This window comes from Raineya orbicola, from assembly GCF_002843425.1.
Lineage (GTDB): Bacteria > Bacteroidota > Bacteroidia > Cytophagales > Thermonemataceae > Raineya > Raineya orbicola.
The window spans coordinates 1-57671 of record NZ_NKXO01000007.1; the positions used below are offsets into that span (position 1 = coordinate 1).

General features: G+C 38.3%; 50 protein-coding genes (1 of these 50 running past the window's edge). 27 read left to right on the forward strand and 23 right to left on the reverse strand.

All coding sequences use genetic code 11. The features are described 5' to 3' along the window. Nucleotides 1-290: 290 nt before the first annotated feature. Entirely contained in the window at nt 291-671 is a 381-nt protein-coding gene (locus tag Rain11_RS02855; RefSeq protein WP_101357889.1) for a phage virion morphogenesis protein, read from the forward strand. Nucleotides 672-746: 75 nt separating this feature from the next. On the opposite strand, the gene Rain11_RS02860 is transcribed toward Rain11_RS02855, so the two are convergent. Continuing rightward, on the reverse strand, nt 747-1277 hold the full coding sequence (locus Rain11_RS02860; RefSeq protein WP_101357825.1) for a CAP domain-containing protein: 531 nt from the start codon (nt 1275-1277) through the stop codon (nt 747-749). Nucleotides 1278-1341: 64 nt separating this feature from the next. Between Rain11_RS02860 and Rain11_RS02865 the strand changes: the two genes are divergently transcribed. After that, on the forward strand, nt 1342-2298 hold the full coding sequence (locus Rain11_RS02865; protein WP_101357826.1) for a hypothetical protein: 957 nt from the start codon (nt 1342-1344) through the stop codon (nt 2296-2298). 7 nt (nt 2299-2305) lie between these two features. On the opposite strand, the gene nadE is transcribed toward Rain11_RS02865, so the two are convergent. Beyond that, on the reverse strand, nt 2306-4282 hold the full coding sequence (gene nadE, locus Rain11_RS02870) for an NAD(+) synthase (RefSeq protein WP_101357827.1): 1977 nt from the start codon (nt 4280-4282) through the stop codon (nt 2306-2308). Between the two features lie 21 nt (nt 4283-4303). Next, nucleotides 4304-5089 (reverse strand): cysteine hydrolase family protein, encoded by a 786-nt coding sequence (locus tag Rain11_RS02875; RefSeq protein WP_101357828.1) that lies wholly within the window; start codon nt 5087-5089, stop codon nt 4304-4306. Nucleotides 5090-5232: 143 nt separating this feature from the next. On the opposite strand from Rain11_RS02875, the gene Rain11_RS02880 reads away from it, so the two are divergent. After that, nucleotides 5233-5448 carry a type II toxin-antitoxin system HicA family toxin gene (locus Rain11_RS02880; protein WP_101357829.1) on the forward strand — a complete coding sequence of 72 codons (216 nt, stop codon included), beginning with the start codon at nt 5233-5235 and terminating at the stop codon, nt 5446-5448. A gap of 28 nt (nt 5449-5476) precedes the next feature. After that, nucleotides 5477-5695: a type II toxin-antitoxin system HicB family antitoxin gene (locus tag Rain11_RS02885; protein WP_101357830.1), complete on the forward strand. Its 219-nt coding sequence runs from the start codon at nt 5477-5479 to the stop codon at nt 5693-5695. 34 nt (nt 5696-5729) lie between these two features. Here Rain11_RS02885 and Rain11_RS02890 read toward each other — a convergent pair whose 3' ends face one another. The 8 genes from Rain11_RS02890 to Rain11_RS02925 form a co-directional block, all read right to left on the reverse strand. After that, nucleotides 5730-6341: an OmpH family outer membrane protein gene (locus tag Rain11_RS02890; RefSeq protein WP_101357831.1), complete on the reverse strand. Its 612-nt coding sequence runs from the start codon at nt 6339-6341 to the stop codon at nt 5730-5732. A gap of 30 nt (nt 6342-6371) precedes the next feature. Continuing rightward, nucleotides 6372-6923, reverse strand: a complete 552-nt coding sequence (locus Rain11_RS02895) for an OmpH family outer membrane protein (RefSeq protein WP_101357832.1) — start codon at nt 6921-6923, stop codon at nt 6372-6374. Nucleotides 6924-6931: 8 nt separating this feature from the next. Then, complete coding sequence (gene bamA, locus Rain11_RS02900) at nt 6932-9421, reverse strand: outer membrane protein assembly factor BamA (protein ID WP_243390533.1); 2490 nt, start codon at nt 9419-9421, stop codon at nt 6932-6934. 2 nt (nt 9422-9423) lie between these two features. Next, nucleotides 9424-10194: an isoprenyl transferase gene (locus Rain11_RS02905; protein WP_394341584.1), complete on the reverse strand. Its 771-nt coding sequence runs from the start codon at nt 10192-10194 to the stop codon at nt 9424-9426. Between the two features lie 153 nt (nt 10195-10347). Then, nucleotides 10348-11265 (reverse strand): SDR family oxidoreductase, encoded by a 918-nt coding sequence (locus tag Rain11_RS02910; RefSeq protein ID WP_101357834.1) that lies wholly within the window; start codon nt 11263-11265, stop codon nt 10348-10350. A 29-nt stretch (nt 11266-11294) separates the two neighbouring features. Further along, entirely contained in the window at nt 11295-13235 is a 1941-nt protein-coding gene (gene thrS / locus Rain11_RS02915; RefSeq protein ID WP_101357835.1) for a threonine--tRNA ligase, read from the reverse strand. A gap of 148 nt (nt 13236-13383) precedes the next feature. Then, entirely contained in the window at nt 13384-14340 is a 957-nt protein-coding gene (locus tag Rain11_RS02920; protein WP_101357836.1) for a GNAT family N-acetyltransferase, read from the reverse strand. Then, nucleotides 14327-14848 carry an adenine phosphoribosyltransferase gene (locus Rain11_RS02925; RefSeq protein WP_101357837.1) on the reverse strand — a complete coding sequence of 174 codons (522 nt, stop codon included), beginning with the start codon at nt 14846-14848 and terminating at the stop codon, nt 14327-14329. The genes Rain11_RS02920 and Rain11_RS02925 overlap by 14 nt, the downstream gene beginning before the upstream one ends. A 201-nt stretch (nt 14849-15049) precedes the next feature. On the opposite strand from Rain11_RS02925, the gene Rain11_RS02930 reads away from it, so the two are divergent. From Rain11_RS02930 to Rain11_RS02955, 6 genes are all read left to right on the forward strand, one after another. Beyond that, nucleotides 15050-17122, forward strand: a complete 2073-nt coding sequence (locus Rain11_RS02930; RefSeq protein WP_101357838.1) for a hypothetical protein — start codon at nt 15050-15052, stop codon at nt 17120-17122. Nucleotides 17123-17153: 31 nt separating this feature from the next. Next, on the forward strand, nt 17154-18518 hold the full coding sequence (locus Rain11_RS02935; protein WP_101357839.1) for a sigma-54-dependent transcriptional regulator: 1365 nt from the start codon (nt 17154-17156) through the stop codon (nt 18516-18518). 55 nt (nt 18519-18573) lie between these two features. Further along, a complete protein-coding gene (locus Rain11_RS02940) occupies nt 18574-19101 on the forward strand; it encodes a DUF2480 family protein (RefSeq protein WP_101357840.1) in 528 nt (175 codons plus the stop codon). A gap of 62 nt (nt 19102-19163) precedes the next feature. Continuing rightward, a complete protein-coding gene (locus Rain11_RS02945) occupies nt 19164-19919 on the forward strand; it encodes a DUF3108 domain-containing protein (RefSeq protein ID WP_101357841.1) in 756 nt (251 codons plus the stop codon). A 266-nt stretch (nt 19920-20185) separates the two neighbouring features. Further along, nucleotides 20186-20617, forward strand: coding sequence for a hypothetical protein (locus tag Rain11_RS02950; protein ID WP_101357842.1), 432 nt, complete (start codon nt 20186-20188; stop codon nt 20615-20617). Between the two features lie 225 nt (nt 20618-20842). After that, complete coding sequence (locus Rain11_RS02955; RefSeq protein ID WP_101357843.1) at nt 20843-21865, forward strand: glycoside hydrolase family 3 N-terminal domain-containing protein; 1023 nt, start codon at nt 20843-20845, stop codon at nt 21863-21865. Between the two features lie 5 nt (nt 21866-21870). On the opposite strand, the gene Rain11_RS02960 is transcribed toward Rain11_RS02955, so the two are convergent. Continuing rightward, nucleotides 21871-24306, reverse strand: a complete 2436-nt coding sequence (locus tag Rain11_RS02960; RefSeq protein WP_101357844.1) for a DUF5686 and carboxypeptidase regulatory-like domain-containing protein — start codon at nt 24304-24306, stop codon at nt 21871-21873. 287 nt (nt 24307-24593) lie between these two features. On the opposite strand from Rain11_RS02960, the gene Rain11_RS02965 reads away from it, so the two are divergent. The 11 genes from Rain11_RS02965 to dapB all read left to right on the forward strand — a co-directional run bounded on the left by Rain11_RS02965 (nt 24594) and on the right by dapB (nt 35561). Continuing rightward, nucleotides 24594-25316 carry a hypothetical protein gene (locus Rain11_RS02965; protein WP_101357845.1) on the forward strand — a complete coding sequence of 241 codons (723 nt, stop codon included), beginning with the start codon at nt 24594-24596 and terminating at the stop codon, nt 25314-25316. Nucleotides 25317-25334: 18 nt separating this feature from the next. Further along, nucleotides 25335-27143 carry an OmpA family protein gene (locus Rain11_RS02970; RefSeq protein WP_101357846.1) on the forward strand — a complete coding sequence of 603 codons (1809 nt, stop codon included), beginning with the start codon at nt 25335-25337 and terminating at the stop codon, nt 27141-27143. Nucleotides 27144-27251: 108 nt separating this feature from the next. Then, nucleotides 27252-28109 (forward strand): substrate-binding domain-containing protein, encoded by an 858-nt coding sequence (locus tag Rain11_RS02975; RefSeq protein ID WP_101357847.1) that lies wholly within the window; start codon nt 27252-27254, stop codon nt 28107-28109. Nucleotides 28110-28160: 51 nt separating this feature from the next. Then, nucleotides 28161-28583, forward strand: coding sequence for a hypothetical protein (locus Rain11_RS02980; RefSeq protein WP_133121480.1), 423 nt, complete (start codon nt 28161-28163; stop codon nt 28581-28583). 6 nt (nt 28584-28589) lie between these two features. Next, nucleotides 28590-30071, forward strand: coding sequence for a GAF domain-containing protein (locus Rain11_RS02985; RefSeq protein WP_101357849.1), 1482 nt, complete (start codon nt 28590-28592; stop codon nt 30069-30071). A gap of 64 nt (nt 30072-30135) precedes the next feature. Beyond that, nucleotides 30136-30519, forward strand: a complete 384-nt coding sequence (folB, locus tag Rain11_RS02990; protein WP_101357850.1) for a dihydroneopterin aldolase — start codon at nt 30136-30138, stop codon at nt 30517-30519. Between the two features lie 116 nt (nt 30520-30635). Continuing rightward, entirely contained in the window at nt 30636-31181 is a 546-nt protein-coding gene (gene infC / locus Rain11_RS02995) for a translation initiation factor IF-3 (protein ID WP_101357851.1), read from the forward strand. Nucleotides 31182-31309: 128 nt separating this feature from the next. Then, the gene (locus Rain11_RS03000) at nt 31310-32542 is read left to right on the forward strand and encodes a Glu/Leu/Phe/Val dehydrogenase dimerization domain-containing protein (RefSeq protein WP_101357852.1); all 1233 of its coding nucleotides are present in this window, start codon (nt 31310-31312) and stop codon (nt 32540-32542) included. A 98-nt stretch (nt 32543-32640) separates the two neighbouring features. After that, nucleotides 32641-33936 carry a citrate synthase gene (locus Rain11_RS03005; RefSeq protein ID WP_101357853.1) on the forward strand — a complete coding sequence of 432 codons (1296 nt, stop codon included), beginning with the start codon at nt 32641-32643 and terminating at the stop codon, nt 33934-33936. A gap of 80 nt (nt 33937-34016) precedes the next feature. Then, a complete protein-coding gene (locus Rain11_RS03010) occupies nt 34017-34817 on the forward strand; it encodes a YwqG family protein (protein WP_101357854.1) in 801 nt (266 codons plus the stop codon). Nucleotides 34818-34841: 24 nt separating this feature from the next. After that, nucleotides 34842-35561 (forward strand): 4-hydroxy-tetrahydrodipicolinate reductase, encoded by a 720-nt coding sequence (gene dapB / locus Rain11_RS03015; RefSeq protein ID WP_101357855.1) that lies wholly within the window; start codon nt 34842-34844, stop codon nt 35559-35561. On the opposite strand, the gene Rain11_RS03020 is transcribed toward dapB, so the two are convergent. The 7 genes from Rain11_RS03020 to sixA all read right to left on the reverse strand — a co-directional run bounded on the left by Rain11_RS03020 (nt 35553) and on the right by sixA (nt 44781). Then, nucleotides 35553-36911 (reverse strand): inorganic phosphate transporter, encoded by a 1359-nt coding sequence (locus Rain11_RS03020; protein ID WP_317042740.1) that lies wholly within the window; start codon nt 36909-36911, stop codon nt 35553-35555. The two genes, dapB and Rain11_RS03020, sit on opposite strands and share 9 nt — an antisense overlap. A 92-nt stretch (nt 36912-37003) precedes the next feature. Then, nucleotides 37004-40129 carry an AAA family ATPase gene (locus Rain11_RS03025; protein WP_101357856.1) on the reverse strand — a complete coding sequence of 1042 codons (3126 nt, stop codon included), beginning with the start codon at nt 40127-40129 and terminating at the stop codon, nt 37004-37006. 6 nt (nt 40130-40135) lie between these two features. Beyond that, a complete protein-coding gene (locus Rain11_RS03030; protein ID WP_101357857.1) occupies nt 40136-40759 on the reverse strand; it encodes a PDDEXK family nuclease in 624 nt (207 codons plus the stop codon). Beyond that, on the reverse strand, nt 40760-41284 hold the full coding sequence (locus Rain11_RS03035) for a hypothetical protein (protein WP_133121481.1): 525 nt from the start codon (nt 41282-41284) through the stop codon (nt 40760-40762). 14 nt (nt 41285-41298) lie between these two features. Continuing rightward, on the reverse strand, nt 41299-42672 hold the full coding sequence (locus tag Rain11_RS03040) for a cystathionine beta-synthase (protein WP_101357859.1): 1374 nt from the start codon (nt 42670-42672) through the stop codon (nt 41299-41301). A 71-nt stretch (nt 42673-42743) separates the two neighbouring features. Then, complete coding sequence (locus tag Rain11_RS03045; protein WP_101357860.1) at nt 42744-44171, reverse strand: DUF2254 domain-containing protein; 1428 nt, start codon at nt 44169-44171, stop codon at nt 42744-42746. A 28-nt stretch (nt 44172-44199) separates the two neighbouring features. Further along, entirely contained in the window at nt 44200-44781 is a 582-nt protein-coding gene (gene sixA, locus Rain11_RS03050; RefSeq protein ID WP_243390535.1) for a phosphohistidine phosphatase SixA, read from the reverse strand. Between the two features lie 60 nt (nt 44782-44841). Here sixA and hslV point away from each other — a divergent pair, with 60 nt between their 5' ends. Together hslV and Rain11_RS03060 are read left to right on the forward strand one after the other, a co-directional pair. Continuing rightward, the gene (gene hslV, locus Rain11_RS03055; RefSeq protein ID WP_101357893.1) at nt 44842-45381 is read left to right on the forward strand and encodes an ATP-dependent protease subunit HslV; all 540 of its coding nucleotides are present in this window, start codon (nt 44842-44844) and stop codon (nt 45379-45381) included. Between the two features lie 20 nt (nt 45382-45401). After that, nucleotides 45402-46976, forward strand: a complete 1575-nt coding sequence (locus Rain11_RS03060) for a S41 family peptidase (protein WP_101357861.1) — start codon at nt 45402-45404, stop codon at nt 46974-46976. On the opposite strand, the gene Rain11_RS03065 is transcribed toward Rain11_RS03060, so the two are convergent. Continuing rightward, nucleotides 46965-47963 carry an adenylyltransferase/cytidyltransferase family protein gene (locus Rain11_RS03065; RefSeq protein WP_101357862.1) on the reverse strand — a complete coding sequence of 333 codons (999 nt, stop codon included), beginning with the start codon at nt 47961-47963 and terminating at the stop codon, nt 46965-46967. The genes Rain11_RS03060 and Rain11_RS03065 overlap by 12 nt on opposite strands. A gap of 151 nt (nt 47964-48114) precedes the next feature. Here Rain11_RS03065 and Rain11_RS03070 point away from each other — a divergent pair, with 151 nt between their 5' ends. From Rain11_RS03070 to Rain11_RS03085, 4 genes are all read left to right on the forward strand, one after another. Further along, a complete protein-coding gene (locus Rain11_RS03070; protein WP_101357863.1) occupies nt 48115-49536 on the forward strand; it encodes a serine hydrolase domain-containing protein in 1422 nt (473 codons plus the stop codon). A 23-nt stretch (nt 49537-49559) separates the two neighbouring features. Continuing rightward, on the forward strand, nt 49560-50450 hold the full coding sequence (locus tag Rain11_RS03075; protein WP_101357864.1) for a class I SAM-dependent methyltransferase: 891 nt from the start codon (nt 49560-49562) through the stop codon (nt 50448-50450). Between the two features lie 63 nt (nt 50451-50513). Continuing rightward, nucleotides 50514-51095: a thymidine kinase gene (locus Rain11_RS03080; protein ID WP_101357865.1), complete on the forward strand. Its 582-nt coding sequence runs from the start codon at nt 50514-50516 to the stop codon at nt 51093-51095. 77 nt (nt 51096-51172) lie between these two features. Further along, nucleotides 51173-53719 carry a cation-translocating P-type ATPase gene (locus Rain11_RS03085; RefSeq protein WP_101357866.1) on the forward strand — a complete coding sequence of 849 codons (2547 nt, stop codon included), beginning with the start codon at nt 51173-51175 and terminating at the stop codon, nt 53717-53719. On the opposite strand, the gene Rain11_RS03090 is transcribed toward Rain11_RS03085, so the two are convergent. The 3 genes in view from Rain11_RS03090 to Rain11_RS03100 are tightly spaced (at most 35 nt apart) and all read right to left on the reverse strand, a layout consistent with a single transcriptional unit that may run on beyond the window. After that, nucleotides 53712-56105, reverse strand: a complete 2394-nt coding sequence (locus Rain11_RS03090) for an endonuclease MutS2 (RefSeq protein ID WP_101357867.1) — start codon at nt 56103-56105, stop codon at nt 53712-53714. The two genes, Rain11_RS03085 and Rain11_RS03090, sit on opposite strands and share 8 nt — an antisense overlap. Nucleotides 56106-56140: 35 nt before the next feature. Beyond that, nucleotides 56141-56587 (reverse strand): small multi-drug export protein, encoded by a 447-nt coding sequence (locus tag Rain11_RS03095; RefSeq protein WP_101357868.1) that lies wholly within the window; start codon nt 56585-56587, stop codon nt 56141-56143. 9 nt (nt 56588-56596) lie between these two features. Further along, nucleotides 56597-57671, reverse strand: the 3' portion of a protein-coding gene (locus Rain11_RS03100) for a tetratricopeptide repeat protein (protein ID WP_101357869.1). 746 nt of this gene lie beyond the right edge of the window; 1075 of the gene's 1821 nt are visible here — the last part of the coding sequence; its start codon lies off the right edge, out of view; its stop codon occupies nt 56597-56599.

Here is a 57671-nt window from a genome sequence, read left to right on the forward strand (position 1 = left end):
GACCATTTTTCACTACCTTTGTACCTTGACAATGAGGGCAGTTTACTTTTGTTAATACTTTAGACATATTACAAAAATACGCCCTCTTTGTCTTTTACAAAAATATCATACAATCTTTACCACAACCAAATTGTTTTTGCAAATTTAACATTTTACTTGAAAAAAACAAAATGTTTCTCAAAAAAATCGAGTAAAGGCAGCAGTGGGTACGATGTAGTATGTATTCAGCAATTTCTTTAAGCGGTTTTCCTTGCGAAAAATTTTTTGAAAATTTTTTAAATAAAATCAATATGACCACTTTTTTAGAAGCTAAATCCAAACTTTTGCAGGCTTTTCAGGACTCTCTGCGAGTGGCAGGTGTAGAAACGCAAAAGTATTTGCAGGCAAAAATAGATGCACAAACCGATACAAAAGGAAACCCCTACAAGCCAAGAACATACGAAACCCGCTTGCAGAAAGGCAAAAAAATCCTCAAAGACCGAAACAACCTCTACGATAGCATTGAGGTTTTAGAAATTAACTATGCCGAAATGAGCGTAAGCGTAGGTATCAATACGCCAGGCATTGCCGACTACGCCACAATCCACAACGAAGGAGGCGAAATAGTAGTTACCGAAAAAATGAAAGCCTTTTTTTGGGCGAAATACTACGAAGCCGAAGTACAGACATAAAAATCAAACATTCCAACCAAAAACGCAAAATTTACACTTTTTTGTTAATGTTTTGTATTTGTGGGTGGTAAATTCTCACCTTTTCCGATAAGGCTTCTGCCCAACTACGTTTCCTGCGGGTTCGTAGTTGCACACCCAAATCTCTTCATCTCCACAATAAGCCACACCACAACCTACTTTTTTGGTGTTTTCCCAAATGAGTTGTGTATAATGCCCACATTTACTCCAATGTCCGTTACATTCCAATTTTTCAAAATTGAAGTATTGTTTTTCTGCCGCCCAAGCATCAACGGCTTCTTGTGGCGAAGAACGCTTTGAACCCTTGTACCAATAGATATTTTCGCCATATTTATTGGTACTATGCTCTAATTCACAGCCCCTTTTTTTAAGTTCATCTGCCCATTTTTGGGCTACTCGGGCAAGTTCATTAGACCATTTGAGCGGAGGCAAGCCTAACTCCCTTCGCCAATAATTATGCCTTTCTGTAATTCCTTTCATCACTTCGGGTTCTTTGTCATCTTGCGATATTGCAGGGAAGCGATAATTTGCCCAAAAAGAAAAGCAAAGCATTACAGAAAAAATCAAGGTTATCGGTGTTTTTTTCATAGAAATTTTAGTTTTTTGGAGAAAAAATCCCTTAATTGCTAAAAAAACAAAATTACTGCCAAAAATGGAAAAAAATCTTTCTTTTTTTCAAAAACGAGATTTGGGTGAAGTTATTGGTTTTTCATTCAAATTTATTGGTAAAAACTTTTTACATTTTTTTGCAACTATTCTTATTACTCATCTACCTATTTTTGCCCTTATTTACTGGTTTGTAAATTCACTCTTTACCACCAACTTGATAGTTAATTTCTTTTCCGTGGTTGTGGAAAGTCCTGCTCAATTTTTTACTACCGTATTTATCTTTGGCTTCATAGGATTGCTTGCTTATACGTATAGTGTAAGCATTTTTCTAAATTATTATCTTTTAAGCGAAAACGATAGAAGCAAAAGACCAAGTATCATAGAGGTATTACAAGCCACGTTCCGAAATTATTACAGCGTATTCGTAACCTATGCCGTTTATGGCTTGCTTTTTTTAGTTTTAATGATAATAACTACATTTCTCAATTTTGCTCTTGTTAAATTAAGTGGTGTTCTTTCTATTTTGTTCAACTTGTTTTTTTATGTTTTTTCCATTTTTATCAGTAATAGTTTGGCTCTTGTGGGAGCAGTAACTATCAAAGAACAAGCAACAGGAACAACTGCTCTCAAAAAATCTTGGAATTTAGTAAAAGGCTATTGGTGGCAAACTTTCGGTATTCGTGTGGTCGTAGCGATTTTAGCGTATCTCATTTTTTATGTTCTGATGTACCTTATGGGCTTATTTTTTATTGGTAATTCTTGGGATATTTTATTTGATGCAATTCGTGGTATGAGTAGTATAGAACAGATGCGAATGCTTACAATATTTTTTACTTTTTTACTATTTATGGTTTATTTATTTTTTTCTACATTTATGGAAACGGCAATGTTTGCTCAGTATGGCAATCTTTCAGAGCAGAAATATGGCTCTAATACACTTGCCGAAAAAGCCTCTAAATTGGGGCATCAACAAAAAGAAAATGAGGAAGAGGATTTTTAATTATACATCAAAAATCCTTTAAATCTTGTAACTCTTTGGCAAATCCACCTGAAAGTATCGGGAAGCGGCACCAGGTTTTGGGGTCAAGGTTTTTGTCGTCCAAATGAAAGCTGGGGGCATAACGCTCTCTTTTCCATTGATTTCTGCACCAAAGTTTGAAAAATTTATCAATCCACGCTTTGAGTTGAGAGCGTTCTGTTTGTGGGTGCTTTTGCTCCAAAAACAATAAGCACTCCACAGGCGAACGCTTATCGCGAATAGCCAGCTCTTCAATATCGTCCAAGATATGATAAGGCATCAAGTCGCCCTCATCAGTTTGTTTATGCTCTTTGGGACGAAGTTCGGCGGTAGGTTGTTGTTCATTGACATATCGCAAAGCAGAAATTTTATATTTGCCTTCAACCCCTTCTTTTTCAAGCCAACGAAGCCACTGACGTAAATAATCTTTATCAATCCCTGCAATGGGCGAAAGTCCTCCCGAAGTATCGCCGTCCATTGTAGCATAACCTACGGCGGCTTCAGAACGATTGGAAGTGGCAAGGAGCAAAGCATTTTTCAAATTAGCAAAAAACCATATACCCGGAGCCCTTACACGTGCCTGAATGTTTTGCAAAGCAACATCATCAGTTTGCCAAGAGAGCTTTCTGCCGATAGCCTCCTCTACAATTCGGTGGTACTCCTTAACGATTTTATCAATATTGAGGTGGTGAAATTCTACATTGAGAGCTTGGGCTAATTTTTGGGCGGCATTGAAGGTAACTTCACCGCTATTTTCAGTGGCTTGGTAAGCAGTAGTAATGAGCTTTTGAGCAATTTCATCAGCATTTTGGCAATTTTGAATTTCCTTAAAATAGAAGAGCTTTTGTAAAAAACCTTCTAAACCAAGCTCTTGAATACCAAAATCAATTAGCATACGGCACAAACAAGTAATTGCTGATGAATCTGCCCCACCACTTAAAGAAATCACAAAACCACGGGAAAAACTTTTCCGCATATAATCAAACAAACCAAGCATCATAGCACGCGTAAATTCCTCTTCTTTGATGTACTTGCTATGTTCCCAAGTAGCTTCTTGGGGGTGATTGGCTTCAGGTAAAATTTCGGGGTAATCAAAATCAATTTCTACGCAATTGCCGCCGTCTTCTACAACATCAAAGCTGTGCATCTGAATCTGCGAAAGACGCGTGAGGTTCAAATCAATAATGGCAGAAGTTACATCAAAATCTTTGAAAGAAAGTCTTTCGCCAATAGCTAAAAGCGAGCCATTGTTGGCAATCAAAGCACCTCCATCATAGATAGCTCTACCTGCTTCATTTCCCAGTAGATTAGCATACACATAGCTCACCCCAAAGGCTCTTGAACCTTCCAAAACAAAACGCTTGCGAACTTCCAATTTACCAAAAGCAAAATGACTGGCACTCGGATTAAGAATAAGGTCAATGCCATAATGATACAACGCCCTCCCTGGACGATTAGCCACCCAAGCGTCTTCACAAATTTCAAAGCCAATTTTTACCCCGCCTACATTGAAATATAAATCTCCCACTTTATATTCTTTCCCTGCAATATTGATAAAAGCAAAGCCTTTTTGCGTCCAAGCTGTAAACCAACGTGGCTCGTAGTGGATACCATTACCTGCTAAAAACTTTTTAGCTACAAACCCCAAAATTTCGCCATTGGCAATCAAAGCGGCACAATTAAATAGTTTATTCTGCACAAGCAAAGGCAAACCCACCGAAACTACCATATTTTTGGTGTAAGGCACTATTTTTTGCAAATACTCCATTGCTTTCTCGTGAGTATTGTTGGCATAGAAAGCGTCCTCACAGCCGTAACCTGTTATGCAAAGTTCGGGCAGACACAGAATGCTTACTTTTTCTTTGCGAGCTTGCTCAATAGCTCCTATGATATGCTGAAAATTTTTTTCCCAGTCCAGAGGAGTTTGGTTCAAAACCGCCGCACCTACTCTGATAAGACGTAACATTGATTTGCGTTTTTAGAGTTATTAAATCATTAGGTTGGATTTGGCAAACCCTAATCCCATTTCTTTTGCCTGTTTGTAAATAGGCTCTCCCAAATACCCAAGTCCTGTAACATCAGACATACAATCTTCTAAAATTACCATTTTACGAGCAACCTCAGGGGCAAATTCCATAGCCTGCAAAATACTTGTTGCCACACAATGCGATTTTGCTTCACCTGCTACGAAAATTTTATCAAATTTTGCTAATTTATCTAAAAGTTCCTGATTGAGTTGCGTTTCAGGGACATTTTCATCAGGAATTTGAGCGGCAAAAATGCCAAAATGTTCGCTATAAGGGTATGCTCCCTTATGAATAGTCTCATAATTTTTACCTGTGGCTTTGCACCAAGCCAGCACTACTTGCAGGATTTTCTCATCAATTGATGCCCCCAAAGAACCTATGAGGCAATGTGGTGGCCATATAAAATGTGTAAATTTGCCTTGTGCTTCTAATTTTTCAAGGTATTCAAGGCTTTTTTCAGGCTGAAAGCGAGCTTTCCACTTGCCGTTTTTTACCTCTTCGGCTTTGATAGGTGTAAAAGGAGCAGGGTTTTTCTTTTGGGCATCTTCCCAAAAAGCGGGGTGAGCAATATCATTCCAAACGTGGTTGTCTATGCTCAAAAAAATCTGCTGAATTTGAAAAATATTGTTCTGAATAAACTTGGCAAGGCGTTCCATATCTTTATCTGCTCCTTGCACGTATAAAGCCCCTTTGGGGTTGCAAAAATCATATTGAGCATCAATGATGAGCAGGGCGTTTTTGGGCATACTATCAGGTGTTTTTCAAAGGTAAAATTTTTACTAAAAAAAAGCAATATTTATCAAAGAACTTTTTATATTTGAAAAGTGTTTTGCGTTTGCCCAGTTGAGGATAAATAAAAAATTTTATCATTTTTTTATCCCAAATTATTATGGCAAAAACCTTTAAGTTTAAAGAAATACTAAAAATTATAGAAAATGATGGTTGGTATCTTATAAGACAGAAAGGAAGTCATCGGCAATACAAACATCCAAGTAAAAAAGGAATTGTAACATTGGCTGGAAAGCCGAATGACGATATACCACAAGGAACATTAAACAGTATATTAAAACAAGCTCAAATAAATTTAGATGACATAAAAAGTTGATATTTTTAATTTTATACTAATTAAAATTATGAATAGCAAATATCTCGTAATTTTTGAAAAAAATCCTGATGGTGGTTACGGGGCTTACGTACCCGATTTGCCCGGTTGTGTCGCTGTTGGAGAAACCCATACAGAGGTATCACAACTTATTGAAGAGGCAATAAAATTTCATATTGAGGGGCTGTTGGAAGAGGGTCTAGAAATTCCCGAACCTACTTCTATTGAAAGCAAGTTGGTAGAAATATAAAAGACGCCCTTTGTAAGGCGTCTTTATTTTCAAATTAACGAGGTTTTGTATTTGTATTAGGCTTAATATTTGGATTAGGGTTGGTATTATTATTAGTAGGTTTGATGCTATTATTTTGTTGATTTGCAGGAGCAGGTGTGATTCCTAATTTTTTCAGTACAAGCCCCGAAACATCAAGAGAAGTATCTTCGGGTTCAAAAAGCAAAGCTTCTTTACGAATTACATAGGTAAAGCCATTTTCTTTGGCAACTTCTTTAAGTGTTTTTTCTAATTTCTCATTGATAGGAGCAAGCAATTTGTTTTGTTTTTGCATTATATCGCTTTCGGCTTTTTGCTGAAACTCTTGCAATTGTTGCTGACCCGTTTCAATTTCTTTAGCGAGAGCTTCGCGTGTAGGAGCCGCCATTTTTTCACCTTCTTTTACATATCTTTCATATTTGGCTCGTAGTTCTGCTTCTTTGGCTTGAAGGTCTTTTTGAAGTTTTTCGGTATAGGCTTTTAAGTCGGCATCGGCGGCTTTGGCTTCGGGAAGTTGGGAAATAACGTAGGCGTAATCAAAATAACCAATTTTTACAGGGTTTTGAGCAAAGAGAGTAGAACCCCAAAATAGTGCAAATGCCAACACACCAATTCGTAAATGTTTCATTGTGATTTCAGTTTTTAGGTTTTTAGAAAATTATTTGTTTCCTTTGTTTTTTTTCGGATTATCTTCTTTATCTCCTAGCCCTAACTCCTCTAAAACGTAGTCGGTATAATCGTGAGTGGGGTCAAGATAAATAATGACAAAATCACTGGATTTATCAAAAATTGCTTGTAATTTCTGTTTTTTAGCTACTTTTTCCACAGCTTTATTAAGCTCTTCACGTACAGGATTGATAAGCTCTTGTTTTTTCAGAAAAATCAATCCCTCGTAGCCGAAAGTACGTTGTTGTAATTCTTCTGCTTCTTTGCGTTTGGCTTCAATTTTCTTTTTGCGGTCGCGTTTCATATCGTCTGTGAGCAAAAGTTCTTCGGCAAGAAATTTTTGCTCCATATCACGCAATTCGGCGAACTTTTTATCTACTTCTTGTTGGGCTCTTTGAGCAAAATTATCCAATTCTTGCTGTGCCTTTTTGTACGAAGGCATTTTTTTCAGGATAAAGTTGGCATCAATAAAGCCATATTTTTGTGCAAAAATGCCAAAAGTATTTCCAAAAAGCAATAAACTGACGAAAATAAGTTGTTTCATTCCTTTGACTATCTGATTTGCTGACCAATCGTAAAAGTAAAGTTTTGGAAACCTTGTCCTGCGGGTAACCCTTCTATTTGGTCAAAACCTCGCCCCCAATCCAAGCCAATCATACCGAAAGCAGGCATTAAGAACCTTACACCAATACCAGCAGAACGATACATCTTGAAAGGATTAAACCTTTCAAAGCCGAGCCAGTTATTGCCCGCCTCATAAAAACCCAGTACAAAGACCGTGGCAGCAGGGTTCAAACTGATAGGGTAACGAAGTTCCAAGACATATTTGGCAAATACCGTGCCATCTACAAAAGTACGACGACGAGGGTCTAAAGGGCGAACAGCATTGTCTTCATAACCTCTTAATCCTACCACCTCACGCCCAATGATGAAGTTCTGTCCTGCCAGCCCTCCGCCCCCAAGCGTAAATCTTTCGAAAGGCACAATTCCTTTGGCACTACGATAAGCATCTAAAAAACCAAAATGTATGCGAGAAGCGAGTACCAATTTTCCTACCAAAGGGGTGTAAAAAGATCCATCAAACATTAACTTGTAGTATTCCAACCACTTGAAACGCTCTGCGGGTGTTTGGCTTTGATAAAATTCATCGGGTTTATTGCTGAAAAGTGAATAAGGGGGCGTAAAGGATAAATTCAACGAAAGCATTGAGCCTGTACGTGGGAAGGTAGGGTTATCAATGCTATTACGGGAAAGATTGGTGCTTAATACCACAGAATTGGCATAACCCGATGCAAAGCCATCATCAATGGTATAATTCTGAAAATCATAATACTGAAATGAAAGCGAATGGCTCAAAGTGAAATAATCATCAGGAATGCGGAGGCGTTTGCCTAAACTCACACCTGTATTGAACATTTTCAAATAGCCCGTTCTTTCGTTAGATAGGTTAAAACGATTTACACCTATATTGAGATTAGAAAGCGTTGCAAATACTGTGAAGTTATTAGGTTTCTTGCCTCCGAGCCAAGGTTCGGTAAAAGAAACAGAATAGGTTTGAAAGCTACGTCCATTGGCTTGGGCACGAATGGAAAGTCTTTGGGCATCGCCAACGGGTACAGGTCGCCAATTAGAAAGTTTGCCTGCTTTTCGGATTGAAAAATTATTGAAAGAAACGCCCAAAGTTCCCACAAAACCAAATCCAGCTCCCCAACCGCCTGACATTTCAAGCATATCACTGGGTTTTTCCTCCACATTATAGATAATATCTACCGTTCCCTCTTCTTGGTTGGGAATAGGGCGAGGGTCTATTTTTTCAGGGTCTAACATTCCAAGTTGCCCAAGAGCTTGTGTGGTACGGATAATATCCCTACGGCTGAATTTCATTCCCGGTTTGGTACGAATTTCACGCAAAATCACCTTATCGCTAGTTTTGGTATTACCATTGATAATTACTTTACTAATAACAGCTTGTGGTCCCTCATAAATACGCATTTCTACATCAATGGAGTCTCCTTCTATGTTTTTTTCGATAGGGGTAATACGGAAAAATAGATGCCCATCGTCCATATACAACGAAGTAATATCTTCTTCGGTAAGGCTGAAATTAAGTTTTTTCTCCAAAGTTTCAGGGTCATAAACATCTCCCTTTTTAATATTTAGAATTTTAGAGAGTTGCTCATCAGTATATTTGATATTTCCCTCCCAAGTAATATTTCTGAAATAATACTTTTTGCCCTCCTCAATTTGCATACGAATATTCATTCGGTTGTGCGAAACAAAATAGGCGGTATCAAATACGATACGGGCATCACGATAGCCGTTTTTATTGTACATTCGCAAGATGCGTTCTTTGTCTTCCTCAAACTTTTTCACAATGTATTTAGACGAATGGAAAATTCGGAAAGGGGTTCTTTCCTTGATTTTCATTTTCTTGCGAATTTTCTTTTCCGAAAAAGCTACATTTCCTTCTGTAATAATGTCTTTCACTTTACTTTTTTTGCCTGTTTGCACTTTTGCGGTAATGATAATAGCATTTTTGAGCAAAGTATCGGGCTTTTGAATAATTTCTACTTGGGTAGCGAAAAAGCCTTTTTCGGCAAAATGTTTGCGAATAGTTTCCTTGATATTTTTCAAAAGCACATCAGAGGCTACTTTGCCTTTGTATTCTTTGGTTTTATCCTCTAAATTGCTTTTTTGTCCTTTGCGTATTCCTTCAAAGAAAATTCGCGAAACCTTGGGACGCTCCTCCAAATGAATGTTCAGGAAAATAGTTTTACCTTCTATTTTCGTAACCGAAACATCAACATTTCCGAAAAGCCCTTGTTTCCAAAGTTTCTTAATGGCATACCCAATTTCAGTACCCGGAACACGTATTTTATCGCCTACACGCAATCCCGAAAGATTGATAATGGCATTTTGGTCTAAAAACTTAATTCCACTCGTGGTAATTCCTCCGATGATATACTCGTTTTCGTTTTGAGCTTGGGCAGGTTGTAAAGCCCATAAAGGCATTAGAATAAGGATAAAAAGCAATTTTTTCATAGTTAAGCAAAAGTTTTGACTTTATTTTTCTTTTTTTCAGTTTGAATTTGCTCGCTTGTTTTCCCGAAACGTCTTTCCCTTTGCTGAAAGCTCACAATGGCATCGTAAAGATCTTTTTTGCGAAAATCGGGCCAAAGCGTTGGCGTGATGTAAATTTCGGTATAAGCAAGTTGCCAGAGCAAAAAATTACTAATTCTAAACTCTCCGCTTGTACGTATCATCAATTCAGGTTCAGGGATACCGCAAGTACTCAAATGAGCTTCAATCGTTTGGGTATTGATTTCAGAGGCTTTTAGTTCTCCTTTTTCTACTTTTTGAGCAATTTTCTTAACAGCTTGCTCAATATCCCACCTGCCGCTGTAGCTTAAAGCTAAAATCAGTGTAAGACCAGTATTTGGGGCTGTTATTTCAATAGCTTCTTGCAATTCTTTTTGGCAAATCGGGGGCAATTGTTCGGTAGCACCAATGGTGAGCAAACGAATATTATTTTTCTGCAAAGTATCGGTTTCCTTTCTAATCGTAGAAACCAAAAGTTTCATCAAGGCATCAACTTCTTTTCGTGGGCGGTTCCAGTTTTCGGTAGAAAAAGCGTAAAGTGTAAGATATTTCACTCCCAATTCGGCACAGGCTTCAGTGGTTTCTCGCACCGATTGAATGGCGTTTTTATGCCCAAAAACTCGCATAGCTCCTTTTTGCTTTGCCCACCTGCCGTTGCCGTCCATAATGATAGCAATATGTTTGGGCAAGCCTTCTTTATCTATTTCTTGCATAATCTTGCCTTACAAAAATCTGTTCCTACATAAGTTTCAAGGTTGCAAAGGTAAGAAAGATTTTTGGAAAAACATAGTTTTTATTTGCAGAGGAACATAACCAAAAACAGGTAGGACAAACCCTTAACCTTCACAGATACAATTTATCAAGAATGCCTAAACGCTGTTTTGCTGTTTTGCGAGCTGTTGAGCTAAAATTGCCAGCCCTTCTTGAAAAGAATGTGGCTCATAGCCCAATATTTTTCTTGCTTTTTCAATGATAAAGCCTGTGCGGGGCGGTCGGCGGGCAGGTTGCGTAAAAGTAGTAGAATCGGCACGCTCTATGAGCGTTTTATCCAAGCCGAAAAAATCGGCGGTAGCCAGTGCCATTTGATAAGGTGTCAGTAAATCTTTTCCTGAAATATTGAATATGCCCGTAGCTTGTTTTTGAGCTATGAGGAAACAACCTTTTGCTAAATCTTCGGCAAGGGTAGGGGTTCGCCATTGGTCATCAACTACTTTTATTTTTTTGCCTTCCTCCAAAGATTTTTTCACCCATAAAACAATATTGCTACGGCTCATATCTTGGGCAATGCCATATACAAGTACCGTGCGGGCTATCGCCCATTGCAGAGAGCTATTTTGTATGATTTTTTCTGCTTCCCATTTGCTATTGCCATAAAAACTAATGGGGTTGGGTTGTGCTTCTTCGTCGTAGGGTCCTGCTGTGCCGTCAAAAATAAAATCAGTGGAAAGATGAATGAAAAAGGTGTTATACTTTTCAGCGGTCTGAACTAAATATTTTACTGCTGTTACATTTTGCAGAAGGCAGTTTTCGTGGTCTTTTTCGCAATCATCTACTTGCGTCATTGCGGCGGTATGAATGAGTATGTGGGGCTGATAGCGAGCAAAAACCTCCTGAATTTGCTCGGGATTGGTTATATCCATTGAAGCAAATTCAAAAGGTTTGTCTAAAATCACTCTATTTTGCCCACGAGCCGTTGCAACAAAACGAAACTCCTTCTGTGAGGCTAAAAGATGAATAAGTTTTTGCCCTAAAAGTCCATTTGAGCCTGTAATGAGAATAGTTTTCAAGTGGTATTTGATTTAATTTTAATCTACACTTAGATAAAAGCCTGTTGTATTTCTGCTTGAAATTCATCTATAAACTGCTCAACAGGTTTTGAGCCCAAATCGCCCTGCCCGTGCTTGCGAACCGCTACACTGAAACTTTCTTGCTCCTTTTCACCCACAATGAGCATATAAGGAATTTTTTTCACTTCTGCATCACGGATTTTGCGTTGTACTTTTTCGTCTCTATCATCTACAAAGCCACGAATATCTTTTTCAGCTAAAATTTTTAGAAGATTATGAGCATACTCATTGAAACGCTCTGAAATAGGTAAAATAGCAATTTGTTCGGGAGCAAGCCACAAAGGGAAATTACCGCCGCAATGTTCGGTAAGTACCGCAATGAAACGTTCCAAAGAACCAAAAGGGGCTCGGTGAATCATTACAGGACGATGTTTTTGGTTATCAGCCCCGATGTATTCCAAATTGAAACGTTGAGGAAGTTGGTAATCTACTTGCACGGTTCCAAGTTGCCATTTTCTACCCAAAGCATCTTTTACCATAAAATCCAGCTTTGGTCCGTAGAAAGCCGCTTCCCCATAGGCTACTACGGTTTGCAAGCCTTTTTCTTGGGCTACCGCCTGAATATCAGCTTCGGCTTTGTCCCAATCTTCTTCTCTACCGATATATTTTTCTCTTTCGGTTTGGTGGCGAAGCGAAATTTGGGCTGTATATTCGGTAAAACCCAAAGATTTGAACACGTACAACACTAAATCAATCACTTTGCCAAACTCTTCGCGTACTTGTTCGGGGGTGCAGAAAATATGAGCATCGTCTTGTGTAAAACCTCTTACGCGAGTGAGTCCGTGTAATTCACCACTTTGTTCGTAGCGATATACGGTGCCAAACTCGGCAAGGCGTAAGGGTAATTCTTTGTAAGAGCGAGGTTTAGATTTGTAAATTTCGCAATGATGAGGGCAGTTCATCGGTTTGAGCATAAATAACTCATCTTCTTCGGGGGTATGTATGGGCTGAAACGAATCGGCACCATATTTTTCCCAATGCCCTGAGGTTTCATACAACTTTTTACTGCCAATATGCGGCGTAACCACAGGTGAATATCCCGCTTTCATTTGAGCTTTACGCATAAATTGCTCTAAACGCTCACGTAAAAGTGTGCCTTTGGGAAGCCATAAAGGTAAGCCTTTACCCACATTATCCGAAAATGTAAAGAGTTCAAGTTCTTGTCCTAATTTGCGATGGTCGCGTTTTTTGGCTTCTTCCAAAACCTGTAAATATTCTTTGAGTTCCTTTTCTTGCGGGAAAGTTATCGCATAGACGCGTGTAAGTTGCTTGCGGTCAGTTTTTCCGAGCCAATAAGCACCTGCTACATTCATTAGTTTTACAGCTTTGATAAAACCTGTATTTGGAATATGCGGACCACGACACAAATCCACAAAATTTCCTTGCTGATAGAAAGTTATTTCGCCGTCATTGAGGCGTTCCAAAAGCTCTAATTTATATTCATCTCCTTTTTTTGTAAAATACTCAATGGCATCGGCTTTTGAAATTTCCATACGCTTGTACTCATTTTTTTGCCGAGCCAGCTCCAACATTTTAGCTTCAATTTTGGCGAAATCGTCTTGGGAAAGTATTTTATCGCCTGTATCAATATCGTAGTAAAAGCCATTTTCAATAGCAGGACCAATACCAAACTTGGTTCCAGGGTAAAGAGCCTCAATAGCTTCTGCCATTAAGTGAGCTGAAGAGTGCCAAAAAGTAGCTTTTCCTTCGGCATCTTTCCAAGTCAGCAGTTGCAGAGTGGCGTCTTCGTGAATAGGTAAAGTGGCATCTTGCACTTTATCATTTACTTTGGCAGAAAGAACATTGCGAGCCAGCCCTTCGCTGATGCTTTGAGCAATTTCAAGAGCTGTTGTTCCTTTATTATACTCGCGAATAGCCCCATCGGGGAAAGTAATTTTGATTTTTTCCATAGTAAAAAAATTTTTTCCCAAACGTACAAATGTTTGGGTCTGCAAAGGTAGAAATTTTTTGTTCAACTTTGCAAAATTTCCTAATTCTCACAAGAAAACCCAAAATGAACGAACTTAAACTTTACTACTGCAAGGCAGACAATACTGACTAATCAAGAATTTTTACAAAACTCAATTTCAAAGCATTTTGCGAGCCAAGATTTTTCTTGAAACGTATCAGCCCTGTATTTGCTTTGCCGTTTTCGGTAGAAATGCCTAAATCTAAAATCTCAAAAGATTGTTCTTTGCAAAAATCTACCAAACCCTTTGTTAGTAGCACCATTGGGCTGTATGATAAAAATGACGGATTATCAGCAGGATAAAAATTGTAAAAAACCTTTCTGCTCACTTTTACACCCACGGTAAGTGCGACAATTTCTGCATTTTTTTTTACCACAAAAACCGAATATTTTTCAGGAAAAGTCGCGACGGTTTCGTAAAAATCTGTTTCATTCATCGTAAGTGGGAAACTCCTACGTTTGCGGGCTTCGGCTACAAATGTAAAAACCTGCTTCCAATCGGGGTTTTGCCACCATTCTACCACAAAGCCCGCTTTTAGGGCTTTCTGCAAGCGTCTTTTTTCAGAAAGATGTAAATTTTCCTCAAAAGGCTGATTTACCTGAATGTACTGCGTTAGTTCTTGATTTTGCACAGAAAAACCATTTTGCAAAAGTATTTGCGTAAGCAGATGCGAGTTACTTTCTGTGTAGCTAAACGGATATTGCTTAATGTGTAATTTCTGTAATTGTAGCTCTTGTTTGCAAAAAGAGGTCAGAAAAACTACAAAGTTATGCAAAACTTCATAGGAAAGTTTTGGACAAAATTCTATCCCGCCAAAAGACATTCTCCAAGGGCTGTAGCCGACACTTTCATTCAGAAAAATATTGCAACGAGCAAGAATTTTCTGGTTTTGTTCAGCCCCAAAAACCCAAACATTTGGATTTTTCTGCAACAATAAATGCCTGTTGGTGTTGAAAAGAAAAGACTCGTAAGTTTCCTGCAAAGCTAATTGAGCAAACTCTGCAAGGGGTAAAGCCCGAAAAGTAATGCTTTTATTCGCTTTCATAACGCATTACTGAAACTACATCGTAACCTTTGAGCTTTTCTCTGCCATTCAGAAAAGCAAGTTCTATGAGAAAAGATACCTGAACTATTTTTCCTCCTGCCTTTTCAATCAGTGAGCAAGCGGCTTGGGCAGTGCCTCCTGTGGCGAGTAGGTCATCGTGGAGTAGTACCTTCTCTCCCTTTAATATTGCGTCCTGATGCATTTCAAGGGTATCTTCGCCATACTCCAAAGTGTAAGATGCCGAATACACTTGGGCGGGTAATTTCTTAGGTTTGCGAATAGGCACAAAACCCGCTTTTAGGCGTTGAGCCAGCAAAGAGCCAAATACAAAACCTCGCGACTCAATGCCTGCTACTTTCTGTACGCCTAAGTTTTTAGCAAAATTGTAGAGCATATCAGCTGCCGTGTTGAAGGCTTCGGGGTCTTTGAGCAAAGTAGTAATATCTTTGAAAATTATTCCCTTTTTGGGAAAATCAGGAATACTGCGAATAAAATCTTGTAGGTTCATCTTTGAAATGCCGAATTAAGAGGCTTAAAACGTACAAATTTACAGCAAAAAAAATATTTTTAGCAAACTTTTGTTCAAAATGCTAAAAGGCTTATTTTATGCAAACAACTTTTCTCTTGCCATTTCGTTTTAGATAAAAATCGCTCGGTTTTGGATAGATTTTACTAAATTGCAAGTCTGATTGCAGAAAATTTGACCTGAATGGAAAAAAGCACTTTTATTTTCCCTCATTCGCCTGCTTGGATACTGGTATGCGTGCTTGCGGGGCTTGTGTATGCGGGGATTTTATACTACAAAGAAAGTTTTTTTGAGCCTAAAATTCGTTACTTTTTAGCGTTTCTGCGTTTTGGGGCAGTAGCAGTGATTGCTTTTTTACTTTTGGCTCCTGTTATTCGCACCGTTCGCAACGATAGAGAAAAGCCTATCATAGCCTTGGCTTTGGATAATTCGCTTTCGGTGGCTCTTGCCGAAGATAGCACCCAACGCCAAAAATGGCTTTCCACTTTGCAAAAATTACAAAAAAATTTAGAAAATGCAGGCTTTGAAACTTCTTTGCATACTTTTGATGAAAATACGGAATGGCAAAAATTGAAATTTAAGGCACAAAGCAGTAATTTGGGTAAATTGCTTGAAAACGTAGCCACTGCTTATGAAAATCGCAATTTGGATAAAGTCGTTTTGATTTCTGATGGCATACACAATCAAGGCACTTCACCTGAATTCTTAAATTTCCGCTTTCCTGTGTATGCAGTAGGAGTAGGAGATACCACGCCTCGCAAAGATATAGCGGTTCAGGCAGTTTTTTTCAATAAAATTGCCTATTTGGGTAATAAATTCCCGATTGTTGCAGAAATTAAAAATAACGGCTTTGAGGAAAAAAATGTGTCAGTTTCTCTTTTGCAGAATGGAAATACCATTGCTTCGCAAAATATTCGCTTGCGAAAAGATAACATCAACGAAGTAGATTTTTTAGTGCAGGCAAGCCAAAAAGGTATTCAGCGGTATACGGTTGCAGTGGAATTTTTAGAAGGCGAGTACAATCGCACCAACAACCAACGCGATGCCCTCGTTGAAATAATAGACGGCAAAGAAAAAATTTTACTTCTTGCCGCCTCACCTCACCCCGATATCAAGGCTTTACGAAGCATCATTGAAAAAAACGAAAATTATACTTTTGAGGTAGCTGTGGCGGGTGTTCAGCAACCCAAAGAACCTAACTATGACCTCGTAATTGCCTATCAAGTACCCGACTACTCGGGGGTTGTGAATAGCATTTTAGAAAATTATCAGAAAAAAGGCACTCCTATTTTTTACATTTTAGGGGCAAATTCAGATTTGAACAAGTTTTCGCAAAATAATCCTGTATTCACTTTGCGAGGGCGTTCGGCTGATGTAGATGATATTTTTCCTCACTTCAACGCAACCTTTGCCAAGTTTAATTTTGATAGCGAAAAACTGCGTCTGCTTGCCAAAATGCCCCCCTTGCAAGTGCCTTATGGTGAATACAGCATAAAAGCAGGAGCAGAGGTACTTTTGTTTCAAATGTTGGGAAGACTGCAAACACAAAAGCCTTTGCTAGCCCTGCAAATGAACAAGCAAAACAAATCAGCGGTATTGGCGGGTGAAGGATTATGGCAATGGCGTTTGGCTGAATATGAACTCACCGACCGCAACGAAATCGTTGATGATATACTGCTGAAAGTAGTGCAATTTCTTTCGTCCAAAGAAGACAAACGCAAATTTCGCATTTATACCACTCAGAACGAATATTTAGACTACGAAACCGTCGTTTTTGAAGCAGAAGCCTACAATGAACTCTATGAAAAAATTTCTGATGTAAAAGTGAGTTTGAGCTTGCAAGATGAAAAAGGAAAGCTCTACAACTATACTTTCACTATTACGGGCGGAATTACTAAATTTGAAATCAACAATTTGCCCAAAGGCATTTACAAATACACCGCTACCGCCGATGTATTAGGCAAAACAGAAAAAGCATCAGGTGAATTTGTTATCAAAGATTTACAATTAGAAACACTTTCTACAACCGCCGATTTTGATTTGTTGCGAAAAGTTGCTCAAAATTCGCAAGGTAAATTTTTCAAAATCAATCAGTTGGAAACTTTGGAAAACGACATTTTACAAAACAAAAAACCCGATTTACTGCATTCATCAGAAGAGTTGCTGGAAATTATACATCTGAAATGGCTCTTTTTCTTGATTTTAGCTCTTGTGAGTGTAGAGTGGTTCGTAAGAAAGTTTTTAGGTAGTTATTAGTAAAAAATTCAGAACTCAAATCACCGAAAGTATGCGGGTACTCATTGTAGATGATGATGAAGACATTTTGCTTGCGGCGAAAATGTTTCTTAAAAAGCATTGCAAGGAAGTTGTAATTGAAAGCAATCCCAAAAAAATCCCTTTCTTGCTCAATCAGGCAAGCTATGATGTGATACTTTTGGATATGAACTTCACCGAAGACACCACTTCGGGCAAAGAAGGTTTTTTTTGGTTGGAAAAAATCTTGGAACAAACCCCCAAAGCTGTTGTCGTGATGATTACGGCATACGGAGACGTAGAAATGGCTGTAAAAGCTCTCAAATTAGGAGCTACGGACTTTGTGCTGAAACCTTGGCAAAATGAAAAACTGCTTGCTACGGTACTTTCGGCGGCGAAATTGAGCAACTCTTACAAGGAAGTAGAAAGTTTGCAAAAAACCAATCAGCACCTTGTAGAAACATTGAGCGGGGGCGAAATTATCGGCGAAAGCAAAGCCATTCAGCAGGTTTTGGCTATGATTGAAAAAGTTGCCAAAACAGATGCCAACGTGCTGATTTTGGGCGAAAACGGCACAGGCAAAGAACTTGTTGCCAAAGCTATTCACCGCTATTCTTTGCGAGCCAAAGAGGCTTTCGTAAGTGTAGATATGGGGGCTATCAGTGAAAATTTATTTGAAAGTGAACTCTTTGGACACAAAAAAGGGGCTTTTACTGATGCCAAAGAAGACCGCACAGGACGTTTTGAGCTTGCTCAAAAAGGTACGCTTTTTCTTGATGAAATTGGTAATTTACCCCTCACCCATCAGGCGAAGTTGCTGGCGGTTCTGCAAAATCGTCAGATTACGCCCGTAGGAAGTAATAAAGTCATTCCTATTGATATTCGCTTGATTTGTGCTACTAATCTTGATATTCACCAAGCCGTAGCCGAAGGGAATTTCAGGCAAGATTTGCTCTATCGTATCAATACCGTAGAAATTCATCTGCCACCTTTACGTGAGCGTGCAGGTGATATTCCTATTTTAGCAAAACACTTTTTGCAAAAATATGCCAAAAAATATCATCGCCCTACGCCTAAACTTTCCGCAGAAACTATTGCCTTTTTGGAAAATTATCCTTTCCCCGGAAACGTCCGAGAACTGGAGCACGCTTTGGAAAGAGCCTTGATAATGAGCGATAGCGAAACACTCTCCCCCGATGACTTTTTCTTTCTGAAAGCTACCAAAACCAGTACCTTCAATAATTCCCTTGCTACTTCCACGCTCAATTTAGATGATGTTGAAAAAGAAATGATACAAAAGGCTTTGGATAAATACAACGGCAATATTTCCAAAGCCGCCAAAGAACTCGGTCTTACGCGTGCCTCGCTATATCGTAGGCTGGAAAAATACGGCTTATAGACATTTTTTCGCAAGAACTAATTAGAATTTTTTCTTGTTTTTCCTTAAAAAAACTATGCAAGCTGAAGAAACTATCATCAATCGCGTAGCCCAAAGTGGTATTATTACCATAGATTTAGCCGATTTTTACGAAAAAGGCGAAAGAGTAATCTTTGATGTAGCTTCCACTTTGTATCAGGGGCTTATTTTGAGAGAAAAAGAGTTTAGGCAATTTCTAAAAGAGCATAATTGGCAGAGTTATACGGGAAAAAATGTGGCTATTACTTGTTCTGCTGATGCCATTGTGCCTATGTGGGCGTATATGCTTGTGGCTGTGCATTTAGAGGGACTTGCCAATCATTTTATTTTTGGCTCTTTGCAAGAATTAGAAATAGAACTTTTCCGAAAAAATCTTGCAAAACTCAACCTGAAAGAATTTGAAGGAAAAAGAGTAGTTATCAAAGGTTGTGGTGAAATTCCCATTCCTGCGTATGCGTATGTGGAAATTACTCGTTTGCTTAAACCTTTGGTACAAAGTTTGATGTTTGGAGAGCCGTGCAGTACCGTACCGATTTACAAGAAAAAGCAAGAAGTTAGATATTAGATGTTAGGGATATAATTTCAAACTTTCAACCTTGAGCCTTTTTGTATAAACATTTACAAAAAATGATAAGTATTCAGCGTTGGAAATTTTTTTTATTCGCCTGCCTTTTAATTCCGAACTTGACGATTTCGCAGTTCAATCCCGCAGGCGAGGAATGGGTGTATAAAATAAGCAAAGACGGCAACGAAGCCGCCGAAATCACTTTTCAAACAGACAGGCAACTACAAAATATTAGCAATACTAAATGCTATAAAATTACGACCAAAGCCCGCATTACGGCGTTTTTGGGCGTTGTAAATGTGGATAATAAAATTACTTCTTGGATAGAAAGCCAGCGTTTCAAAGCTCAAAAGGTGCATATTTATTATGACGATGGCAAAAGCAAAAACAACTACATTGTAGAGTGCAAACCCCAACAAAAGCAAATAGAAGCATACAGCCTTGAAAAACCGCAAGAAAAGCGGCTTTTCCCTTGGCTTACTGATTGCGAAGATTTTTGGAGTGTATTTTTTCAAATCCGACAAAAAGATTTTTCCAAGCTCAAACCTAACGATACTTTCAGCTATTGCCTTTTAGCCGATGAAAATGGTAGCAAACAAATTGTACTCAAATATTTAGGCAAAAAAGAAATGTCTTTTGGTAATAAAACCCAAGAATGTTACATTCTTTCGTGGGTTTCGCCTGCCATTGATGAAGTTGAAACGAATTCCATTCGCATTGCCGTTACTGCCGATAAAAATCAAATGCCTGCCAAAATCTACGCTAAAAGCAAAAAAGGTTTTTTTCTTGGCGAACTTAAAAGTTTTAGTAAAAAATAGGTTTGAACTTTCAACTCTTAAAATTTTATTGTGGAGATTTCATCTATTGAAAATCAGAAATTAAGTCTCGCTTATTGAAAGAGAAGTTGTTTCTTACTTGCAATTTCACTTTTTTATGCTTTTTTGTACAGGGCAAATTCCTTTCAAAATGTCATTTGCTAATATGAAAATTTATGCTAAATTTGTATGTCCTAATAGCTAAAAATTTTTTGGCAAGTATATTAAAATCAAACACTCATTCATAACTCACGTTAAATTTAAGACTTATGAAAGGACTACCAGGATTTAATTTACCACAGCACCAAGAGGTTATTTCAAACTTCATTTATTACATTAGACTTCATCTGGATAATTCAGGGCGAGAATATGAATTTTCTGTAGCACCAGAACTAAGAATTAAACATAGCAGTTTCAATAAGGGTTCATTAATTCCAGACATCGTTATAAAAAAAGACGAGAAAACGTGGAGTCAGCCCGAGATAATTATTGAAGTTAGTAGGAATCGTGGTTATAAGGCAGATATTAGAAAAGTAAAAAAGGCAGTTAAAAATATTCGTTCTTTGAAAGAAGGTTTCGTTTTCAATTACGAAACGGGTGAAGGTTGTAGAATTACAAAACCAGATCTTGATGAAGAAGACGGAGAAAGCTATTCAGAAGTGCTTGACTTTGACTTAAAAGAATGTTTAAGAAGTGCTTGATTTGACTTAAAAAAATGTTTAAGATGAGAAAAAAACGCCCATATGTACATTACCCAAATGTTGAAATTTTTTTATACTGAAACAAAATTTTTTCTTGGAAAAACAGCCTAAAAGATTATATCTACTTGAAAAGAAACAAATAATTTAATTTTCTTGGCGAGCTTAAAAAAAGATACTTTTTGACCTTTCTGCCAAATTTTCTTATCTTGCATAAAATCTTTTGCTATGTACTCACCTTTGATTTTCTTTTTGTTGATGTTGCTTTCAGGAAAAGAGGTGAAAGTCAATGCCATTTTTGAGCGTTTGAGCGAGGAAGAGAAAGTTGCTCAAATGATAGCTACTGCCACAGGAAAGCTCGGAAAGCCCAAAAAAGAGGTTTTGGAAATTGTAAGAAAGCATCAGATTGGAGGAGTTTTACTATTAAATGGCAGTAAAGAAGAGTTTAAGCAGTATGTAAAAGAGTTTAATGCAGTAGCTAAAATCCCTATTTTGTTTAGTGCCGATGCCGAACCGAGCCTCATCAATGCTAAAATTAAAGGTACGAAAAAAATCAAACCTACGGCTCAAATCAAAGATAGTGCCGAGCTTGTGCAAATCACTAACGATATTTGTGATGAGCTTTTAGAAATTGGTATTTATCATAACTTTGCCCCCGTTTGTGATGTTTCTACACAAAATGAAGCTATTGGTAACAGGAGTTTCGGTAGCGATTCGGCTCGCATTATGAAAATGAGCGAAATTTTTATCAATACTTCTCGCAACAAAGGTATTATGGCTACTGCCAAACATTTCCCTGGACACGGCTTCGTAAAAGGCGACACCCACAAAAAATTAGTTTATATTGATGGGGAAATGAAAGAAATAGGCATTTACAAACATCTTATCGCCCAAGATGTGCCTTGTATTATGGTAGGGCATATTGCTGTAAAAAATAATTCGCCTTACGATACCCAAGATTTGCCCGCTACTTGCTCTCGTAAAATTGTAACCGATTTGCTCCGCAAAGAATTAGGCTTTCAGGGCATAATTATCACCGATGCAATGAATATGGGGGGAGTAAAAAATGTAAAAAATGCCTCTTTGGAAGCTATCAGAGCGGGTTGTGATATGGTACTTATGCCTGAAAATGAAGCAGAACTTATCAGAGATGTTCTCAAACTAATGCAAGAAGATGCTCAATTCAGAGAACAGGTGTATGAATCAATAAAACGAATTTTACGCTACAAAGTCGCTTTGGGGATTTTGTGAGAGTATCAGAAGCCTATCCCGAACCGCAAACCATTGTTAAAAGATTTTCCGTCCAAGAAACTCCAAAAGTAATCTACTCGTAAAACCTTGAAAATGTGTTCTATACCTGCTCCTATTTCTAAATAGTTGCCATTGGTTTCAGTGAAAAGATAATTACAAGTAAAAACCTCTTGAATACGAGTTTTTTTCAGCAAGGGGATACGATTCAAGAAAAATCCGTTGAAATGATGTTCAAAATACACCCCCGCATACCTGCGAGCTGTACTGAATAAGTAATAATCCAAAAGCTGATATGCCCGAAAACTCGGAAAAGCGAACATTACGCGACTGCCATCAAAATGCTGGAAATCTACGAAAGTAAGCGATTTTTTATTTAAGAAATCCCCCGCAAAAAGTTTGAAATAACCACTGCCTAAAAGTCCTTTTCGGTAAGTATCCGTAATGCCAAACTCCAGTTGGTCAAAATCCACTTGGCTACCCAAAGCAGAAAGCCCTTTACGATAAGTAAGCAAAAAAGTCGGAAAAGGAGAACGCAGACGCAAGCGAGCATCAGGGCGATTGATATAACGCTGTTTGGGCGTGTAACGTAGTTCCATATTCCATAGGAAAGCTGTGTTTTCGCCAAAATCTGTATCAATCATTTCACTATTCAGGGGAGTATTTGGGGTGTAATCTCTTTGCACACGTCTTGTCCAACTGAAATCAGAAGTGTTTTGAAGCATTTTTCTTTGAGCATATTCGGCAGAGGTATTCAGCAAAACTCCATTCAATACTTCCTTCTGATAAGCAATTTTGCCATAAGTTTTTTCGTAAAGTTTCATAAAATTGAGCTTTTGCCAAAGCGTAGTGGTAGTATTGATAGAAGGCGAAATTGCATCAGGATTGAACTGCTCTACAAATTTTCCGCCTTCTACGCTCCAACGCTCAAAACGCTTGGCATTAGCCCCATAACTCACGTTTAATTTTCCATAAAAAGACTGACTGCTGAATCCATAACGCAAAGTAGGCGTAACCGAAAGACTACGATTTTCTTCAAACTCTTTGTTGTAGCCAATTTTTAGATTGGTAACCCAGCCTTCTACGGTGTTGAAAGAAATATCATTGAGCGGTGAGCCAAAGGAAAGGCTGTATTTCTTGTAGGAATTGCGATAAGTATAACCAAAAAGCAAAGCATTGATTTTGAAACGATTAGCGATTTTGTCAATAGAATCTTTGTAAGGTTTGCTGTTGCGGATAACCTCTAAGCTATCTTTTTTGCGATAATCTTCGGCTTCTTTGAGTAGCAAGGGAATAGGACGAATGGCTTTCCAAAAAAGGCTATCTTTTTGATTGGACTCTTTTTCTACGATTATCCAGTCGTTGCCAAAATGTTTTTCAGGAAATTTCGGGTTGAGCGTGTAATTTCTGTAAATTTTATTTGTGTAGCCACTACCCAAAAAACCAAAAAGTTTGAAAGTAAAATTGAAATTTTGTGAGAAAAGCACCCAATCACTATTTTTTTCGGGTTGTGTGTAAATGATTTTCACGTTTCCTGTTTTCACAAAATCGGTGGGGCGGCTTTCGTCAAAACTCAAATCTACGCTGTGAATACGCCAAGTGTTTTCGGTAATGTAAATATATCCTTCCCAAACGGGGTCTGTTTTGCGTTTAGGAATTACCTTGATTTTGTTGATTACGTTGCCATTTTCTTCAAATTGTCCTTCCCATTTGTATTCGTAATACAAAAAAGCAACATTGGAGATGGGCGAAACAAAACCTCTTTCGTAAATTCCTTGCCCTACGAGATTTTGATAAAAATTAAAATTCCAAGTGCCTGCAAGATTGAACGTATAGGCTTTGCTATCGCCGCTTACTTTGGAGGCAACGACTACCTCTTTATAGCGTCTTGGGTTTTTCTGATAGCTTACTTCGGAAACGCTTTCCGAAAGATAAACCACTCCCGTATCCAGTCCTGCGGTACTTTCGCCGAGAATACTTTCAGGTTTTTTATCCAAACGAAATAAAGTTTTTACATAAACTTCGCATTGAAAATCAGGGCGTTCCTCTAAATATTTTTTTCTATTTCTTTGTGCGTTGCGTATAACCTCATCAGCATAATTTACAAACTTCCCCTGAACCGTAATAGCTTCAATTTCTTGGCTTTCTAATTCCAAGAAAAAATCAAGGGTATAGGTTTTGGCTTCGGTAAAAGTGATTTTTTGAGTTTTGCTTTGATAACTCGGAAATTGAACAATTACTTCATACTCGCCCAAAGGAACAGCAAAACTATAAAAACCTGCAACATTGCTGGTTGTGCCAATAGTTGTATTTTTTAGATAAATACTTGCAAAAGCGAGAGGCTCATTTTTTTCGCCCAAAATTTTACCTTGTAAAGTAGCTTTATTTTGGGCATTTGCCACAAGTACCCAAAAAAAGCCAATCATAAAACTGATTGCTCTCATAAAAACGCATTTTACTCAAAAACGTAAAAATGGTAAAATAGTTGCATAAATACGTATTTTCTTACGTGAAGTTGTTTCTATCTCCTTGCCGCATTTCCATAGCTTGGCATAAATTTTGTTTGCGATTAAAAAAGTTTATCATTTGAAGCATCTCTACTCTAAATTGTTTTACAAAGCACTATTCTGTAAATTCTATTTTGAGGCAATAGCAGGCAAGAACCTGTAAGTATTGTTATTCATTACATTTACTTTCTATAAAATAGTTTTCTAACAAAAATTGAACGTTTATGAAAAAGTGTTTTGCAATTCTATTGCTGACTGCAATAGGTTTTTGTGCCTCTGCTCAAGCTCCTCGTATTCATTTCAAGTATCCGTTGCGTGTTTTTAAGGCAGGAGAACACGAAATTTCTTGGAAAGTGGAAGGTTCTAAAATTAAGCGAGTGTATTTGGAAAGGTTTGTTCCACCCAACCAAACCGAAATGGTAGAAGATAATTTACCCTTTGAAGGAAGCCGTAAGGTATTTTTCAATAAAGGGGTTAAGTATAAAATTGTTGCTGAAACCAAAAAAGAGGTAAGACACATTATTTCACAAACCCGCTTTGAAGAGTTACAAATCCGAAAGTTTCAAGCTAATACAAAAACGATAAAAGAAGGCGAAGACGTAGAACTTTCTTGGGAAATCAGCCCTACTATTTTTTCAGAAGCTAATATTGTGAATGGAGATAAAGTAGTTGGTAAAAATTTGCCCGATAGTTACACCTTGAAAGTTCGTCCTGATACCAGTGGATATTACACACTTATTGCCTCTATCAAAAATACCGATATCAAACTTCGCGATAGTATTTGGATAGAAGTAAAACCTATTTTTTATTTTTCTGTACAACCTTTCGTAACCTCGCAAGATAGCTTACGATTGGAGTGGAAAATGAATAATTTGAAAAATATTCAAATTTATAGCACTAATACTTTGCTCAGCGAAGATGACCTGCAGAAAGCCTCTTTCCCCTAAAACTTTAAGAAAACCCTTTTGTTAGCGAATGTTCCTTCGCAAGGAGAAAAAATGCTCAAACCTCTCCAAAAGGGGCAAAAAGAAGCCTATTTTTTGCTAACTGCCGAAGATGCTAGTGGCAAGTTGTTCTTTTATCAAGTTAAAACTAGTTTGTTTGATATGACTTCTGAACCACTAGTAAGCAAGTCAGAAAATATTAACATCTCCTGCGAAGTAAATGGCAGACCTATCAAAGTTTATTACACCAAGTTTATTTTAGCCGAAGGCAGTATGGTAAATTTTTCTTGGAAGGTTCTGGGAGCAGAACAAGTAAAAATTTTGGATAATAGAGGAAAAGTCATTCGCTCTACTGATGAGGGTACGTTTCGTTTTACACTTTTAGCGTCTCAACAATTTGTAATCAAAGCTGAAAATGAAAATAACAAACAAATAAGAGTTCTAGATTTTCTTGTCAAATCTCGTAGTGCTTACATCAAAAATATCAAAGACATCAGCCAACTTTCTGCCAAAGATAAATTTAAAGTGGAAGTTATTGAAGTAAATCGGAAAAATTACCCTAGTGAAATAAAGCTCAAAGTAATCGCTTACGACAATGAAGGTAATTTTATTACGGGGCTGACCAAAAGCAAAAACAAATATTTCAAAAAACTTATTGAAAACGTTGAAGGCAAAAAGACAGAAATTAGCGGGTGGCAAGTACAAGAAATTTCAGAAGAATTGGGAAACGGATTGGCTTTAGGACTTTGCTCGGATTATAGTGGCTCTATGAGTGGTAAGCCCATTGAAACTATGGAAAAAGCCCTGAAAATCTTTCTTAATAGTAAATTCAAAATTGAAAAAGATTTGATTAGTATGACTAAATTTGATGATAATCTCAAAATAGTTGTTCCACCAACAGCAGATAATAGCAAAATTTTGCAAACCTATAAATTTGTAGGACTTGACAACTTTGGCGGTAGCACTGCTCTTTATGCGGGTATTGATGAAGCTATGAAAAGTTTGGATGGCATAAAAGACAAAGAAAAATACATTATTGTTTGCACCGATGGCTACGAAAACGCATCTTTTCAATATTTTGAAACGCACGCCTTCAATGCCCAACAAGTAGCCTTAAAGGCACGAGAAAAAGGTATCAAAATTATTACTATTGCTTTTGGAGAAGGTGCTAATGAACCTGCTCTAAGAGCTTTGGCATACTTAACAGATGGCTATTTTTACAACGTGTATGAGCCCGAAGACCTTATCGGAATATATCAAGAAATTCCTCGTTTATTCAGACACTATTATCTGATTACTTACAAGCCTGTACAGAAAGATGGTTTAAGAGAACTGAATCTGCAATATTTTAATAACGAAGAGGAAAAAACTACTACCAGACAAATTCAAATCGGAAATCGTTTCAATATTATAGATTTGGATACAGATGGTGGTATTTTTGTACGGGCAGGAGGAAATGCAGGGTCTTTATTCCCAGGTAAAAGAATGATTGTTAGCCCTCAGACCGTAGTAAATTTTGATTTCAACAAAGCAAACGTAGAAATCAAATATAGAGCAAATCTACAAAATTATTTGAATTACTTACGCAAAAATCCGAATGCTTGTTTTGCAATCTATGGGCATACCGACCTTGTAGGCGAAGCCAATAGCCAAGAAAAATTAGGCAATGATAGAGCCGAAGTCGTAAAAGCCTTTTTCATACAGAATGGAATCAGCGAAAACCGCCTGAAAGTTAAATCTTATGGAAAAACAATGCCTATTTGGGGCGTAGAAGATCACGCTTGGCAGGCTCGCGAAAACCGAAGGGTAGAAATAGCAATTTTTGAATAAAGTATCAAGGGCAATGCAAAATTGCCCTTTTTTATGGTTCAGTGCTTTTGCGAAAATCTTAACAAAAACCTATTTTTGTGGTTTTATTAGCCTAAAATCACAAAAACAATGATTGAGCTCAGAATCGGGGGAGTGCCTGAACATTTTAATTTGCCTTGGCGACTGGCGATTGAAGCGGGATTATTTGAAAAAGAAAACATCTTTTTGCGATGGATAGACCACGCAGGCGGCACAGGCTCAATGACCAAAGCCCTGCGAGAAAAAGAATTAGACTTAGCCATTTGCCTTACCGAGGGAATTGTAGCAGATATTGTGGCGGGCAATGGAGCAAAAATTGTTAAAATTTATGTCAAATCTCCGCTTACTTGGGGATTGTATGTAAAAAATCACAGCCTTTTTAGAAAAATTGCAGATTTAGAAAATAAACGCATTGGTATCAGTCGTTTGGGGTCGGGTTCACACCTGATGGCTTACGTAAAAGCCCGTGATTTGGGCTGGGATACAGAAAAAATGCAGTTCGTTGCCCTCAAAAATTTAGAGGGTATCCGAGCAGGTATTGCCCAAAACCAAGCCGATTGGTTTATGTGGGAAAAAGTAATGACACAACCTTATGTGGATAGCGGCGAATTGCGACTGATTGATACTTGTGTTACCCCTTGGTCTTGCTTTGTGTTGGTTGTCCGAAATGATATTTTACAAAAATGTTTGCCTTGTATTCAGAAAATTGCTCAAATCATCAATAATTATGTTCAGGATTTCAAACAACGCCCTCACATCATAGAACTGCTTGCAGAACGCTATCAGATAGATTTGGAAGATACAGCTCACTGGCTTCATCAAACGCATTGGGCTACGGATAATTTTGTTTCCCCCGAAATGATACAACAAGTCCAGCAAACACTTTTGGAATTGAAAATTATTCAGCAGATAAAACCTTACGAGCAAATTGTACAAGTTTTAGACTAAAAGCACTTGTTTTTGATTGATTTTTCTGTATTTTTGTCAAAAATCACAAATATGCCCAGCCTTACCCAACTCAATCAGGATTTAGCCGAACTGGTAGCCAAACGCATAGAGCTTTCGCAAATTAGCTACGATGATACCCGTTATGATAACATTGAAGAAGCTGTTCACCGATTAGAAGATACATTTCTTGCCAAATATGATGATTTTTTAGAAGATGTATTTTTGGATATTCACGATGAATATTGCCCTGAAACCGAAGTACTTTCGCCGCTTGCCTACATTGCTCGCAAATATGTGAAGACCCACAAAGGTTTTGATGTTGCAGAAAATCAAGGGGTTTGGGTAGAAATAGAAGAAGCTCCCGAAAAGGAAGCTCACTTGGTGCTATTACCCAACCCTTTGAGAGTAGAGCTAAACATTGGTAACTATAAAAAAATTGTTTGGCAAGCCGAAGCAGATACAACTAAACTATAAGGCTGTATGCTTAAAAATATTAAAATTCGTTACATAGCCTATTTTTTCGGAGCGGTGCTACTCTTGCTTGCTTTGATAAACTATTTAGTAGTAAGCACTTTTGCTATCAAACCTCAACAAACACAAATTATTGGCTATACCTTGCAAATTCGCGAAATAGCCAACCAAATGAAACTCACTTTGAGCATACTTTCTAATTTGGAGTTTTACAACGAAAAACTTGCTGATGACATTCGCCGATTGGAAGCCGCTTACAGCATACGCTTTGCAGTACTTGAAAACGGCGGGCAAGTAGAGCATAACAACCAAAAACTCAATATCCCCAAGCCCGACGAAAAAACTAAAATAATTCTGCAAAAAATCAGAACGCAATGGCAGGGCTACAGCAAAGATGTTACACTAATTTCTGATAAACTTACAGGAGGTAAAAGTACCGATACACTTAAATTAGACCAACAATTTGTAGCCGAAAAATATGCTCTTTTTGTTAATGCACACGACCAACTTACAGCTATCTATCAAGAAGGCTTGGAAACTCAATACAACCAACTACAATGGGCGTTTATTATTTTAGGACTGCTTAATTTTCTGACCGTAGCAGGAATTTATTACGTAGTACGAAACCTGATTTTAGTACCTATTCACGTAATTTCACAAAGTTCTCGCCAATTGGCTCGTGGTAATTTGGCAGAAAAAATCCCCTACGATGCCCGAAACGAAATTGGCTACATTGCCCGAAATATCAACGAACTCGCCGATATTTTACAAAGTGCTACGGAGTTTTCTCGTCAGATTGGTCAGGGTAATTTAAATGTAGAGTATAAAGGAGATTTGAGTATCTTGGAAAATAAAGAAAGTATTGTTTCGGCTTTGGAGCTAATGCGTAATCAATTGCGAGAAGTTGCTCAAAGAGAGTATCAAGACCGCTGGACAAGCGAAGGAGTAGCTCAATTTTCAGAGCTTTTGCGTAACTTGGACTACCGCCAAATAGACGAAATGTGCTATGAAGTTATTAAATTTGCTGTTACTTACATACAAGCTCATCAAGGTATTTTATTTGTACTTAATGATGATATTCCCAATATCAACGAACACTTTTTAGAACCCAAAGCCGCTTTTGCCGCCAACAAACGTAAAATTTTCAAAGAAAGACTTAAAATTGGCGAAACACTTATCGGGCAGGCTTTTGCAGATAAAGAAACCATTTTCCTTGACCAAGTACCTGATACGTACGAAAAAATTATGTCTGCCCTTGGCAATAGTACACCTCGCAATGTTCTTATTGTACCCATCATTTATCAAGAGCAAGCCGTAGGAGTTATGGAAATTCTATCTTTGGGTGAAATACCTCCTTACCGAGTTCGGTTTGCGGAACGTCTCGCTGAAATTTTTGCCTCAGCCCTTTCCAATGCCAAAACCTACGAAAAGAGCCAAAAACTTTTTGTGGAATCGCAAGAAGTAGAAAAACGTACAGCACGGCGAGGATAATAGATTGGGGGTCTCTATAATTTTCTCCTTATAGAAAGTCTTACTTAAAAATGTTTGAAGCGTAATGTATCAAGTATCTGTAATAAAGCAATTAGCTATAATTTCTTTGGAAGAAATGGAATTTTTTGCCTATCACGGGTTTTATGAAGAAGAGCAAAAAATTGGTAACAAATACAGCGTTGATGTGTATATTGAAGCAGATGTCAGCAAAGCAGTATATTCTGATAAACTTGCCGATACATTAAACTACGAAGCTGTTTATCAGATTGTTGCAGAAGAAATGCAGAAGCCTACCCGACTTTTAGAACATATCGCCCAGAGAATTATTGATAGCATTCTGCAACATTTTTCAATGGCTACGAAAGTGAGTGTTGCCGTTTCTAAATTCAACCCTCCCGTAGGAGGCGTATGCCGAAAAGCTAAAGTTTTTTTGCAAAAAAATAGATAATAAGCAGAGAAAATTAACTTAAACGACATTTTTGAAATACAACTTTTTGAAGCAGTTAGTTTTTTTCTTACATTTGTGCAATGTTTTTATGGTTTCACTAAAAAAAGGAGGTTACTATTAACAACAATGTACGCACACGGCAGGGTAAAGAGGAAGATACTCACCGTGTAAATGAGAAAATTCGGGTTCCCCAAGTACGTTTGGTGGGAGATAATGTAGAACAAGGCGTTTACGAAACCAAAGAAGCCTTGCGAATTGCCCAAGAATTGGGTCTGGATTTAGTAGAAATCAATGCAAAAGCCAATCCCCCTGTTTGTAAAGTCATTGATTATTCCAAATTCAAATACGAGCAGAAAAAGAAACAAAAAGAAATGAAAGCCAAAGCCCAAAAGACAGTAGTCAAGGAAATACGCTTTGGTCCTAATACAGATGAACACGATTTCAATTTCAAAGTAAAACACGCCGAAAATTTCCTGAAAGAAGGTTGTAAAGTACGAGCTTATGTGCAATTTGTAGGCAGAGCTATTGTGTTCAAAGAGCGAGGGGAGGAGATTTTGAAAAAATTTATAGAACTGCTCGACGAAGTAGGCAAAGTAGAACAGCCCTTACAAATGGAAGGCAAAAAAATGACCGTTTCACTGGTGCCTAAGCCTAAAAAATAAATTTTCTAATACAAATTGGTATTACACCTTGCAGAATAGCGAAAAGTACTGCAAGGTTCTTTTCTGTTTTTTTGGCAAAAATTCTGTAAAAACTTATTTTTAAGCCCTCACTAAACAACGCAAAAATTATGAAAGAGTTGCTCACCAAGTTTGAAAACAAACCTGCTGAAATTGTTTTTGAGTGGCACGATTCGGAAACGGAAGCCAAAGGCTGGATAGTGATAAATTCTTTGCGAGGCGGTGCCGCTGGCGGTGGTACGCGTATGCGTAAAGGACTTGACCGCCGCGAGGTAGAATCGCTTGCCAAAACAATGGAAATTAAATTCACCGTTTCGGGTCCGCCTATTGGCGGAGCAAAATCGGGTATAGATTTTGACCCCCAAGACCCCCGAAAGCACGAAGTCCTGAAACGTTGGTACAAAGTAGCCTTCGCTTTACTCAAAAATTATTATGGCACGGGTGGAGATTTGAATGTTGATGAGATTCACGAAGTAATACCTATTACTGAAGAATATGGCTTATGGCACCCCCAAGAAGGCATTGTGAATGGGCATTACAACCCCAGCAAACCTGAAAAAATCCGTAAAATAGGACAACTTCGGCAGGGTGTTTCTAAAATCATTGAAGATGCCCGCTACATTCCCGATGGGGCAAAACGCAAATACACCGTCGCCGATATGATTACCGGCTACGGCGTTGCCGAAGCTATCAGACATTTCTACACCCTTTGGGGCGGAGAGTTGAAAGGCAAAAGAGCCATTATACAGGGTTGGGGCAATGTTGGGGCTACTGCCGCCTTGTACCTTGCCAAAGAAGGAGCTAAAATCGTGGGGATTATTGATAGAGTAGGCGGACTGCTCAACCCCAACGGCTTTACCCTTGATGAAATCAAGAAACTTTTCGCAGATAGAAGCAGTAATTTTTTGGTTGCTGAAAAACTACTACCCTTTGAAGAAGTCAATCAACAAATTTGGTCAGTAGGAGCTGAGGTTTTCGTGCCTGCTGCCGCCTCGCGTCTGGTTACCCAGCAACAAGCCGAGCTACTTATTCAAAATGGCTTGGAAGTGGTTTCTTGTGGGGCAAATGTCCCTTTTGCCGACCCTGAAATTTTCTATGGGAAAATAGCCCAATTTGTAGATAGTAAGGTAGCTCTTATCCCCGATTTTGTCGCAAATTGTGGTATGGCTCGCACTTTTGCCTACCTAATGAGCGAAAAAGGCTCTAATATTACAGACCAAGCCATTTTCTCGGATATCTCAGAAACAATTTTTAACGCCTTGCAAAAAGTGCATCAGAGCAATACAGCCAAAACTTTGCTTTCTGAAAAAGCCTTTGAAATAGCTCTCAAACAATTGGTATAAAGTTTTTTTCACAAAAACACAAAACATTTTTTGCCAAATTGCATTTTATTTAATAGTATTGTTTGCCAAATTTTTTTTAACCTTTAACCAACAGTCGTATGTCCCAAGAGTTTGCAGAATTACACGTAGAAGGCAAAGTGTACAAATTGCCTGTGGTCAGAGGCACAGAAGGCGAAAAAGCCATTGATATTGCCAAATTACGCGACGAAAGTGGCTTTATTACCTTAGATACTGGTTACAAAAATACAGGTGCCACCAAAAGTGCCATTACCTTTTTAGACGGAGAAAATGGAATTTTACGCTACCGAGGCTATCCCATAGAGCAACTTGCCGAACATTCTACATTTTTGGAAGTTGCTTTTTTATTGATTTATGGCTATCTACCCAAAAAAGCAGAGCTAGATAAATTCATTCACGAAGTACGTACCCATACGATGGTGAATGAAGATATGCGTAAAATTTTTGATGGCTTCCCTGTCAATGCTCACCCAATGGGGGTTCTTTCAGCATTAGTTACCTCCCTTTCTGCCTTCTATCCGAAAGCTGTTGGCTTAGATATAGATAAAGAAAAGGAATATTTAGATTTAACCATCATTCGCATCATTGCTAAATTACCTACAATTGCCGCTTGGTCTTACAAAAATTCGCAGGGACACCCGCTCAACTATCCCAAAAATAGCCTCGACTATTGCTCCAATTTCTTGCATATGATGTTCAGCTTGCCTGTAGAACCTTACGAGGTAAATCCCGTAGTTGCGAGAGCTTTGGATAAACTGCTCATTCTACACGCCGACCACGAACAGAACTGCTCCGCTTCTACGGTACGTTTGGTAGGCTCTTCTCACGCAGGTTTGTACTCTTCTATTGCCGCAGGAATTGACGCTCTATGGGGTCCTTTGCACGGCGGAGCTAACCAAGAAGTAATTGAAATGTTGCAAGAAATTCACGATGCAGGAGGCAATGTGAAGCAATTTGTAGAAAAAGCCAAAGATAAAAATAGCGGTTTCAGACTAATGGGTTTTGGACATAGGGTGTATAAAAACTTTGACCCTCGTGCCAAAATCATCAAAAAAGCCGCTGATGATGTACTGAAAGCTCTCAACATCAACGACCCTCTCTTAGATATCGCCAAAGAACTTGAACACGCCGCTCTCAACGACCAATATTTCATTGATAGAAAACTCTACCCAAATGTAGATTTCTACTCAGGCATTATCTACAAAGCGATAGGTATTCCTATCAATATGTTTACGGTAATGTTCGCCTTGGGACGCCTACCCGGCTGGATTGCCCAATGGCTTGAAATGCGTAGAACCAAAGAACCTATCGGCAGACCTCGCCAAATTTACATCGGCGAAACGGCTCGCGATTATGTGCCCGTTGATAAGCGATAGAATTTTTCTTAAAAACCTTATGGGCGAAGCAAGCCTATAAGGTTTTTCTTTTCAAAAACTTCAAACCTCTTTTCTCTAATATGCCACTTGAATTTCCTGAAAAACTCAAACCTTTTGAGGATAAGCTCTTGCAAAGCCAAACCACTGCTATACAAATTATTATGAAAAATGGCTCTCAATTAGAGCCTTGGCAAAGCAAAATCGGAGGTATGCCGTTCTTACCTTTGGGGGTAGAATATCCCAAAGATACGCAAGGAAAATATATGTATTTGCTTGCTCAAATTAACTTTGAGGAAGTTCCTTCTGCCATTGAATTTTTGCCCCCAAAAGGCATTTTACAATTCTACATCGCCGATGAAGAGATGTATGGATTTAATTATCATAATCCAACTGCACAAGAAAATTTCAAAGTGCTATTCTTTCCTGATGTAGATTACCACAACTACCAAAGAGATTTGCCTCGTTTAGAAAAACCAGAATATTTGCCCATTTTTGAGCCTTTTAGTGCTGTGGCTCTCAATTTTCAGCCCCGCAAAGAATATATTGGTTTTTCAGATTACAGGATAATACAAACCTTGGGAGAAGCGTATGAGCAGTTTGAAAACATCTTGTACGAATATGGAGATGAATATTTGTGGTTTTCAAGAGAGTTTGATGCCCCTTTGGAAACAGAAAAAATAGGAGGATATGCCTCTTTTACCCAAGAAGACCCTCGCAAAACCAACGAAAACCTACAAAAATATGATTTCTTGCTCTTGCAACTTGGTAGCAACGATATTATGCAATGGGGCGATATGGGCGTAGCTAACTTTTTTATCAACTCTGAAAAACTGAAACAAAAGGATTTCTCCGACATTCTTTATACTTGGGATTGTGCTTAAAAACAAAACTTTTCTGCTGATTTTATGAGAATCGCTCTAATAGGTTATGGTAAAATGGGCAAGGAAATAGAAAAAATTGCCCTTGAACGTAGTCATAGTATATCTTTTAGAATTAACAAAGAAAACGCAAACGAAATTTTACAAATTTCACCCGAAAATACTGATGTAGCCATAGAATTTACAAGCCCCGAAAGTGCTTTTGAAAACCTTAAAAATTTGCTAACGCAAAGAGTTTCAGTAGTTTGTGGCACAACGGGTTGGCTTGCCAAGCAGAAAGAAATAGAAAATTTAGCCTTGCAAAATCAAGTTGCCTTTTTGTATGCTTCTAATTTCAGCTTGGGGGTAAATCTTTTTTTCAGGCTGAATGAATTGCTTGCCCAAATGATGAACAAGTATCCTAACTACAAATTGCTTTTAGAGGAAATTCACCATACAGAAAAGAAAGATGCTCCCAGCGGTACCTCTATAACATTAGCACAGGGCATTATGGAAAATTACCCTGCTAAAACTGCTTGGGTAAATGAGTTTTCAGAGAAAGACAATTTGGTGAGCATTGTTTCCAAAAGAGAACCTAACGTACCAGGGACGCATATCATTCGCTATCAGAATGAGATAGATTGCATAGAAATTCGCCACGAAGCCTATTCACGTAAAGGCTTTGCCTTAGGAGCAGTACTTGCGGCAGAGTTTATTACAGGCAAGAAAGGTATTTTTTCAATGAAAGACGTTTTGCAATTAGGTTAGCACAAAACGAAAAATATTAAAAAATATCATAGAAAGCCCAATAGATACGGGAAGCGTCAATAGCCACGCCAAAGCAATGCTTCTTACGGTAGCGGGTTGCAGATTCTTTACACCATTGGTAGAAATCATTGTACCTGCTACTCCTGATGATAGTATGTGGGTAGTGCTTACAGGCAAGCTGTAAATGAAAGAAGAAAAGCCAATAGTCATTGTGGCAATTAGTTCTGCTGAAGCCCCTTGGGCGTATGTAAGATGTTGCTTTCCTATTTTCTCGCCGATAGTTACCACTATTCTACGCCAGCCGACCATTGTGCCAATACCCAAACTCAATGCTATGGCTACAATTACCCAAGTAGGAGCAAAATCGGTAGTTTCCTTCTTGAAACTGGCAAGAACAGGCTTTACTTTTTTTTCCAAAGTAGGCTCTTTTTTGTAGCTCTCTTTCAATTTCTTTTCAATCTTAATGACGCTTTTGCGGATTTCTTTGCGTTCAGAGAGTTCTAATTTTTCTTTGGCAAGCAAAGTGTTCAATTTTTTTCGTTCTTCGGCTATGGGTTCAAAAGTGGCTTTGGGATAATCGCGAGCGATGATTTCTATTTTTTCCTCAAAAGTAGCGAATGCTTTTTGGTAATCTTGCACCGAATTAGCAGGATTGAGGGCATAATGAGCAGGCAGAATACCAATTAGCACGAGCATTAGTAAGCCAACTCCTTTTTGCCCATCATTGGAGCCGTGCGAAAAACTCACCCCCGAACAAGTCAGAATAAGTATGGCTCTTATCCAAGCAGGCGGAGGATTATCGCCATCGGGAGCTTCAAAAATTTTCTGATTTCTGACGGTTTTACGAAGTAAAGTCATCAGTATTGCGGCTAAACTCAGCCCTATCAAAGGAGAAAGCAAAAGCGAAAGACCCACTTCGGAGGCTTTACTCCAATTCACTCCGCCAACTCCCGAATAGGCAATACCCACTCCTAAAATAGCCCCAATGAGCGTATGCGAGCTTGATGAGGGAATGCCCAAATACCAAGTTCCAAAATTCCAAACAATTGCAGAGCAGAGCATAGCCAGCACCATTGCCATTCCGAGCCAAACATCATCTTGTAATAGAGCATCAGTAGGCAAAAGGTTGATAATACCTATCGCAACGCCTATGCCTCCAAAAAATACGCCTGCAAAGTTCAAGACACCCGAAAGCACAACTGCGGTGCGAGGAGGCAAGGTTTTTGTGTAAATTACCGTAGCTACGGCATTGGCGGTATCGTGAAAGCCATTGATAAACTCAAAGAAAAGCACCAACACTACACTGATAATAAGCAACACCAGTAAAGAAGTGGATAAAGTTTCCAGCATAGGGCTCGCATTTTGAATTTAGCCCCAAAGCTAACAAAAGATTTTGGCTTTTTTGAGTTAGAAAATAAGATAAATGAATTTTTAATGAAAATTTAATTTTCAGGTGCATTTTGGGTAAAATTTTGATAAGGTACAAGCACCTTGCTAAAGCCTTTTCCCGTTTTTTCTACGCTAATTTTTGTAAAAATTCGCTCTTTGATTTCAGCCAAATGCGAAATAAGAACAATTGTTTTGCCTGAGCTTTGCAATGTTTCCAAAACACTAATAGCTGTATCCAAGGTATTGGCGTCCAATGTTCCAAAGCCTTCGTCAATGAAAAGCATACCAATTTCTACATTTCGGCTTGCCATATCTGCCAGCCCCAACGAAAGAGCTAAACTTACTAAGAAAGTTTCGCCTCCTGAAAGCGTACTTACTTCCCGAATAGTATCTGCCTGAAACCTATCTACAATACACAAACTTAACTCTTTTTCTCTATCATCTTTTTGCAGTGCGTAACGCTCCGAAAGATTTTGCAAATGCCTGTTGGCTCTTTGAATGAGTTGCTCCAAAGTAATATTTTGGGCAATACGGGCAAATTTATCTTGGGGGTTGGCAATTAAATCCGACAACTTTTTCCATTTATTTACAATAACCTCCTGATTTTCAATATTTTTTTGTAATTCCTGATATTTTTTTAAGTCTTTTTCGTTGCTCTCCAATTTTTCTCTGATACTCCCTAACCTTTGCTGATTTTCGCTTCTTTTTTGTTCAAGAGCCTGTTTTTTACCCTCCAGCTCTTGCCAACTTACCTTAGCAGGTACTTTCTCACGCAAATTTTCTTGTTCTTTAATTTTTTCAGCAAGTAAAGATTGATTTTCTGTACATTTTTTCTTGTAATTTTCTATTTCGGTTTTATAGTTTTTGATAGTTTTTTCATCTAAAATTTTACTTTGCAGTTCGTCTATGTTTTGCAAACCTATTTCTTGTATAGCCTTTTCCAAAACTAACTGCTCACTGCTTATTTTTTTGCTCAAATTTTCCAAATCTGTCTCTATTTGCTTTTTTTGAGCTTCAAAAGCTGTTAGCAGGTTCAGATGTTGTTGGAGTATTTCTTGGGTTTTGCTCAATTCTTGCTCCAAATGCTCTTGATGTCTTTTAAGCTCTTCTTGAAATTCCTGATAGCTTCTGAACTGAATTTCAGGTACGATTTGCCTACACTCATTTTCTGCATTTTGGTATTTTAGTTCAGCTTCTTGCAAGCGTTTGTTCAAATTTTCAAGCTCCAAGTTTTTTTGCAAAAGCTTATTTTCAATTCCTAAAATATGTTGCTCCGTTTTCAGGTGACTGTATTCAGTTTGCAATGCTCGCAATTTCTGCCTCTCTTTTTTTTGATTTTCAACTTTTTCTTCCTTCGTTATGATAAGTTCTGTGATATTTTGCTGATTGATGTTTTCGTTTTCTAAATTTTTGCTTTTCTGTTGAATTTCTGTTTGAAGTTCTTTCAAATCTTTTTTCAAACGTTCTACGAGCGTACTTAAAGTTTGAGCTTGGTTTTGAAGTATCTTTTCTTGTAGCTCTTTAAGCAATCGTTCGCTTTCTTTCAAGTTTTTTTCAGTTTCTGATTCTGAAAGCTCAAAAGTTATATTTTGAGCAAAAGGGTGATGTGTAGAGCCACACAAAGGACATTCTTTACCTTCTTGAAGTTCCTTTCGCAATTCTGAAAGTTCTTTTTTTTGTTTTTCAAATATTACTTTTTCCTGATAAAGTGCTTTTTTTTCTTCTGAAAATTGAATTTGGGTTTGTAGCTCTATAAGCTCCTTTTGGGCGTTTTGAAGTTCTTTCTTCTTTACTTGCAATTCTTGCAAAAGAGAACTTTCTTTTTCTTGTAGTTTTTTTAGGCTTTCTAGTTCGTTGATTATCTTTTGTTCTTTTTCAATTTTCTGATTCAATTCATTTTCTGAAGCCTTTTCCAAAATTTGCTCCAATTCATTTATTCTTTGCTCAACTATCTGGCTTTTTTCTTGATTTTCGGTAACATTTTGGCTTTCTTGCCACTTTATTTTTGCCCGATAAATAGCCATTTTAATGTCTTGTTCAAGTCTTTGCAGATACTCTTGCTCTCGCTCTTTTTCTTCGCTTAAACTCTGAATTTGGCTTTGGGCAGGAATAATTTCCTCTTGGATAATTTCAATTACTTTTTCTTTTATCGAACTAAAATTTTTCAGCTCAGCTTCTTTTTGTTCCAAATTAGCTTTTTCTTGGTCTATGATTTTCTGCTTTTTTTGAATATCCTCATCAATTTTAGTAATTTCTGATTTCTTGCATTCAAAATCAGTTTGATAGCCCTCCAATAGCCCAAATTGATGATGCAAAGGCAAAGTTTTTTCGTGCCAGTTGCAAAGTTCCTCTAATTTTTGGATAGAAACCTTTTTGGCTTGTAACTGCTCTTCTTGCTTTTGTAAATCTGAAATCTGATTAGAAACTTGCTCTAATTGCTTGCAAAGCTGTATTTTTTCAGCTATTTCTTTTATTTCTACCTCTAAATTTCTGTTTTCAGTTTCAAGTTCTTTTTGCTGATTTTGATAGCCTTGAACTTCTGTTTCATTCAAAAAATTGATATGCTGACGCTGTGTCTGCAAATTTTCTAATGTCTGCCTCTCATTTTTATGCCGTTCAAAGGTTTCCATTGAAATTTGCCTATAAATTTGAGTATTGGTAATTTTTTCTAAAATAGCGGCTTTATCTTTGGGGGCAGATTTCAGAAATTTAGCAAATTCGCCTTGAGCAAGCATCACAGAGCGAGTAAATTGCTCAAAATCTAATTTCAGAACCTTCTGGATTGCCTCTTGGGCTTTTTCTTTCGAATTTTTTTGCTTAATGCTTTGGGATTCGTCCTGATGGTCAGTAAACCACATTTCCGTTTCATATTTATCTTTTTTCCTCTTCACATTCCATTGTGCAGTATAGATTTTTTCATTCACTTCAAATTTCACGGAAACATAAGCCTCTTTTTCATCTGTGGAAATGACTTTTTCAGCAATTTTTTGGGCTCCGTGTCGGTTGGTTCTTTCAAATAAAGCCAAAGTAATAGCATCAAGAATGGTAGTTTTTCCTGCTCCTGTATCACCTGTAAGCAGTATTAGCCCTGCACTTTTAAGCGGCTCTTGGGTAAAATCTATGAAATGCTTGCCTCGCAAAGACTGAATATTGTAGATTTCCACAGAAAGAATTTTCATATTTTTTCAGTTTAGCTCGTTTAGGTATGTATCTCGGTATCGGTTTTCAAACATTTTTTGGGCTTCTCGGCTATTCCACATTTTGGGAAACAAAGTAAGATGAGGCAAATTTTTAGCAATTTCATTCAAATTTTCATCTTTTACAAGTTTAGCAAGCGTTTGGGCAATAAATCCGCAACATTGCAAAGGTTCTCGGATAACTTGCTCTTCGGCAAAACGAATTACAATCCAGCCTTTTTCTACAAAAAAGGCATTTCGGGGTTCATCAGAGCCAATGGTATGAATAGACTTTCCACGAAAGCCGTAGGGTTCATCAATTTCAATATCTACAAAAAGATTATGCTTCCGGTTAATGAGAGCAAAATCAGGAAAATAAAAATTTTCCCCAATACGCAAAGCTACATCAGTGTAAATTTGCTTGGGGAAATATTTTTGCAAATATTTTTGAAAGTACGCTTCGCTTTTGCCTTTATTTTCATTTTTCGCCTCCTCGGGCAGTTGAGGATTAGAAAAATTGCCTACATATACCAACGGGTAGCTTCTTGAAGCAGAGGAAGGCTTCTTTTCCGAAATATTTTTAGAAAAGAATAATGCTACAAGAAGCAACCCGACTATGATAGCTATAAGCATTTACTCTATTAGAATACGAGCTTGCGAAGTTTTATTACTCTTAATAAGTTTAATTTTGTATCCCTTCTGCGATTGCCAAACTTGCATTGTATCATTACTTTGTTTGGCATTGCCATAACGCAAATTGTAATAAGTTGTAAAGTCTTGAATAAAACTTTCCACACCATTTACAATTGCAAGCACTTCAAAAGATTTTACTTTTTGTTTCTCATCATAACGATAGGTTACATCAACCATATCCTCATCTACATCAAAGCTGTAAGTAATATAGCGTTGAGCGGTATTTTCCTCCAAGAGCTTGGTTTTCTCTTTCGCTTTGATAGTATCCAGCGGTGTTCCAAGCTCAAAACCTCGCAAAACGCCATCTTTCTTTTTGTTCATTACAATTTTTACCCACTCGCCCAAAGTATCCAGAGGTACATTCGTTTCTTGGAATTCTACTTTGGCTTCGGTGGTCTTTTCTTTTTTTTCACAAGCAAATAAAGAAATCATCACCAAAAAGAATGAAGCGATTTTTAAGTACATAATTTTAGAAAAATTTATGCTGTTGTCATAGCTGCCAGTAAATCCGCTTGGGTAATGATATGCACTTTATTCTCCTCATCACGAACTAAAAGAGCCTTGTTATCTTTATCAATCAGTGAAGCAAGTACATCGAGCGAATTATCTAGCCCTACAAATTTGAATGGTGGATTCATTACATCTCTCACAGGAGCATCTTTGATATCGGGCTTTTCAATGAGTTGCTCTAAAATTTTAGAATCCACCAAACTGCCTACAATATGTTCGCCTTCGGTTACGGGTACTTGCGAAATGCCCTCTTTGGTAAGAATACGAATAGCTTGGGCTACGGTTTGGTTTGCCTCAATGGTAAGCAGTTTATCTTTGCCATTGCGACTTTTGATAATATCGCGAGCCGTGGCAAATTCAGCTTCCAAAAAGCCGTGATTTTTCATCCATTCATCGTTGTAGATTTTATTGAGGTAACGCGTACCGTGGTCGGGTAAGATAATTACCATTACATCATTATCTTTCAGATGCTCGCGAGCATATTCCAAAGCCCCATACACAGCCGCACCACAAGACCAACCCACAAAAAGCCCTTCTTCGCGTGCCAAACGGCGAGTCATCAGAGCGGCATCCTTATCTGTTACTTTAATGAAAAGGTCAATTAAATTAAAATCAACATTTTTCGGCAAAATATCCTCTCCAATACCTTCGGTAAGATAGGGGTAAATCTCATTTTCATCAAAAATGCCTGTTTCTTTGTATTTCTTGAAAACCGAGCCATAGGTATCAATGCCCAAAGTAAAAACATTAGGCTTGCGTTCTTTCAGATATTTAGAAACGCCACAGATAGTTCCGCCCGTACCAACACCTGCGGCGTAATGCGTAATTTTGCCTTCGGTTTGTTTCCAAATTTCGGGTCCTGTGGTTTCGTAATGAGCGGCAGTATTGGAAAGATTATCGTACTGATTGGGATAAAAGGAGTTCGGGATTTCTTTGTTGAGACGTTTAGCCACTGAATAATAAGAGCGAGGATCATCGGGTTCTACATTAGTAGGGCAAACTACTACTTCTGCCCCTAAAGCCTTCAAGATATTGATTTTTTCTTGCGATTGCTTATCCGACATTGTAAAAATACATTTGTAGCCTTTGGCAATAGCCGTAAGAGCAAGCCCCATACCTGTATTACCCGAAGTGCCTTCAATGATAGTGCCACCCGGCTTCAAAATTCCTGCTTTTTCAGCATCTTCAATCATTTTTATTCCGATGCGGTCTTTTACCGAGTTTCCTGGGTTAAAATACTCCACTTTTACCAAAATAGTTCCTTTGATGTTTTTGGTAACCTTGTTGAGCTTTACAAGGGGCGTATTGCCAATGGTTTCAACAATAGAGTTGTAATATTGCATAACAAAAAAATTTGCGTTGATAAGTTAAGCAAAGGTACGAATAAAAACAAAATTTTCAAAATACAGCCCAATTAGTTGTTTTGAATATCACTGATGGCTTTTTCACATTGAGCGTACAGGTTTTGTAAATCTTGAATGTAAGGGTAATGCTTTTGTAAAAGGACTTCCTCGTACTGCTTTTGTAGAGCTCTGATGCTTCTTTGTAAAATTTTGAACACACGGATAAGTTGCTCTTGCGTGTATACGCGTGATATGCTTTCGTTGCGGTACTGATGATGGAAATCATTGCCAATTTCTAAAATTTCTTCGGTAAGAACATCTAAATGCTCTTTTTTTAGTGCAAAACTTACTACTTGCGAGATAGTATTGATAAGCCGAGCCGTAACGGCAAAATCATTTCTGCCGTAATGATAGATTTGGTCAAAGGCTTGATTGATGATGCGGTCAAAACTTGCTTCGTTGAGATACACGTTAGCAGTTTTCCATTTCGTAAAGCCTACCGAAGGCATATTGGCTTGTAAAATTTCACGTACAATCTCGCCAAGGTAGTCTATGCAATTGATAGCCGTTGTGGGGTCATTGACGGCAGGAGAAATAGCTTTCAAAGCAATATCAACTAACTGCCTTACTCCAAAATGGATATCTTGATGATAGCTTCGGAACTTGCCAATTTCAAATTGCTTGGCTATTTTGCTGACAATATTTGCTTGATTAGCACTATTTTCTCTGAAAGCTACCAGTGCCATAGGTGTATTTCTTGAAATATAACTGCCTACATCATTGACCTGCTCAATGAATTCTATTTCATTGTGCATTTTAGAGATATTGATAAGTTTTTCAATATTTACAGAACGCAAGTAGCCAAAGTTGTTGCTTATTACAGCAATTTTGTTGGGGTGAGAAGGTCTTTTGCCTATCTCTTCCTGATGCACCCAGTATTTTTTAGCATTATGCACTTCTGAAATGGTGTGTAAAGCAATTTTTCGGGTAATGGAAGCCGCATTGATGCTTTCGGCAATCGTGATAATAAAATGAGGAAGCAGACCCCCTATCAAAAAAATACAGCCATAGATGGCTAAATTCAGGATAGGCTTCATTGAATTAGGCACCTCATTTTGCTCGGCAGGAATAGCATCAATGAGCCAAAACTTCAAAAGCAAACAAAAAACCACCCAACCCAAAAAAATACCCAAAGTGATTTGATTATAGAGGTTATGAGATAGAAAATAGCGTAAAATTCTTGGTGAAAATTGCGTAGAAGCAAGTTGCAGAGCTACAATCGTAATAGAATATACAGTAGCAACGATGCTTGCAAGTAAGCTGGAAAGTAGGTTGATAGCGTCTATGTAACCTGCTTTATCTGTTTTGATAAGAAAATTAGATTTCGTGGTAAAAGTTAGAATGATAACAAACAATACGATACCACCAATTACAGCAAAAGAATGGCTACGCAAGAGCCGCAGAGCATCTTTCAACTCTTCTTTATGTTTTACTTGCATAGTGAGTGCTTTTAGCTACTATGCAAAGCTATAAATAATTTTCTGAACTTAAAACTTGGTTTTGCTTGGTATTTGGAAATAATTTTTTGGGATATTCAAAAAATAGCAGTTTGCCTGTATTTTCTTCAATTTCTTGCCAAGAATTTACTGCAAAAGAAATAGCAACAATGCCTGCGGTAGGTATGTTTTCAATAGGGTTTTCGGGCAAAAGTAGGTTGGCAAAATCGTTGAGGCTCGGATTATGACCCACAAGCATCAAGGAATGAATTTCATTGGGCGTTTCTTGTACTACGCTAAACAAATCGGCAATGTTGGCTTCGTAAATTTCTTTTTTATACAAAATTTTCTGCTTCGGATAGAAAATCTCTTTGGCAACTTTTTTAGCCGTTTTGCGAGTTCTTTTGGCAGGACTGCACACAATTAAATCTATCTGCACTTTTTGAAATTTCAGAAATTTACCCATAGCGGGGGCATCTTTCTTGCCCCTGCGATTGAGAGGACGTTCAAAATCTGCAAGTTCAGGATTTTTCCAACTAGATTTGGCGTGGCGAAGTAAATAAAGCGTTTTCATTGCCGTAAAAGAGAAGTATTTTTCGTAATTTGCAAACAAAATTACGTGAAGCCTTTGTAAATTCAAAGTTAAAAAATAAAAAATCATTAACGTATGAAAATGCCTAAAATACACTCAACCACTGTGATTGCCGTTTTGCACAACGGAAAAGTAGCTATTGGTGCTGATGGACAAGCAACCTTGGGAAATACCGTTGCCAAAAGCAATGTCCGTAAAATACGCAAACTCAAAGATGGCAAAGCGGTAGTGGGTTTTGCGGGTTCTACCGCCGATGCTTTCGCTTTGATGGATAAGTTTGAAGAGAAACTTTCTGCTTACGGAGGCATTGTGGAGCGTGCCGCTATTGAACTTGCCAAAGAATGGCGAACCGACCGATACCTTCGCCGTTTGGAGGCAATGATGATTGTCGTAGCAAAAAATGAAATTTTTATCATATCAGGAAGTGGAGATGTTATCAAACCCGATAATGATGTAGCGGCGATTGGTTCAGGAGCAATGTATGCCCAAGCGGCGGCTTTGGCTCTGAAAAAACACGCCCCGCATCTTTCTGCCAAGCAAATGGTTGAAGAGGCTCTGCATATTGCTGCCGATATTTGCATTTATACCAACCATAATCTCCTCATAGAAGAAATTGAGTAAGTGAGAGTTCTAAAAGGGCTATGGAAGTCAAGCAGAGAAATACTTCGGAGCGAATTTTTTTACTGATGCCTTTTTTCTTTGGATTGGCTTTGGGGGTTGGCATTGCTTTGGGCGTAAGCATTATGTATGTACGCGAAGCAGGCTTGGGCAAGCAAGCCCAACAAACCGCCGAAGTACTCAAACTTATCCGAGAAAATTATGTGGAAGATGTTAATTTAGACTCGCTCCACACACTTGGCTTGCAAAGTTTGCTTTCAAACCTTGACCCTCATAGTACTTTTATTCCTGCCGAAGAGGTTGCACTCGCCCAAAGCCAACTGGAAACTGATTTTGAAGGCATTGGTATTGAGTATGAGTGGCTCAATGATACGCTTTTTGTAAATTATCCTTTGCCACAAAGCCCCGCCGAAAAAGCAGGCATTCTTGCAGGAGATAAAATTCTTGCCATTGATAACGAGCCAATTGCATATAACGAAGGCGAAAGTATTAGCGATATTTTCCAAAAATTACGTGGGAAAAAAGGAACGAATGTAAAACTGAAAATTTTACGGGGAGCTGATACAAAAGAAGTAAGCGTAGAAAGAGATAAAATTGTCAGTAGGTCGGTGGAAGGGTATTTGGCAAAGCCTGCCATAGGCTATCTTCGCATTTTGCGTTTTGCTGAAAAAACCGATCAAGAGTTTTCGGAAATTTTACAGAAATTCGTTGAAAAAGATAGCATAGAGGCGGTCATTATAGATTTACGCGAAAATGGCGGCGGCTATATGGATAAAGCCAATAAAATCGCAGACGAGTTCTTAGAGGCAGGGCTTCTGATTGTTTCCACCAAAGGCAAACAAAAACGTTACAACCAAGAGTACAAAGCTACCGCAGGCGGACTTTGCGAAAAAGGCAGAGTAGTAGTTTTGTTAGATGAAGGTTCTGCCTCTGCTTCCGAAATTTTGGCAGGAGCTTTGCAAGATAACGACAAAGCCACAATTATCGGTAGAAAATCTTACGGAAAAGGTTTGGTGCAAGTGCCTTTTACGCTTTCCGATGGCTCGGAACTTCGGCTGACGGTTTCAAAATACTACACCCCTACGGGCAGATGCATACAACGTCCTTACCACAACGCCCAAAAATATACGAAAAGTCTGGAAGAACGCTACAAATCGGGGTTTCTGCTTAAAGATACACTTACAGACGAAAAAGAAACTTTTTTTACACGTAAAGGCAAAAAAGTTTTCGGCGGAGGTGGCATCGTACCTGATATACTTTTGCCCTTAGATAGCACCAAATACGAAGAAAAAATCAAGGATTTTTTGCAAAAAACCTCTCTGAAACCTTGGATAGCTGAATATGCTCATCAAAATCGTAAAATTTTGCAAGAAAAAGGCTTTTCAGATTTTTTGGCACACTGGCAAGTACCCGATATGATGCTTGCTAAAGCCTTTGCGGGTTCAGATTTTAACGAAAATGAAAAAAAATTCATCAAAAAAGAATTGAAAGCCTTTTTGGCTAAAATTATTTGGGGGAAAACAGCTTATTTCCAAACGCTCAACGCCGAAGATGAATTTTTACAAAAGGCTTTAGAAGTTTTGAAATCAGTTCGGTAAGTATCTTTCTCCGTAACCTTTGCCGATTTTTTCCAAATTGCGGATAGCCGAAGAACTGATATGCTCAAATTCGCGGTCGCAGTGGAAAAAAACTACTTTTAGGTCGGGTTTCATATCTTTCATAAAACTGATTTGGTTCATTTCGTAGGCAAGGTCATCGCCATTGCGTAAGCCCCTGATAAGCGTGATTTCAGCATCTTTCTCTTTACTGCTCAAATAGTCTGTGAGCAAACCTGAAAAACTTTCCTTCTGCCGATAATACAAAACAGGGCTAATTTCATCATCTTGGGCAAATTCATTTTTTTCAGGATTTATGCCACGAGCGATGATAACTTTATCGAACACCTTTTCAGCTTTCTGCAAAATATTGTAATGCCCATTATGAAACGGATTAAATGAACCCGGATAAACGCCAATCTTGGGTTTGTGGGTTTGTAGATATTCTATCAAATACTGCAAATTTTGGGCATTTTGAGGTACTTTCTTTTTCAAATTTTCTAAAACACTTATACGGGCAGGTTTGTAGAGGCTGTAATCAAAAACTTGATATTCCTTAAAAATTTTTTGTTCCCACTCTAAAAGTTGAATAAAGTTACTTTCGCTTACGATAACTAAATCTATCTCACAGAAAAATGCCGAAAGCGTATGCGAAGGTGTATGCGTATGCGTATCTAAAATAGCTCTTGCAACAAGATTTTTGATATTTTCATCTGCCCCACACATTTGCCAAAATTTTTCAGCAGATTTTTGCTCATTATCTTGGCGGGTAGGCTGATAGACAATATCGTGAAAAAAAGCTATCAGATACAAAATGTCTTTTTCCTTTTCGTTGAAAGAACTTTTTTGTATCCGTTCCAAAAGAAAGGCAAGATGTTCCTCATTATGATAAAAACGATGAGGCTCTCGCCAAGCCTTTTGTATCGGTGCGAAATCTGCAATTTGATACTCAGCAAAAAGGGTTTCAAAACTTTCGTAACGAACAGCCATACAATGCCTACTTAATGAACTTGAAAAGCAAAGTTAAACTATTTGAGAGTTTTACGTGTTTTGGGGTTAAAAATTTTTTTGTATTATTGCTTGCACTCTGATGCCTTTGCTAGCTGCTATGTGAATTTTGGCTCACTAAATTTTTTCAACTATGAAAAGATACTTTTTGCTCTGTTTTTTGGTTTTTGGGACTTATGAGATTTCGGCTCGAAAGTTGGATACAAATTTTCTCAAAAAACGTATTCCCGAAATGATGGATAGTGCAGGCGTACCAGGGCTTTCGTTGGGGGTAGTAAAGAATGGAAAAATTATTTGGACAAAAAACTTTGGTAAAGCCAGTTTGGCTACCAAAAAGCCCGTCAATGATAAAACCATTTTTGAAGCCGCATCGCTTAGCAAGCCACTTTTTGGTTACATTTGTTTGCGTTTGGTTGATGAAGGCAAATTAGATTTAGATAAACCCCTTGTAGAATACGTTCCGCTGGATAGCATAGAACGATTTTTCTTGATGCACAAAGTGCAAGATAAGCGTTTTTTGAAAATTACGGCACGTATGTGCCTTTCGCACTCGGCGGGCTTTCCCAATGGGCGAGCAGGCATAGTGCCGATTGTATTTGAACCCACAACAGATATGCACTACTCGGGAGTAGGCATTTCGTATTTGCAGTTTGTGGTAGAAAGAATTACAGGTAAAAATTTAGAACTACTTGCCCAAGAATACGTTTTCAAACCTTTGGGAATGACGAGCAGTAGTTATATTTGGCAAAGCAGTTTCACAGATAGAGTAGCCAACGGACACGGCAGTTTGGGGCAGGCGGTAGGGTTTGGAATGTATAATACCCCTTCTGCCTCTTACACCTTGCTCACCAATGCCGAAGACTACAGCAAATTTTTAGCCCATTTGCTTAATCGGGAGGGGTTAAAGCCCGAAACTTATCAGGAAATGTGGAAAGTGCAAAGCACTGCAAAAACAAATTTTCTTGCATCTATGAGTTGGGGATTAGGTTTTGGACTTTATGAAACCGATTTGGGGCGAGCCTTTTGGCATTGGGGCGATTTGGGAACTGCAAAGGCGTATGTAGTAGGCATTCCTAATAAAAAAGATGGCTTGGTACTTTTTGCAAATAGTGCTAATGGCTTGAATATGGCTTATTCACTTATCAATATGTGTATTGGTGGCGGTACGCATCAATTTTTTCACGTCCTCAATGTAGCTCAATACGATGACCCTACGAATATTCTGATGCAAGAATTTTCAAAAAACGGCTTGGACGGAATGCTTGCCAGTTACAATTATTTCAAAGTTCACCAAAAATACAAGCTCAATCAGGCTCTTTTGATTGCTATTTCACAGAAGCTATTAGCCTTGGGTAGAGCCAACGAAGCTCTTTCTATCGCCAAAGTTAGTGTTTTAGAATTCCCCGAAAATAGTGCCGCTCATAATGTACTTGGTGATGCTTTTTTGCGTTTGGGAAAAACACAAAACGCCGTAGGTTGTTACAAAAGAGCTTACCAACTCAACCCCAACAATGCCTATGCACGCAAGCAACTTATTAGCTTAAAAGCCTTTTAACTATCTTTTGAACTCACCCTAAAATGCGATTACTTACTCCTACTCATTGGCAAGAATATCAACTCATTGATACGGGTAATTTTGAAAAATTAGAACGCTTTGGTAAATACGTGGTAGCTCGCCCCGAACCGCAAGCTGTTTGGGATAAAAGCCTTTCAGAAAACGAGTGGCAAAAAATGGCTCACGCTACTTTCGCAAGAGCCAAAAATACCGAAAAAAACAGCGAAAAAGGCGAATGGAAGCTCAAGTATGGCGTAAAAGAGCCTTGGTGGATAGAATACGCCTACAAGAGCGTAAAGCTCAAAATGAAATTAGGATTTACGTCATTTAAGCACGTAGGTATTTTTCCCGAACAAGCCGAAAATTGGAATTTTATCATAGATTTTCTTGAGAAAAAGCCATTAGAAAAACCACAAGTACTGAATCTTTTTGCCTACACAGGCGGGGCATCACTTGCGGCAAAAGCAATGGGTGCAGAAGTTACTCACGTAGATTCTGTGAAGCAGGTGCTTACGTGGTCGCGTGAGAATATGGAAGCAAGTAATTTAAGCAATATCCGCTGGATTTGTGAAGATGCTCTTAAATTTGTTCGCCGTGAAGTAAAACGTGGCAAAAAATACAATGGAATTATTTTAGACCCACCTGCTTATGGCAGAGGCGCCGAAGGTGAAAAATGGGTTTTAGAAGATAATATCAATGAAATGTTGAAACTTTGCCGAGAGCTTTTAGCCGAAAAAAATAGCTTTCTTATCCTGAATCTCTATTCAATGGGTTTTTCGGCTCTTATTGCCGAAACACTTATGCAAAGCATTTTCAAAGACACTTTTTTTTCCTATGAAATAGGCGAACTTTATTTGCAAGACCTACACGAAAAAAAATTACCCCTTGGGGTATTTTGGCGTGGGGTGAGATAAATTTTCATCTTGCATTTTTTACTTCTCTTTTGTAGGTTTGCGTTTCATTAAAATTGCAAGAATTTGTTTGTAGAACCGCATCACAAGGCTACAGGCTGGATAGAAGTTATTTGTGGCTCAATGTTTTCAGGGAAAACCGAAGAACTTATACGCCGCCTAAACCGAGCCATTATTGCCAAGCAAAAAGTAGAAATTTTCAAACCAGCTCTTGATGTTCGTTATCACGAAAGTCAGGTAGTTTCGCACAACGCTACTGCTATTCGCTCCACGCCTGTGCATACTGCCGAAGAGATTTTTTTGTATGTAAGCGAATGCGATGTTATTGGCATAGATGAAGTACAATTTTTTGATAGCCAAATTGTAGAAGTTTGTAATCGCTTGGCAAATGCAGGCAAAAGAGTAATCGTCGCAGGACTGGATATGGATTATTTGGGAAGACCTTTCGGAGCTATGCCTACTCTGATGGCTATTGCAGAGTTTGTAACCAAAGTTCACGCTATTTGTGTAAAGTGTGGGGCAGTAGCTCATTATTCGTATCGTCTTGCCCCCTCAGCCGAAAAAGTGCTTTTGGGCGAAAAAGATGCGTATGAAGCAAGATGTAGGCGATGTTTTACAGAGGGTATGCAGTTTGAAAAAAATCATTGAAAAAGCCTTTATTAGTCATTGGGTAATTTTGCTTTTCTAATTTTCTTTTCCTACTTTCACCCAAAAAACTTTGATATATGCAGTGGCACATTCAGCCTTTGGAAGAGGTTTTTACCCAAACCAAAAGTCGTAAAGAAGGCTTAAATCACAAAGAGGCACAAGAAAAATTAGCCTCTCACGGCAGAAATGAGCTTATCAGCAAGCCACCACGCCCTATTTGGCTGATGTTTTTGGGGCAGTTCAAAGATGTGATGATTATTATTTTGCTACTTGCGGCGGTAATTTCAGGCTTAATTGGCGACCTGAAAGATACCTTGCTCATTGCCTTGATAGTTTTTTTGAATGCTGTGATTGGCTTTTTTCAAGAATACCGAGCCGAAAAAGCTATGGAGGCTCTCAAAAAAATGGCAACTACCACTGCCAAAGTGCTTCGGAACGAAAAAATAGAGCATCTCAATTCGGCTGAAATAGTACAAGGCGATATTGTTCATATAGAAGCAGGCGATATGGTACCTGCGGACTTACGTCTGATAGAAACCCACAATTTACGCATAGAGGAAGCCTCTCTTACGGGCGAATCCGAAGCCGTAGAAAAACATCATCAGGTTTTAGCAGAGCAAAATATTCCTCTCGGCGACAGGCTCAATATGGCTTACAAAAGCACATTGGTTACCTATGGCAGAGGAGTAGGGGTGGTAGTAGCGACAGGTATGAAAACTGAAATAGGCAATATTGCCCAAATGCTTCAAGAAAGCGAAACACAAACGCCCCTTCAAAAACGATTAGCAGAATTTGGAAAAAGGCTTTCTTTCGTAATTTTTGCGATTTGTGCCATTATTTATGTAGCAGGATTTATTCGGGGCGAAGAGCCTACACAATTATTGCTGACAGCCATTTCGGTGGCGGTTGCCGCTATTCCTGAAACTTTACCTGCGGTAATTACGGTTTCTTTGGCTTTGGGAGCAAGCAAATTGGTAAAGCAAAATGCTCTTATTCGCAAATTGCCTGCTATTGAAACGCTCGGGTCGGTTACTTACATTGGAAGCGACAAAACAGGCACGCTCACCCAAAACAAAATGACTGTACAAGAGCATTGGCTTAATCCGCAACTGCCCCAAGAAGCAGAAAATCTGTTTTGGCAGGCAATGCTTTGCAATCAGGACACGCAAAGGCAAGAAAACGGAGAAATCAAAGGCGATGCCACAGAAATAGCGGCACTCTTGTATGCCCAAAAACAAGCTCCTGATTGTCAAGTTCTACTTCGTACAGATGAAATTCCTTTCAGTTCTGAAAGAAAAATGATGACCACACTACACGAGAAAGATGGGAAAATATTGGTTTTCAGTAAAGGAGCTTTGGAAGCTATAGCAGAAAAATGTGATAGCTTACCCCTTGAAGTGTGGCAAGTTGCAGAAGCTATGACCAAAAAAGGACAACGCGTGCTGGCTTATGCCTATAAGGTTTTGGAGAAAAACCCTCAGATAGAAAAAATAACTGCGGAACAAAAATTACAATTTTTAGGGCTAATTGCAATGATAGACCCGCCTCGCCCCGAAGTACGCCAAGCCGTAGCAGAATGTATTACCGCAGGCATCATTCCCGTGATGATTACAGGCGACCACCCTCTCACCGCCGAAGCCATTGCCAAAGATTTGGGAATTTTGCAAAGCGAAAAGCACGAAGTAATTACAGGTAAGGAAATGGCTTTGCTTTCAGAGGAAGAGCTGGAATTTCGTATGGATAAAATTCGCGTGTTTGCACGTGTTTCTCCTGAACAAAAATTACAGATTGTCAAGATTTTACAGCGTAAAGGGCATTTTGTAGCAATGACAGGCGATGGCGTAAATGATGCCCCCGCCCTCAAAAGAGCCGATATAGGCGTAGCTATGGGGATTTCAGGAACAGATGTTTCCAAAGAAGCCTCTGATATGATATTGCTTGATGATAATTTCGCTACTATTGTAAAGGCAGTACGCGAGGGCAGGAGAATTTTTGATAACATTCGCAAGTTTATCAAATACACAATGACGGGCAATGCAGGTAAAATTTGGGTGATTTTCCTTGCCCCGATTATTGGTTTGCCTGTGCCTTTATTGCCTGCTCAGATTTTGTGGCTCAATTTAGTAACTGATGGTTTGCCTGGGCTTGCCCTTGCAGGTGAGCCTGCCGAAAAAAGTGTAATGCAACGTCCTCCTCGCCACCCAAAGGAAAGCATTTTTGCTCACGGCTTGGGCTGGCATATTCTTTGGGCAGGTCTGCTGATTGGAGCTTTGGTACTTGGTTTGCAGGCTTGGAGCTATGCGAGTGGCAGTTCGCATTGGCAAACAATTGTTTTTACAAGCCTTTGTTTTGCCCAGATTGGGCAAATTTTAGCAGTTCGTAGCGAAAAACATCTGTTTTTCAGTTTGGGATTTTTTACGAATTTGCCTTTACTTGGCACTGCCTTTCTGAATTTTGCTTTGCAAATGCTTTTAATTTATCATCCTTTTTTCCAAGAAATTTTTGTTACTAAACCACTTACTTTTACAGAATTGCTTTTGTGTATGGCTGTGGCAGTAATAGTTTTTCACGTGATTGAGCTAGAAAAAATCATCAGAAGAAGGTTGGAAAAAAGAGCTATTTAATCTTCACAATAGTGTAACCATCGCCTCCTCGGTCGGCGTGTTCGCTGGCAAAAGATGCCACGAAATCATACTTTTTCAGATGTTCGCGTATCATTTTACGTAAAATTCCATCGCCCTTGCCGTGTAAAATGCGAACTTCGTTAAAGCCTGCCAGTAAAGCATCATCTAATAGCTTATCAACTTCTTGCAAAGCTACTTCGGTACTTTTGCCACGTACATCAATCTGACTGCTGAAATTTGCCAGTTTTTCTGTCAGATTGATGCCAATGCTTTTCTTGGCAAATTTTTTTTGTTCATTTTTTGCCTCTTTTCTGCTGATTTTTTCCAAACGATTGAGCTTCACCACAGAACGCAACTCTCCCATAGCAATTTCGGCATCTTTTCCCTGAATTTGCAAAACCTCGCCAAGCGTATTTTGCCCTTTTATACGAACCCAATCACCTACCTGTATCTCTCCACTTATTACTTCAATATCCTGATTCTCATTTTCTTCTATAACTTCCTCTACTTGCAAATTTTGCCGAAATTCCTCTAAATTTTTACGCAAATCTTTTGTTATGTTCTTTTCAGCTTTTTGCTCGCGTATCTGACGAATAGTTTGTTCTATTTTCTGATTTGCTTCCTGCAAGAGTTTTTTAGCTTCTATTTTGGCTTCATTCAGCAGTTTTTTTCTTTCTTTTTCCAGAAAAGCAGTTTGCTCTTGATATTTTTTCAGCAAGACCTGATATTCTTGTTCTTTTCGGGCAATTTCTTGAATTTTATCTTTCAAAATTTTGCGTTCTTGTTCCAATTCTTTGAGCAGTTTATCATAATTTATTTCAGCACTACTCAATTTTTCTTGGGCTTTGGCAAGAATTTTTTTGGGCAAACCGATTTTTTTAGCAATTTCAAAGGCAAAAGAACTTCCTGCCTGCCCGATTTCCAATTCGTACAAAGGCTCTAAATTTTGCATATCAAAACGCATAGCGGCGTTGGTAATGCCTTTCTTATTTTGAGCAAAAGTTTTCAGATTTCCGTAATGTGTGTTAATCATACCGAAAGCCTTTTTTTCGCACAAATCCTCTAAAATAGCTTCGGCGATTGCCCCTCCTAAACGAGGTTCTGTACCTGTGCCAAATTCATCTATCAGAAAAAGTGTTTTTTCAGAAGCCAAATTAACAAACTGACGCATAGCCGTCAGATGAGAGCTGTACGTGCTTAAATCATTTTCAAGGCTTTGCTCGTCTCCAATATCTATGAAAATATCCTGAAAAACTCCCATTACAGAGCCTTCTACCATAGGAACAAGCAAGCCACATTGCCACATATATTGCAAAAGCCCTACGGTTTTCAGAGCAACAGATTTTCCTCCTGCATTAGGTCCCGAGACTACAATGATACGCTGATTTTCAGAAAGTTCTATATTGAGTGGTACAATGGGTTTATTTTCTCTGCTATGCAAAAGCCAAAGCAAAGGGTGAATGGCATTTTTCCAAAGAATTTTTGTTTTTTTTTCAAAAATAGGAGCATTGGCGTTGATTTTTATAGCAAACTTTGCCTTTGCCATAATGAAATCTATCAGCCCCAAAAATTGATAGGCTTTTTGCAAATTAGGTAAAAAAGGACGTAAAAAATCTGTTATTTCTGTAAGAATGCGAATAATTTCTCGGCGTTCTTGGGCTTGTAACTCTTTGAGCGTATTATTGAGGTCTAAAATCTCGGCAGGCTCAATAAAAATCGTCTGACCTGTGGCAGATTCATCGTGGATAAAGCCTTTTAGCTTTCGTTTATGCTCGGCGGCAATAGGGATTACAATTCTGCCCCCTCGTATAGTAAGCGATGCTTCCTCATTTGCCCAGCCAGCTTGTTTGGCTTGTCGCAGAATTTTATCGGTAGTTTTCTGTAATAGTTGTTCTTCGCTAATTATTTTCCTGCGAATATCCTGCAAAGTCGCAGAAGCTGAATCTCTAATATTACCTCTATCATCAACGATTTGCTCCAAACGCTGAAAAATTTTTTTATCAATTTCTACGAGCTTGAGCAATTCGGCAAGTTGTAAGTAACGTTCTTTGCGACTTTGTAAAAAGGAATAACATTCCCGAATAGTAGAAAGTGAAATTTTGAGTTGAAAGAGTTCATTTTCGGAAAGAAAAGCCCCCTGAATAGGAATTTTTTGCAAAGATTCTTGTACATTGAGAAAATTCTGGTTGGGAAAAGGCTCATCAAAGAGTAGTATTTCTTTCATTTCTTGGGTTTGGGCTGTAAGTTTGCAAATATGCTCATAATCATCAGAAAAACGCATTTTTTCTAAATACTGCAAACCCCAGTTACTCAAACAATTTTCAGCAATTAGCTCTCTGATTTTATCAAAACCTAATTTTTGTTCAATATTTTTCGGATAAAGCATTGGTAAATTTTTTGCAAATTTAGCTGAAAAATTGTTTAATGCCACCAATGTGCAATCCATTCGCTACCGAGTGTCATCAGAAAAGCCCAAAACAAGGCACTGATAGCCATTGCAAGCAAGATTTTTGGACGAGGTACGCCAAAAGAAACCGCAATCGCACAACCTACAATAGGACTAAATAAAACTGGTGTCAGAAAGGCTATTCCCCAAATACTGAATTTTTGCCAAATTTTTACAATCATTCGTTTGCGAGGTGAAAAAATTTTGATTTTTTTACCTTTTTGCAAACGTTTTTTTCGTAAGTAGGCAAAAAGTTTTTCTCCAAGCAATGGTATCAAAAAGGCGGTTGTACTCATTCCTGCTACGGTACAAAGGATAATTTCCCATTCCGAAAGTCCCAAAGCTACCCCCGTAGGCGGAGCAAGGGCAAATTTTACACTCGCAAACAAATACACCGTAAAATAACTGCTCAACTTTTGCATTTTGGATATTTATTTGAGCTTATCGCCACGCAAGATACGAAATCTTTTGCGAGCCTCTGCAACGTATCTACTTCCTGGGAATTTGGTCAGATGTTCCTGATACAAATCTTTGGCTTTTTCTTTGTTCTGTAAAAGTTCCTCATAAGTTTTGGCAAGGGCAAAATGTGCGTCATCAGCCAAAATATCAAAGGCATAATTTTTCAAAATAAGCTCATACATTTCTATGGCATTTTGTGGCTTTCCCATACGAATAAAAATATTTGCCTTTGCCCAGTAAATATCATCAGTAAGGCTATGGTTAGGAAATTTTTTTAGCATTGCTTCCAACTCTTTGAGAGCCTCATCAAGTTTGTTTTGGAAAATCTGAAGGTCAATACGAGCAAACTCACGCATAGCTGTTTCAGTGCTATCCATTCCTGTATTATCCTGAATAAACACGCTCATATCAATGGCATCGTTAGAGATTTCGCGAGAAGTAGCATTTTTCAGAATATCCAAATGATTCTGGGCAGTTTCAAATTCTCCTTTGTAATAGCTAAGTTTAGCATTTTTGAGTTTGGCTTCGTGCCCGATAGGGGAGTCTTTTTGCTCACGCTCCGCTTGGTAGTAAAGCAGAGCCGCTTCACCAAATTCACCTTTTAACACATAAATATCTCCCAATGTTATTTTGCATTGAGCTACTAATTTGTTATTGTATCTGGCTTCGTTAATGGCATCTTGTAGCAGTTCTATTGCTTTTTCTTTTTCATCAAGAAAAAAAGCATACAGATGTGCCATATCTTTCAGAGCCTCTACGGTTTTAGCCTTTCCTTGTGAATTGATAAGTTCCTGATAATCTTGAATAACAGCTTTTACCTTTTCCTTATCAATCGGAAACGTATTTTTAATAACTTCCTCACGAGCCTTTATCAAATACCTACGAGCAGGAATAAAATAAAGAGCATCGTTGGGGTACTGCTCTACAAAATAGCTTAAAATTTTTTCAGTAGCAGGGTAATCTTTATTTTCGAAGGCTATACGTCCTATTTCAAAGAGCTGAGAACCTTGCTTTTTGAAGCGTTTGTCGATAGCCTTTGCTTGCACA

Bases quoted from the DNA above. Each gene is read 5' to 3' on its own strand.
- Rain11_RS03020 (WP_317042740.1), bottom strand. From the start codon at position 36,911: ATGCTGGAAACTTTATCCACTTCTTTACTGGTGTTGCTTATTATCAGT.
- Rain11_RS02865 (WP_101357826.1), top strand. From the start codon at position 1,342: ATGGAAAAAAATCTTTCTTTTTTTCAAAAACGAGATTTGGGTGAAGTT.
- Rain11_RS02930 (WP_101357838.1), top strand. From the start codon at position 15,050: ATGGAAAAAAGCACTTTTATTTTCCCTCATTCGCCTGCTTGGATACTG.
- hslV (WP_101357893.1), top strand. From the start codon at position 44,842: ATGCCTAAAATACACTCAACCACTGTGATTGCCGTTTTGCACAACGGA.
- Rain11_RS02860 (WP_101357825.1), bottom strand. From the start codon at position 1,277: ATGAAAAAAACACCGATAACCTTGATTTTTTCTGTAATGCTTTGCTTT.
- Rain11_RS03095 (WP_101357868.1), bottom strand. From the start codon at position 56,587: ATGCAAAAGTTGAGCAGTTATTTTACGGTGTATTTGTTTGCGAGTGTA.
- Rain11_RS02980 (WP_133121480.1), top strand. From the start codon at position 28,161: ATGCCCAGCCTTACCCAACTCAATCAGGATTTAGCCGAACTGGTAGCC.
- Rain11_RS02895 (WP_101357832.1), bottom strand. From the start codon at position 6,923: ATGAAACAACTTATTTTCGTCAGTTTATTGCTTTTTGGAAATACTTTT.
- folB (WP_101357850.1), top strand. From the start codon at position 30,136: ATGTATCAAGTATCTGTAATAAAGCAATTAGCTATAATTTCTTTGGAA.
- Rain11_RS03075 (WP_101357864.1), top strand. From the start codon at position 49,560: ATGCGATTACTTACTCCTACTCATTGGCAAGAATATCAACTCATTGAT.
- Rain11_RS02965 (WP_101357845.1), top strand. From the start codon at position 24,594: ATGAAAAAGTGTTTTGCAATTCTATTGCTGACTGCAATAGGTTTTTGT.
- Rain11_RS03065 (WP_101357862.1), bottom strand. From the start codon at position 47,963: ATGGCTGTTCGTTACGAAAGTTTTGAAACCCTTTTTGCTGAGTATCAA.
- Rain11_RS02855 (WP_101357889.1), top strand. From the start codon at position 291: ATGACCACTTTTTTAGAAGCTAAATCCAAACTTTTGCAGGCTTTTCAG.
- Rain11_RS03085 (WP_101357866.1), top strand. From the start codon at position 51,173: ATGCAGTGGCACATTCAGCCTTTGGAAGAGGTTTTTACCCAAACCAAA.
- Rain11_RS03070 (WP_101357863.1), top strand. From the start codon at position 48,115: ATGAAAAGATACTTTTTGCTCTGTTTTTTGGTTTTTGGGACTTATGAG.
- Rain11_RS03090 (WP_101357867.1), bottom strand. From the start codon at position 56,105: ATGCTTTATCCGAAAAATATTGAACAAAAATTAGGTTTTGATAAAATC.
- Rain11_RS02985 (WP_101357849.1), top strand. From the start codon at position 28,590: ATGCTTAAAAATATTAAAATTCGTTACATAGCCTATTTTTTCGGAGCG.
- Rain11_RS02920 (WP_101357836.1), bottom strand. From the start codon at position 14,340: ATGAAAGCGAATAAAAGCATTACTTTTCGGGCTTTACCCCTTGCAGAG.
- Rain11_RS02875 (WP_101357828.1), bottom strand. From the start codon at position 5,089: ATGCCCAAAAACGCCCTGCTCATCATTGATGCTCAATATGATTTTTGC.
- Rain11_RS02950 (WP_101357842.1), top strand. From the start codon at position 20,186: ATGAAAGGACTACCAGGATTTAATTTACCACAGCACCAAGAGGTTATT.
- Rain11_RS02945 (WP_101357841.1), top strand. From the start codon at position 19,164: ATGATAAGTATTCAGCGTTGGAAATTTTTTTTATTCGCCTGCCTTTTA.
- Rain11_RS02955 (WP_101357843.1), top strand. From the start codon at position 20,843: ATGTACTCACCTTTGATTTTCTTTTTGTTGATGTTGCTTTCAGGAAAA.
- Rain11_RS02890 (WP_101357831.1), bottom strand. From the start codon at position 6,341: ATGAAACATTTACGAATTGGTGTGTTGGCATTTGCACTATTTTGGGGT.
- bamA (WP_243390533.1), bottom strand. From the start codon at position 9,421: ATGAAAAAATTGCTTTTTATCCTTATTCTAATGCCTTTATGGGCTTTA.
- Rain11_RS02960 (WP_101357844.1), bottom strand. From the start codon at position 24,306: ATGAGAGCAATCAGTTTTATGATTGGCTTTTTTTGGGTACTTGTGGCA.
- Rain11_RS02940 (WP_101357840.1), top strand. From the start codon at position 18,574: ATGCAAGCTGAAGAAACTATCATCAATCGCGTAGCCCAAAGTGGTATT.
- Rain11_RS03010 (WP_101357854.1), top strand. From the start codon at position 34,017: ATGCCACTTGAATTTCCTGAAAAACTCAAACCTTTTGAGGATAAGCTC.
- Rain11_RS03040 (WP_101357859.1), bottom strand. From the start codon at position 42,672: ATGCAATATTACAACTCTATTGTTGAAACCATTGGCAATACGCCCCTT.
- Rain11_RS02880 (WP_101357829.1), top strand. From the start codon at position 5,233: ATGGCAAAAACCTTTAAGTTTAAAGAAATACTAAAAATTATAGAAAAT.
- Rain11_RS03025 (WP_101357856.1), bottom strand. From the start codon at position 40,129: ATGAAAATTCTTTCTGTGGAAATCTACAATATTCAGTCTTTGCGAGGC.
- Rain11_RS02935 (WP_101357839.1), top strand. From the start codon at position 17,154: ATGCGGGTACTCATTGTAGATGATGATGAAGACATTTTGCTTGCGGCG.
- Rain11_RS02925 (WP_101357837.1), bottom strand. From the start codon at position 14,848: ATGAACCTACAAGATTTTATTCGCAGTATTCCTGATTTTCCCAAAAAG.
- Rain11_RS03060 (WP_101357861.1), top strand. From the start codon at position 45,402: ATGGAAGTCAAGCAGAGAAATACTTCGGAGCGAATTTTTTTACTGATG.
- nadE (WP_101357827.1), bottom strand. From the start codon at position 4,282: ATGTTACGTCTTATCAGAGTAGGTGCGGCGGTTTTGAACCAAACTCCT.
- Rain11_RS02885 (WP_101357830.1), top strand. From the start codon at position 5,477: ATGAATAGCAAATATCTCGTAATTTTTGAAAAAAATCCTGATGGTGGT.
- dapB (WP_101357855.1), top strand. From the start codon at position 34,842: ATGAGAATCGCTCTAATAGGTTATGGTAAAATGGGCAAGGAAATAGAA.
- Rain11_RS03035 (WP_133121481.1), bottom strand. From the start codon at position 41,284: ATGTACTTAAAAATCGCTTCATTCTTTTTGGTGATGATTTCTTTATTT.
- Rain11_RS03005 (WP_101357853.1), top strand. From the start codon at position 32,641: ATGTCCCAAGAGTTTGCAGAATTACACGTAGAAGGCAAAGTGTACAAA.
- thrS (WP_101357835.1), bottom strand. From the start codon at position 13,235: ATGGAAAAAATCAAAATTACTTTCCCCGATGGGGCTATTCGCGAGTAT.
- Rain11_RS02975 (WP_101357847.1), top strand. From the start codon at position 27,252: ATGATTGAGCTCAGAATCGGGGGAGTGCCTGAACATTTTAATTTGCCT.
- Rain11_RS03000 (WP_101357852.1), top strand. From the start codon at position 31,310: ATGAAAGAGTTGCTCACCAAGTTTGAAAACAAACCTGCTGAAATTGTT.
- Rain11_RS03030 (WP_101357857.1), bottom strand. From the start codon at position 40,759: ATGCTTATAGCTATCATAGTCGGGTTGCTTCTTGTAGCATTATTCTTT.
- Rain11_RS03045 (WP_101357860.1), bottom strand. From the start codon at position 44,171: ATGCAAGTAAAACATAAAGAAGAGTTGAAAGATGCTCTGCGGCTCTTG.